This window comes from Cupriavidus cauae, from assembly GCF_008632125.1.
In the GTDB taxonomy this organism is placed as follows: domain Bacteria; phylum Pseudomonadota; class Gammaproteobacteria; order Burkholderiales; family Burkholderiaceae; genus Cupriavidus; species Cupriavidus cauae.
In genome coordinates this window covers 56,994-101,465 of the sequence record NZ_VWRN01000002.1, presented here as the reverse complement: position 1 = coordinate 101,465, position 44,472 = coordinate 56,994, and the positions used below count along the sequence as shown (strand labels likewise).

Below are 44,472 nucleotides of genomic sequence, written 5' to 3'. Positions count from 1 at the left end.
CGGCCGCTCGGTGCGCTCGCCACGATCGAAGCGCTGCGGGCCTTCGGTACGCGGGCCGCGCTCGAAGCGCTGTGGGCGCTCGGTACGTTCGCCGCGCTCGAAACGCGGCGGCCGCTCGGTGCGCTCGCCGCGCTCCCCGCGCTCGAAGCGCTGTGGGCGCTCGGTACGTTCGCCGCGTTCCCCTCGCTCGCTGCGCTCGCCCCAGCGCGCCGGCCGTTCGCGCGCTTCGTCGCCGAAACGACGCGGCCCGCGTTCCTCGGTGCCGAAACGGCGCGGTCCGCGCTCGTCGCTGCTTGGCCGACGCAGGCCGCGTCCTTCCGGCGCCGGGCGGGCGCCGCCTGGTTTGCGCGGCTTGCCAGTGACGTCGGCGCGTTGCTGCGCGGCGCGCACGCCTTCGGCCACCGTCTGGACGCGGCGCCGGTTCAGATCGGATACGCGTACCGGCCGGGTGGCGCCGCTCTTGCGCGCGGGACTGGCGGCCGCGGACTTCAGTCCCAAGGTCTTGCGCTTGGGGGAGGGTTGATCGCTCATGGTTTCAATGGTGTCGCGGCTCAGATTTCGAGCGCCGCGAGCAGGTCCTGTTCAAGCTGGATTTCGAGCCGGTTGTCGGCGGCGAGGCGGCTGCCGTCAACGAGGAACATGTCCTCGACCCGTTCGCCCAGCGTGTTGATGCGTGCGGTATGCACGGAGATATGGTGGCGGCCCAGCACGCGGGCGATCGCGTACAGCAGGCCGGTGCGGTCGTTGGCCGACAGTTCGAGCAGGAAGTACTGGCCGCGCTCGTCGGGCCGCAGATCGACGCGCGGCTTGATCGGGAAGCTGCGCGACTGGCGCGACAGCCGGCCCTGCGACGGCTCCGGCAGCGGCGCCTGCTGCGCCAGCCGCTCGCACAGCTCGTGCTCGACCAGCGCGATGATGTCGCGGTACGTCTCGCGCCCGCCGCCGACGACGCCTGGATCGAACACCTGGAAGGTATCCAGCGCGTAGCCATGCCGCGTGGTATGGATCTTCGCCTCCTGGATCGAGAAGCCCTTGCGCTCGAAATAGCCGCAGATGCGCGCGAACAGGTCGGGCTGATCCTTGGCGTAGACGGCGACCTGCAGCCCCTCGCCGGCAGGCGACACGCGCGCCTTGACCACCGGCTGCTCGCTGTCGACGCGGTGGGCGAGATGGCGGGTCAGCCAGGCGATGTCGCGCGCGTCGTGGCGCAGGAAGAAGGCCACGTCCAGCCGTTCCCACAGCGCCTCGGCGCGGGCCGGGTCGAAGGCCTGCAGCCGCAGTGCGGCGATGGTTTCCTCGCGCCGCTGCGCCCACAGCGAATGCGGATCGACGCGCGCGCCGCCGAGCACGCGCAGCGTGATGCGGTACAGGTCCTCCAGCAGCTTGCCCTTCCACGCGTTCCAGACCTTGGGACTGGTGCCGCGGATATCGGCCACCGTCAGCAGATACAGCGCGGTCAGATAGCGTTCGTTGCCGACCACGCGGGCGAAGGCATGGACCACCTCGGGGTCGGTCATGTCCTGCTTCTGCGCGACATGGCTCATGGTCAGGTGATGCTCGACCAGCCAGGCGATCAGGTTGGCGTCCTCGCGCGCGATGCCGTGCTGGCGGCAGAAGCGGCGCGCATCGGCGGTGCCGAGCTTGGAGTGGTCGCCGCCGCGGCCTTTGGCGATATCGTGGAACAGCGCCGCCAGCCATAGCACCCACGGCTTGTCGAAGTTCGCCATCAACTGGCTGCAGAACGGGAACTCGTGGGTGTGCTCGACGATGGCGAACCGCCGCATGTTGCGCACGACCATCAGGATGTGCTGGTCCACGGTATAGACGTGGAACAGGTCGTGCTGCATCTGGCCGACGATGCGCCGGAAGTTGATCAGGTAGCGGCCGAGCACGCTGGTCTGGTTCATCAGCCGCAGCGCGTGCGTGATGCCCTGGGGCTCCTGGATGATCGCCAGGAACTGCTGGCGGTTGACCGGATCGTTGCGCCAGCGCGCGTCCATCACGGTGCGCGCGTTGTACAGCCCGCGCAGCGTGCGCGGCGACAGGCCCTTGACGCCGGGCGTGCGCTCGTACAGCAGGAACGTTTCGAGGATCGCGTGCGGATTGCGTTCGTACAGGTCGTCGCTGGTGATTTCCAGCATGCCCTGGCGCTCGACGAAACGCTCGTTGAGCACGCGCGTGACCTTCGACTCGCTGGGGAACAGCATCGCCTCGATATTGAGCAGCAGCACGCTGTTGAGCTGGGTCACCGCCTTGGCGGCCCAGTAGTAGCGCCGCATCAGCTGCTCGCTGGCGCGCTTGTTGGCGTTCTGCCGATAGCCGAAGGCCTCGGCCAGCGCGGTCTGCAGGTCGAACACCAGCACGTCCTGGCGGCGTCCGGCCAGCAGGTGCAGGCGGGCGCGGATGGTCTTGAGCAGGCGCTCGTTGCGCGTCAGTTCCTGCGCCTCGCGCTCGGTCAGCAGGCCCTTGTCGCGCAGCTCCTTCCAGCTGTCGCCGTAGCCCGCCGCCTGCGTCATCCACAGGATCACCTGCAGGTCGCGCAGGCCGCCCGGGCTTTCCTTGCAGTTCGGCTCGAGCGCGTAGGGCGTGTCCTGGTACTTGGCGTGGCGCTGGCGCAGTTCGAGCAGCTTGGCCTGGAAGAAGGCGCGCGGGTCCAGCTCGGCGCGATAGCGCGCCTGCAGCTCGGCGAACAGCGTGCGGTTGCCCGTCACCAGCCGGGCCTCGAGCAGCGCGGTGCGGATGGTCACGTCGGCGCGCGCCTCGCGCAGGCAATCGTCGACCGTGCGTACCGACGACCCGATTTCCAGTCCCAGGTCCCAGCACAGGCCGATGAACTTCTCCATGCGGCCGACGGTGTCGGCGTCCGGCTCGGCCGGCAACAGCAGCAGCACGTCGACGTCCGAATGCGGAAACAGCTCGCCGCGGCCATAGCCGCCCACGGCCACCAGCGCCATCCCGGCCGGCAGCCCGAGGCCGCGCCAGCATTCGACCAGCGCCTGGTCGACCGCCTGGCGCAGCCGCGTCAGCAGCGTGCCGACCTGGCCGCCGCCGGTGAAGGCGTCGAACAGCGCCTGCTTGCCGGCCTTGAGCCGGTCGCGCACGCGCGTGGCGAGCAGCAGTTCCGGAGAGGAATCCATGGCTGGGACGGGTTGGGTCGACATGGGTGAAGGAGGGCGCAGGTGGCGGCGAGGGCGGTGGCGGCGTATGTCGGTGAACGGCGAATCGGCGCGGCCCAAACGACAGGGGCGCCTCCCGGCGCCCCCTGCAATCAGGCCGCGAGCGTGTCGGTGATGAAGGCGGGCGGCGCCTGCGTGCCGGCCGAGACGGTCAGCACCTCGTAGCCGGTGTCGGTCACCAGCACGGTGTGTTCCCATTGCGCCGACAGGCTGCGGTCGCGCGTCTTGACCGTCCACTGGTCGGGCATCGTGCGGATATCGCGCTTGCCGGCGTTGATCATCGGCTCGATCGTGAAGATCATGCCGGCCTGCAGCTCCATGCCGGTGCCCGGGCGGCCGTAGTGCAGGATCTGCGGGTCCTCGTGGAAGTTCTTGCCGATGCCGTGGCCGCAGTATTCGCGCACCACGCTGTAGCCGGCCGCCTCGGCGTGCTGCTGGATCACGTGGCCGATATCGCCGAGCCTGGCGCCCGGGCGCACCTGGGCGATGCCCTTCCACATGCATTCGAAGGTCACCTGGGTCAGGCGCTTGGCCAGGATCGAGCCCTCGCCGACGATGAACATCCGGCTGGTGTCGCCGTAATAGCCTTCCTTGGTGATCACCGTGATGTCCAGGTTCACCGCGTCGCCATTCTTCAGCACGCGATCGCCCGGGATGCCATGGCAGATCACGTCGTTGACCGAGGTGCAGATCGCGCCGGGGAAGGGCGGATAGCCCGGAGGCGCATAGTTCAGCGGCGCAGGCACCGTGCCTTGTACGTCACGCATATAGGCGTGGCACAGGCGGTCCAGTTCGCCGGTGGTGACGCCGGGCTTCACGAACGGCGTGATGTAGTCGAGGACTTCACTGGCCAGCCGGCAGGCGACGCGCATCTGGGCGATGTCTTCGGCGGTCTTCAAATGGATGCTCATGCTGCGACGCGGAAAAAGTGTCACGGGCGCCAAGTGGGGTTGGCGCCCGTTTCTGGATTGTCAAACCGGGATTATCGCACCATCGGGGGCCCGCCGCACCCCGCGGCGGCGAGAAGCCGGCGCCGCACCGTGGAGGTGCCTCCTGGATCGGCGAAGTCGGGCGGGCTTGAGCGATGGCCGGGATGTTGCTACAATCGCGGGCTCGCTTGGCTTCGCCTCGCTTCACGGAGTCCTGACGTCAGGATTTCGGAGATGCGCGACGGCGGTCCGGGCGGGTGCGGGATGGCGCAGCCTGCCACGTCCGCGAAATCGCGAGTCCGCCCATCCGGGGTGTTCCTGTTCAGGAATGTCGGGGCGGACTTCAGACCGAACCCTTTTGGAGAATTCAATGTCCGTCACCATGCGTGAAATGCTGGAAGCCGGTTGCCACTTCGGCCACCAGACCCGCTTCTGGAACCCCAAGATGGCCCCGTTCATCTTCGGCCATCGCAACAAGATCCACATCATCAACCTGGAAAAGACGCTGCCGATGTTCCAGGACGCGCTGAAGTATGTGCGTCAGCTGGCAGCGAATCGCGGCACCATCCTGTTCGTCGGCACCAAGCGCCAGTCGCGCGAGATCCTGGCCGAGGAAGCGGGCCGTGCCGGCATGCCCTACGTCGACGCCCGCTGGCTCGGCGGCATGCTGACCAACTTCAAGACGGTCAAGATCTCGATCAAGCGCCTGAAGGACATGGAAGCCGCCAAGGAAGCCGGCGCGCTGGACACCATGAGCAAGAAGGAAGCGCTGATGTTCGAGCGCGAGATGGAAAAGCTCGAGAAGTCGATCGGCGGCATCAAGGACATGGGCGGCATCCCTGACGCGATCTTCGTGGTCGACGTCGGCTACCACAAGATTGCCGTGACCGAAGCCAACAAGCTGGGCATTCCGGTGATCGGCGTGGTCGATACCAACCACTCGCCGGACGGCATCGACTATGTGATCCCGGGCAACGACGACTCGAGCAAGGCAGTCGCGCTGTACGTGCGCGGCGTCGCCGACGCGATCCTGGAAGGCCGCGCCAACGCGGTGCAGGACGTGGTCGAAGCGGTCCGCGGCAGCGACGACTTCGTCGAAGTCGAGGAAGCCTGAGGTCGGGCCCGCCTGCAGGCGGGACGGCCCGGACGGCCCTGACGGACCCGTGGCGCGCGGCGGCATCGCCGGCCGCGCGACCACCAGAAAAGGGGGCGACATGGTACGCCCCCTTTTTTGAATGCGCGCGGTTCGCGCGCGCCCGGCAACGGGCAGCAAGCAGCAAGCAGACAGGAATGATTGTCATCCGGCGTGGCTACGATCACGGCGGGTGAGTCTTTGAACACCACGCGGCCGGCCGCGGCGCGGGACTTCCAGGTCCGGCGGAACGGGGCGGGGCGTGAACCAATCAAGGAGTGACAAATGGCGGCAATTACCGCAAGCATGGTGGCTGAACTGCGCGCGAAGACCGACGCGCCGATGATGGAGTGCAAGAAGGCCCTGACCGAGGCCGACGGCGACCTGGCCAAGGCCGAGGAGCTGCTGCGCGTCAAGCTGGGCAACAAGGCCAGCAAGGCCGCTTCGCGCGTGACTGCCGAAGGCGTGGTCGCTGCCTTCATCGACGGCACCACCGGTGCGCTGGTCGAACTGAACTGCGAGACCGATTTCGTCTCGAAGAACGACGACTTCCTGGGCTTCTCGGCCAAGGTCGCCGAGCTGGTCGCCAAGCAGAACCCGGCCGACGTGGCCGCGCTGTCGGCGCTGCCGCTGGACGGCCAGACCGTCGACCAGGTCCGTGCGGCGCTGATCGGCAAGATCGGCGAGAACATGACGATCCGCCGTTTCGCCCGCTATGCCGGCGGCGGCAAGCTGGTCTCGTACCTGCACGGCACCCGTATCGGCGTGATGGTCGAGTTCGACGGCGATGAAGTCGCCGCCAAGGACGTCGCCATGCACATCGCCGCGATGAAGCCGGTGGCGCTGTCTTCGGCCGACGTGCCGGCCGATCTGATCGCCAAGGAGCGCAGCATCGCCGAGCAGAAGGCTGCCGAGTCGGGCAAGCCGGCCGATATCACCGCCAAGATGGTGGAAGGCTCGGTGCAGAAGTACCTGAAGGAAGTCTCGCTGCTGAACCAGCCGTTCGTGAAGAACGACAAGCAGACCGTCGAACAGATGCTCAAGGCCGCCAACACCACGGTCAAGGGCTTCACGCTGTACGTGGTCGGCGAGGGCATCGAGAAGCGCCAGGACGACTTCGCTGCCGAAGTGGCCGCGCAGGTCGCCGCCGCGCAGAAGGGCTGATATCCCGGGCGGGAGGCAGGCGCCGGTCTGGCGCCATGACGGCCCGCCGTATAATCCCGAGGGGCACCGCGAGGTGCCCCTCGGCACAAGAAGAGAGAACAATGGCGCGTGCCGCCCGAACGGCCGGCGCATGCGTCCAGCGCGTCGGTCTCGAAGCCGGCCGCGGAGCCCGTTTTCCCCGTCGCCCGTTTTGACTGGCATCGCCCCTTCGGGCCTGCCGACGCGCCCGGGCCACGGGGAAAGCCGGCTTGGTCCCGGCGGCATCCGCCCTCCGGGGCAAGGCCCAGATCGAAGACTCGAACCAGCCCGAGGGTGAATATGCCAGCCTACAAGCGCGTCCTTCTGAAACTGTCCGGTGAGGCCCTGATGGGCGACGATGCCTTCGGCATCAACCGGTCCACGATCGAAGGCATGGTCAATGATATTGCCGAGATCGTGAAGCTCGGCGTGCAGGTGGCAGTGGTGATCGGGGGCGGCAACATCTTCCGCGGCGTCGCCGGCGGCGCCGCCGGCATGGACCGCGCGACCGCCGACTACATGGGCATGCTGGCCACGATGATGAACGCGCTGGCGCTGCAGGACGCGATGCGGCACGCCAATATCGAGGGCCGGGTCCAATCGGCGCTGCGCATGGACCAGGTGGTGGAGCCCTATATCCGCCCCCGCGCGATCCGCCAGCTGGAAGAGGGCAAGGTGGTGATCTTCGCCGCCGGCACCGGCAACCCGTTCTTCACCACCGATACCGCGGCCGCGCTGCGCGGCTCCGAGATCGGCGCCGAGGTGGTGCTCAAGGCCACCAAGGTCGACGGCGTCTATACCGCCGATCCGAAGAAGGATCCCAGCGCCACGCGCTACACCACGATCAGCTTCGACGAGGCGATCTCCCGCAATCTGCAGGTGATGGACGCCACCGCCTTCGCGCTGTGCCGCGACCAGAAGCTGCCGATCAAGGTGTTCTCGATCGTCAAGCCGGGCGCGCTCAAGCGCGTGATCCTGGGCGAGGACGAGGGTACGCTGGTCCACGTTTGAGCCGCCGTGCGGGGCCGCCGCGAGGTGGCGCACGCAACGGCACAGAGTAGAATGATTCGTTTTCGGCCCCGCCCGCCGGGGTCATGGCAGCCAGTTTTCCGGAGGTTATGATGAGCGTCGCCGACATCAAGAAGAGCGCCGAGCAGAAGATGCAGAAGACCATCGAAGCGTTCAAGGCCGATCTGGCCAAGATCCGCACGGGTCGTGCCCACACCGGTCTGCTCGACCATGTCCAGGTCGAATACTACGGTTCGCCGGTGCCCATCAGCCAGGTCGCCAATATCGGCCTGGCCGATGCCCGCACCATCAGCGTGCAGCCGTGGGAAAAGAAGATGGTCGGCGCGATCGAGAAGGCCATCCGCGACGCCGACCTGGGCCTGAACCCCGCCACCATGGGCGAGGTCATCCGCGTGCCGATGCCGCCGCTGACCGAGGAGCGCCGCAAGGAGCTGACCAAGGTCGTCAAGGGCGAGGGCGAGAGCGCCAAGGTGGCGGTGCGCAATCTGCGCCGCGACGCGAACGAACAGTTCAAGAAGCTGGTCAAGGACAAGAGCATCTCGGAAGACGACGAGCGTCGCGGCCAGGACGAGGTGCAGAAGCTGACCGACCGCTATGTCGCCGAGATCGACAAGCTGGTCGCCGAGAAGGACAAGGAGATCATGACGGTCTGAGCCGCGGCGCCGCTCGCCAGTCCCGCCGTGGGCTGGCGCGGCGACGCCGTCGGGGACCCGTCCACCACCATGCACATCAGTTCCACACTCGCCATCCCCGAAACCGGTTACGTACCGGCCCACGTCGCCATCATCATGGATGGCAACGGGCGCTGGGCCACGCAGCGGCATCTGCCGCGGGTCGCCGGCCATAGCCGCGGCCTGGATGCGGTACGTACCGTGGTGGAGGCGTGCGCGGTGCGAGGGGTCAAGTACCTGACGCTGTTCGCCTTCAGTTCCGAAAACTGGCGGCGGCCGGCCGACGAGGTCACCTTCCTGATGCGGCTGTTCATGATGTCGCTGCGGCGCGAGGTGGTGAAGATGCACGCCAACAATATCCGCCTGAAGGTGGTTGGCGATCTGAGCCGCTTCAGCCCGCGCATCCAGCAGCTGATCGCCGACGCCGAGCGCCGCACCGCGGGCAATACCGGCCTGACGGTGACCATCGCCGCCAATTACGGCGGCCGCTGGGACTTGCTGCAGGCGGTGCGCAAGATGCTGCTGCAGCAGCCGATGCTCGACCCCTCGACGATCGAGGAATCGACGCTGGCGCCGCACCTGGCGATGGCCTACGCGCCGGAGCCGGACCTGTTCATCCGCACCGGCGGGGAACAGCGCATCAGCAATTTCCTGCTGTGGCAGCTGGCCTATTCCGAGCTCTATTTCACCGACGTGTTCTGGCCCGACTTCGACGCGGCCGAACTGGACAAGGCGTTCGCCTCGTACCGGCAGCGCGAACGGCGTTTCGGCCGCACCAGCGCGCAGGTCGTGGCGCCGTCCGGGCTGTCCGGCACCGCCTGAGCGGGCCGGCCGCTCGCCATCGAACCAACCGGGACTCGCAGCGCATGCTTCTTACCCGTGTCATCACCGCCCTGTGCCTGTTGCTGCTGATCCTGCCGATCCTGTTCCTGGCGCCGCCCGCGGCGCTGGCCGGCCTGATGGCGGTGATCGTGGCGCTGGCCGCCTGGGAATTCGGCCGCCTGCTCGGCCTGCGCGGCGCGGGTCCGTGGATCTACGCGATCGCCTGCGTGGTCGCGATGATCGCCTGGCATGACCTGCCCGCGCGCGGCGCCATGCTGTGGCTGATGCAGGCCGCGGTGGTCGCCTGGGGCGTCGCCATCGTGCTGCTGGCGCGCGGCGTGCGCAAGGCCACGCCGGCCTTCGCGATCGTTGCCGGCCTGGTCGGCCTGGTGATCCTGCCCGCCTTCGGCCATGCCGCGATGCTGCTGCGCGGCCTCGGCGTGGGCGTGCTGCTGTCGGCCGCGGCGCTGGTCTGGGCCGCCGATATCGGCGCCTATTTCGTCGGCAAGGCGATCGGCCGCCGCAAGCTGGCACCGTCGATCAGCCCCGGCAAGTCGTGGGAGGGCGCGATCGGCGGCTGGCTGTTCGCGCTCGCCGTGGCGCTGTCGCTGGCGGCCACCCACGCCTTCGCGCCGACCTGGTTCGATCGTGTGGCCGACCGCAACGGCCTGCTGGTGGTGGCGCTGCTGACCACGCTGATGGTGATCGCCAGCGTGGTGGGCGACCTGTTCGAATCGCTGCTCAAGCGGCAGGTCGGCAAGAAGGACAGCAGCCGGCTGCTGCCCGGCCACGGCGGCGTGCTCGACCGCATCGACGCGCTGCTGCCGGTGCTGCCGCTGGCCGCGCTGCTGATCCTGTATCTCTGATTTTCCCCAGGCCTCTTTCATGCGTCGCATTACCGTCCTAGGCGCCACCGGCTCGATCGGCGACAGCACGCTGGACGTGATCCGGCGCCATCCCGAGCGCTACGCCGTGCATGCGCTGACGGCGCATCGCCAGATCGACAAGCTGGCCGATCGCTGCGCCGAGTTCCGCCCGGCGCGGGCGGTGGTCGGCAGCGAGAGCGCGGCGGCCGAACTGCGCGAGCGGCTGCGCGTGGCCGGCGTGGGCACCGAGGTGCTGCACGGCGACGCGGCGCTGGCCGAGGTCGCCGCCGATGGCGAGGCCGATACCGTGATGGCCGCCATCGTCGGCGCCGCCGGGCTGCGGCCGACGCTGGCCGCGGCGCGGGCCGGCAAGCGCGTGCTGCTGGCCAACAAGGAGGCGCTGGTGATGTCCGGCGCCATCTTCATGGACGCAGTGCGCGAGCACGGCGCGACGCTGCTGCCGATCGACAGCGAGCACAACGCGATCTTCCAGTGCCTGCCGTTCGACGATCCGCGCTATCGGGCCGGCGTCGCCCGCGTGGTGCTGACCGCCTCGGGCGGGCCGTTCCGCACGCGCGATCCGGCCTCGCTGCACGACATTTCCCCCGACGAGGCCTGCGCCCATCCGAACTGGGTGATGGGGCGCAAGATCTCGGTCGATTCGGCGACGATGATGAACAAGGGCCTCGAGGTGATCGAGGCCCACTGGCTGTTCGGCGCGCCGGCCGAGCGCATCGAGGTGCTGATCCACCCGCAGAGCATCGTCCATTCGATGGTCGCGTACGCCGACGGCTCGGTGCTGGCGCAGCTGGGCAACCCCGACATGCGCACGCCGATCGCCTATGGGCTGGCCTATCCCGAGCGCATCGACGCCGGCGTCTCGCCGCTGGACCTCGTCGCGGCCGGCACGCTGGCCTTCGAGACGCCGGACCTGCAGCGCTTCCCGTGCCTGGCGCTGGCCTTCGATGCGCTGCGCGCCGGCGGCGTGGCACCGGCGGTGCTGAACGCCGCCAACGAGATCGCGGTCGACAGCTTCCTGCAGGGCGCGATCCGCTTCACCGATATCGCCGGCGTTGTCGCGCGGGTGCTCGAGCAGGGACCGCGCCATGCGGCCGATTCGCTCGACGCCGTGCTGCAGGCCGACCAGCAGGCCCGCGCGCTGGCCCGGACGCTGGTGCAGGCGGGCGGGCGGGCAAGTGCCGGCGCGAGGGCGGGTGCCAACGTCGGCACCAGCGCTGGCAACAACGCCGGCAACAACGCGGGCAACAACGCCGGCAACAACGCGGGCACCAACGCCGGCGCGGCCACGCCGAGCTGAACCGGACCGCCGCCATGCAGACCATCCTCGCCTTCATCGTTGCGCTCGGCATCCTGATCTACGTGCACGAGATGGGCCACTACCTGGCCGCGCGCGCCTGCGGCGTCAAGGTGCTGCGTTTCTCGATCGGCTTCGGCCGTCCGCTGCTGCGCTGGGTCTCGCGCCATCGCGACCGCACCGAATGGACGCTGGCGGCGATTCCACTGGGCGGCTACGTCAAGATGCTCGACGAGCGCGAACGCGATCCCGAGCGCGATCCTCCCTTCGATCCGGCCGACCTGCCGCGCGCCTTCAACCGGCAGCCGGTCGGCAAGCGCATCGCCATCGTCGCGGCCGGGCCGGTCGCCAATTTCCTGCTGGCGATCGTGCTGTATTTCACGCTGTTCGCCGGCGGCATGCAGGAGCCCGCGCCGGTGCTGGCCGCTCCGGTCGCCGGTACGGCTGCGGCGCAGGCGGGCGTGCGCGACGGCGACCGCGTGCTCGCGCTGAGCGCCAACGACGAGACCGAGACGGTGCGCTCGTGGAACGATCTGCGCATGGCCGTGATGGCGCAGGGCTTCGACGGTGCCGGCGCGGTGCTGCGCGTGCGCGGGGCCGACGGCGCCGAGCGCGACCTGACCATTGCGCGGCTGCCCAATACCGGCGGCGATCCGCAGCGCGATCCGCTGGCCACGCTGGGGCTCGCGCTCAAGGGCGGGCCGGTGACGATCAGGGAGGTGTTGCCCGATTCGGCCGCCGAACGCGCGGGCCTGCGCGCCGGCGACCGCGTGCTGGCGTGGCAGGGCGAGCCCATCCGCCAGGCCGATCAGCTGATCCGCGCGGTGCGCGCGAATCCGGGCGCGCAGGCGACGCTGTCGATCGAACGCGAAGGCCGGACGCTGCAGGTGCCGGTCAAGGTCGACGCGGTGCCGGCCGACGGCGAAGGGCCGGGCGAGGGCGGCAGCAAGGCCGCCACGGCCGGCAAGCTCGGCGCCGCGCTGGCGCAGGCGGTGCAGATGGAGACCGTGCGCGATGCCCCGCTGCAGGCGCTGGTCCGTGCCGGACAGCAGGTGTGGGACACCAGCGTGCTGTCGCTGAAGCTGCTCGGCCGCATGCTGATCGGCCAGGCTTCGCTGCAGAACCTCAGCGGTCCGCTGACCGTCGCCGACTACGCGGGCAAGGCCGCGAACCTCGGCTGGCAACCGTTCGTCGGCTTCCTGGCGCTGGTCAGCGTCAGCCTCGGCGTATTGAATTTGTTACCCATTCCGGTATTGGACGGGGGGCATTTGCTGTATTATTGCGTTGAATTTTTGACTGGCAGGCCCGTTCCAGACCACTGGCAGGCTGTGCTGCAGAAGGTCGGCATTGCCTGCATCTTGCTCCTGACTTCGCTCGCCTTGTTCAACGACGTCAGCCGCCTGTTTCTCGCGCGCAGCTAGAATCCGGTGCGCAACGACGTAGCGGCGTGCTGTGGCACCGGCCACGGCGTACCGTTGCGGACCTCGTCGCGAGGCCGCCCGGCGAAGCATCAGAGCCCAATCCTGCATGGAATCAAAGAGGGGATCAAGATTGATCAGACATAAGCGCATCTCGCTTAGCATGCTGGCGAGTGCCATCATCGCGGCCTGGGCACCGGCGGGCTGGGCCGCGGATCCGTTTGTGGTCAGGGATATTCGGGTTGAAGGTCTGCAGCGGGTAGAACCCGGCACGGTCTTCGGCTATCTGCCAGTCAAGGTAGGCGAGACCTTCACCGACGACAAGGGCGCCGACGCGATCCGCGCGCTCTACAACACCGGCTTCTTCAAGGACGTGCAGATCCGCGCCGAGGATGGCGTGCTGGTCGTCCACGTCGAGGAACGCCCGGCCATCTCGCAGCTCGAGTTCGTCGGCATCAAGGAATTCGACAAGGACACGCTGCGCCGTTCGCTGCGAGCCGTCGGCGTGGCCGAGGCGCGCTACTACGACCGCGCGCTGATCGACAAGGCCGAGCAGGAACTGAAGCGCCAGTACGTCGCGCGCGGCTACTACGCGGCCGAGGTGCAGACCACGATCACGCCGGTGGACCGCAACCGCGTCTCCGTCGTGTTCAACGTCGACGAAGGCCCGATCGCCAAGATCCGGCAGATCAATATCGTCGGCAACAAGGCCTTCAAGGAAGGCACGCTGCGCGACGAGATGCAGCTGTCCACGCCGAACTGGCTGTCCTGGTACACCAAGAACGACCTGTACTCGAAGCAGAAGCTGACGGCCGACCTGGAGGCGCTGCGCTCGTTCTACCTGAACCGCGGCTATCTCGAGTTCGCGATCGAATCGACCCAGGTGTCGATCACGCCGGACAAGAAGGACATCTACCTGACGCTGAACATCAAGGAAGGCGACCAGTACAAGGTGTCCGACATCCGCCTCGCCGGCGAGCTGCTCGGCAAGCAGGAAGAAATGGAGAAGCTGCTGACCCTGAAGAAGGGCGACATCTTCTCGTCGGAAAAGCTGACGCAGAGCACCAAGGCCATCACCGACCTGATGGGCACCTACGGCTATGCGTTCACCACCATCAATCCGCAGCCGCAGATCGACCGCGAGAAGCGCGAGGTCGCGCTGACGCTGATGGTCGACCCGGGTCGCCGCGTCTACGTGCGCCGCGTCAACGTGGTCGGCAACAGCAAGACCCGCGACGAGGTGGTGCGCCGCGAGATGCGCCAGATGGAAAGCTCGTGGTTCGACAGCGAGAAGCTGACGCAATCGCAGGCCCGCATCAACCGCACCGGCTACTTCACCGACACCAACATCACCACCGAGGACGTGCCGGGCGCGCCCGACCAGGTCGATGTGAACGTCAACGTCACCGAGAAGCCGACCGGCCAGATCAGCCTGGGCATGGGCTTCTCGTCGACCGACAAGCTCGTGCTGCAGGCCGGCCTGCGCCAGGACAACGTGTTCGGTTCGGGTACCAGCCTGGGCCTGGACGTCAACACCGCGAAGTCGTTCCGCACGATTGCCCTGACGCAGTACGACCCGTATTTCACCGTCGACGGCATCAGCCGCTCCACCGACATCTACTACCGGACCTCGCGCCCGCTGTACTACATCGGCGACCAGGACTACCGCATCGTGTCGACCGGCGGCGGCTTCAAGTTCGGCGTGCCGTTCTCGGAGAACGACACGGTGTTCTTCGGCATCGGCTACGAGCGGACCGAACTGACGGTGTCGAACAACACGCCGATCCAGTACCAGCGCTGGGTACGCGAGAACGGCGACGTCACCAACAACTTCCCGTTCACGATCGGCTGGGCACGCGATCGCCGCGACAGCGCGCTGATCCCGACCAAGGGTCCGTACACGCAGGCCAACCTCGAAGTCGGCCTGCCCGGCATCGGCGATACGCAGTACTACCGCGCCACGCTGCAGCAGCAGTACTACTATCCGCTGTCGAAGGCCTTCACGCTGGCGTTCAACGGCGAGATCGCCTACGGCCACGGCTACGCCGGCAAGGACTTCCCGGTCTTCAAGTACTTCTACGCCGGCGGTATCGGCTCGGTGCGCGGCTACCAGACCAGCACGCTGGGCCCGAAGGACCAGAACGGCAACCCGATCGGTGGTGCCTCGAAGGTGATCGGCAACGTCGAATTCATCTTCCCGCTGCCGGGCTCCGGCGTGGACCGCACGCTGCGGCTCTTTACGTTCTTTGATTTCGGTAACGTGTACCAGGAAGGCGAGGCGCCGCGCTTCAGCGATCTGCGGTATTCGACCGGCCTCGGCCTGTCGTGGCTGTCGCCGATCGGTCCGCTGAAGGTCAGCGTGGGCTTCCCGCTCAAGCGCGAAGAGGGCGACCGCACCCAGCGCTTCCAGTTCCAGATCGGTACCGCGTTCTGACAGAGGTCGATTCATGAAAAATACAACCCGCATCATCCAATCGTTTGCCGTCGCCGCCGCGGCGGCGGCCGCACTGGCGGTGGCCGCGCCCGCCGGCGCGCAGGAAACCCGCATCGCCGCCGTCAATTCCGAGCGCATCCTGCGCGATTCGCAGCCGGCCAAGCAGGCCCAGGTCAAGCTGGAGCAGGAGTTCTCCAAGCGCGACCGCGAGCTGCAGGACATGGCCCAGAAGATCAAGGGCATGGCCGACCGGCTCGACAAGGACACCGCCGTGCTGGCGGACGCCGACCGCCAGCGCCGCCAGCGCGAGCTGGCCGATCTGGACCGCGAATTCCAGCGCAAGCAGCGCGAGTTCCGCGAGGACCTGAACCAGCGCCGCAACGAGGAACTGGCGCAGGTGCTCGAGCGCGCCAACCGCGTGATCCGGCAACTGGCGGAGCAGCGCAAGTACGATCTGATCGTGCAGGAAGCCGTCTACGTCAATCCGCGCATCGACATCACCGACGATGTGATGAAGGCCCTGAACGCCGGCGGCAAGTAAGCCGTCCGCGTTCGTCGTTCCAGGAAGTACCGCGATGAAGACACCCACACTGGGTCAGCTCGCCACGGACACCGGCGCGCAAGTTGTGGGTGATCCCACGCTGGCCGTGCGCGGCCTCGCGCCGCTCGACCAGGCCGGGGAAGGGCAGCTGTCCTTCCTGTCCAATCCGCTGTATCTGCCGCAGGCGCTGACCTCGTCGGCCGCCGCGGTGATCGTCTCGCCGGCCGACCTCGAGCGCATCCGAGAGCAGGGCCACGCCGACGGCCGCAACTGGCTGGTCGCGCGCAACCCCTACGTCTGCTTCGCGCGCATCGCGCAGCAGTTCGACCGCGCCGCCAACCACGACCCGCGCACCGGCATCGATCCGCGCGCCAGCGTCGCGGACGATGCGGTGGTCCCCGCCTCCTGCTATATCGGCCCCAATGTCGTGATCGAAGCCGGCGCCCGGCTCGGCGAGCGCGTGCGCGTGCTGGCCAACACCTATATCGGCGCGGGCGCGCAGATCGGCGACGACACGCTGCTGTACGCCAACGTATCGATCTATCACCGCTGCGTGGTCGGGCAACGCTGCATCGTCCACAGCGGCGCGGTGATCGGCGCCGACGGTTTCGGATTTGCGCCGGACATTCGCCCGGACGGCGTCGAATACGTCAAGATTCCGCAGACCGGCCGCGCGGTGCTCGGCGACGATGTCGAGATCGGCGCCAACACCGCGGTCGACCGCGGCGCGATGGGCGACACCGTGATCGAGGAAGGCTGCAAGATCGACAACCAGGTCCAGATCGCGCATAACGTGCGCGTCGGGGCCCACACCGTGATCGCCGGCTGCGCGGCGGTGGCCGGCAGCACCCGGATCGGCCGCTTCTGCATGATCGGCGGCTCGGCCAATTTCGCCGGCCATCTGCAGATCGCCGATCGCACCACGGTATCAGGCGGGACCTCGATCACCAAATCGATCGCCAGGCCGGGCCAGCACTTCACCAGCGTGTTTCCCTTCCTGCCGCATGGCGACTGGGAGCGCAACGCCGCCATCGTGCGGGGGCTGTCCAAGCTGCGCGAGCGCGTGATGCAGCTGGAGAAGCGCCTGCGCGGGCAGGGCCCGGACGCCACGACAAAGAATACGGAAGAGAAATCATCATGACCGCCACCGACATCGACATCCGCCAGATCCTGAAGCTGTTGCCGCATCGCTACCCGATCCTGCTGGTGGACCGCGTGCTCGAGTTCGAGCCGCAGAAGCGCATCAAGACGCTGAAGAACGTCACCATCAACGAGCCGTACTTCCAGGGCCATTTCCCCGGCGCGCCAGTGATGCCGGGCGTGATGATCCTCGAAGCGCTGGCGCAGTCGGCCGGCCTGCTGACCTTCGGCGCCGACATGGAGCGCAAGGAAGGCTCGCTGTACTACTTCGTCGGCATCGACGGCGCCCGCTTCAAGCAGGTGGTCTATCCGGGCGACCAGCTGCATATGCATGTCTCGGTCGAACGCTATATCCGCGGCATCTGGAAATTCAAGGCCTACGCGACTGTCGAAGACAAGGTCGCCTGCGAGGCCGAACTGATGTGCACCGTCAAGCAGGCCGACGCCTGAAGACACGGCGCCAGGCGCCGTCTTGACGCGGCGTCCGCCACGGCGGACGCGCCGCCCACCCCAAGATCGATAGGACTTTCACGCATGACGCAAATCCATCCCACCGCCCTGGTCGACCCGAAGGCCGAACTGGCGGCCGACGTCAGCGTCGGACCGTTTTCCATCGTCGGTCCCCATGTGCGGATCGGCAGCGGTACCGTGATCGGTGCGCATACCACGATCGAAGGCCATACCACCGTCGGCGCGGACAACCGCATCGGGCCGTACGCCTCGGTCGGCGGCGCGCCGCAGGACATGAAGTACCGCGACGAGCCGACCCGGCTGGTGATCGGCGACCGCAACCGCATCCGCGAATTCACCACGATCCATACCGGCACGGTGCAGGACGAGGGTGTGACCAGCATCGGCAACGACAACTGGATCATGGCGTATGTGCATATCGCGCACGATTGCCGCGTCGGCAACCACACCGTGTTCTCGAGCAATGCGCAGATCGCCGGCCACGTGCAGGTCGGCGACTGGGCCATCCTCGGCGGCATGAGCGGGGTGCACCAGTTCGTGCGCATCGGCGACCATGCGATGCTGGGCGGCGCCTCGGCGCTGGTGCAGGACGTGCCGCCGTTCGTGATAGCGGCCAGCGACAAGAACGGCAACAAGGCCACGCCGCACGGCATCAACGTCGAAGGGCTGCGCCGCCGCGGTTTCGACGCCGGCCAGATCGCCGCGCTGCGCCAGGCCTACAAGCTGCTGTACAAGTCGGACCTGGGCTTCGACCAGGCCCAGGCCGAGATCGGCCAGATGCTGGCCCAGGCTGATGCGAGCACCGCCGTGCCGCTGCGCGCCTTCCTCGACTTCATCGCCGCGACCAAGCGCGGCATCGTGCGCTGAAGCCCGGCGTCGCCATGGCCGACGCGAAAATGCAGCCGATTCCGGTATTCGAATCCCAGGCCGCCGCGGCCCCGTCGGCGCTGTCCGACCTGCGTGGCGAGATTGCGATGGTGGCCGGCGAGGCCTCGGGCGACCTGCTTGCCTCGCTGCTGTTGTCGGGGCTGCGGGCCCGGCTCGGCGACGCGGTGTCCTACTCGGGCATCGGCGGCGCGCGCATGATGTCGCAGGGCTTCGTCTCCCATTGGCCGATGGAGACCCTTTCGGTCAACGGCTATGTCGAGGTGCTGGGCTCGCTGCGCGAGATTCTCGCCACGCGGCGCGCGATCCGCGACAGGCTGCTGGCCGATCCGCCGCTGTGCTTCATCGGCGTCGACGCGCCCGACTTCAATTTCGGCCTGGAGGTGCCGCTGCGCCGCGCCGGCATTCCGGTCGTGCACTTCGTCAGCCCGTCGATCTGGGCCTGGCGGGGCGGGCGCATCCGCACCATCGCGAAAGCCGTCGACCATATCCTCTGCCTGTTCCCGTTCGAGCCCGAGATCTACGCCAAGGCCGGCATCGCCGCGACCTATGTCGGCCATCCGCTGGCCGACGTGATTCCGATGGTGCCCGACGTCGACGGCGCGCGCGCCAGGCTGGGCCTGCTGCCCGGGCGCCGCGTTGTAGCGGTGCTGCCGGGAAGCCGGCAGTCCGAGGTCCGGCACCTGGGCGCGACGTTCTTCGCCGCGATGGCGCAGATGCGGCAGATGGACAACGCGCTGGCCTTCGTGGTGCCGGCGGCCAATGCGTCGCTGCGGGCCGTGATCGAATCGCACGCCAGCGAATATCCCGAACTCGATGTCACCATCGTCGACGGCCAGTCGCACCTGGCGATGGAGGCGGCCGACGTGGTGCTGCTCGCCAGCGGCACCGCGACGCTGGAGGCGGCGCTGTACAAGAAGCCGATGGTAATTTCGTACAAGGTGCCCTGGCTGACCGCGCAGATCATGAAGCGGCAGGGCTATTTGCCCTATGTCGGCCTGCCGAATATCCTGTCGGGACGCTTCGTCGTTCCGGAGCTGCTGCAGGACGACGCCACGCCCGAGGCGCTGGCGCGCGAGACGCTGCTGCAGCTGAACGACCAGGACAACACCGCCTTCCTGTACGAGCACTTTACGCAGATGCACCAGACCCTGCGCCGCAATACCGCCGATATCGCCGCCGACGTGGTGGTCGATCTGCTGCGCAGCCGGAGGGCCGGCTGATGGCGCGGCTGCCTGCGCGCAATCCCGGCAGCGGTGCCGCCGCCGGAACTGCCACTGGCGCCGCCAAGGCCGGCAAGGCCGTCGCGAAGACCAGGGCCGCCACGGCCGCGAAGGCAACGAGGCCCGGCAAGGCCGCCAAGGCCGCCGCCGCCGAAGCGCAGCTGGGCCTGTCGCTGTCGCCCGCCGCGGCGATGGCGCAGCGGCTGTGCGGCGTCGACGAGGCCGGACGCGGGCCGCTGGCCGGTCCGGTGTTTGCCGCCGCGGTGGTGCTCGATCCGGCCCGGCCGATCGAGGGCCTTGCCGACTCCAAGATCCTGACCGCGGCCCGGCGCGAGGCGCTGTTCGACGAGATCCGCTCGCGCGCGATGGCCTGGCATATCGCCTTTGCCACGGTCGAGGAGATCGACACGCTGAACATCCTGCACGCGACGATGCTGGCGATGCAGCGCGCGGTCCACGGCCTGGCCGCCTGCGGCATCTCGCCGGACCTGGTGCAGGTCGACGGCAACCGCTGCCCGCACGTGCCGTATCCGGTCGAGGCGGTCATCAAGGGCGATGCCACCGTGCAGGCGATCTCGGCGGCATCGATCCTCGCCAAGGTCGCCCGCGATCGCGAACTGGTCGCGCTGCACGCGCAATATCCCGAATACGGCTTCGACAGCCACGTCGGCTACGGCACGCCGCAGCATCTGCTGGCGCTGGCGCGCTTCGGCGCCACGCCGCATCACCGCCGCTCGTTCGCGCCCGTGCGCGAGGCCCTGCTGCGCGGGCCGTTGGGCGCCGACGCCATGCTGCCGGTCGGCGAGCTGGACGGGGCGGCCGCGGGACTGCGGCCTTCGCCGGACGAACTGGCCGAGACCATCGATGCCTTCGACGCGCTCGATGCGATGGAAGCGATCGACGACGCCATCGGCGCGGCCGTCAGCCCCGGGCCGGCGCTGTCCTGAGCCGCTGCGGCATAACTTGGCGGCATAACCCCTGCGGCATAACCCCCTGCGGCATAACGTAGAACCACGTGGATTAACGTGAAGCACGTCAGCTCGCGCGACAACGCGCTGTTCAAGCATCTGAAGGCCCTGACCGGCTCGACCCATCAGCGGCGCAAGGCCGGCCAGTCGGTACTGGACGGCGTGCATCTGGCCGACGCCTATCTGGCCGCGCTCGGCCAGCCGGTCAGCTGCGTGGTGTCCGAGCGCCATCTCGATCATCCCGAGGTCGCCGCGCTGCTGGCCCGCATCGACGAGCAGCGCGTCGTGGTGCTGGCGGACGCGCTGTTCGCGCAGATCACCGGCGTGGTCAACGGCATTGACCTGATGCTGGTGATCGATACCCCGGCGGGCCATCTGCCCGCGCGCATCGACACCGACTGCATCGTGCTGGACGGCGTGCAGGATGCCGGCAACGTCGGCTCGATCCTGCGCAGCGCCGCGGCGGCCGGCATCCAGCATGCGTTCCTCGGTACCGGCTGCGCCTTCGCGTGGTCGACGAAGACGCTGCGCGCGGCGATGGGCGCCAACTTCCACCTGAATATCGTCGAGCACTGCACGGTCGAGATGCTGGCGCCGCGGCTCGCGGTGCCGCTGCTGGCGACCTCGTCGCACGCGGATGCGGCGCTGTTCGATACGGACCTGCGCGGGCCGGTCGGCTGGGTGGTCGGCAACGAAGGGGCGGGGGTCAGCGCGCAATGGATGGCGCTGGTGCAGCGCACGGTCGGGATTCCGCAGCCCGGCGGGCTCGAATCGCTGAACGTCGCCGCGGCTACCGCGGTGTGCCTGTTCGAGGCGGTGCGGCAGCGGCGGGGCTAGGGCGCCTCGTCGGCGTCGACACTCGGCTGCTCCCCTCTACCGCAGGGGCGGGAGAGGGAGGCAACCCAATGGCCGATCAATAATTGTCCCGATCGACCTTGATCTCCTGCAGGATCGTGGTGGCGATTTCCTCGATCGACTTGTGCGTCGACGACAGCCATTTGATCCCCTCGCGGCGCATCATGATCTCGGCTTCGTTGACCTCATAGCGGCAATTTTCCAGCGAGGCGTATTTGCTGCCGGGACGGCGCTCATTGCGGATTTCCGACAGCCGCTGCGGGTCGATCGACAGGCCGAAGATTTTTGGCTTGAAATCGTACAGCGCGGACGGCAGCTTGCCGCGTTCGAAATCGTCGGGGATCAGCGGGTAATTGGCCGCCTTCAGGCCATATTGCATCGCCAGATACAGGCTGGTCGGGGTCTTGCCGCTGCGCGAGACACCCACCAGGATCACGTCGGCCTCGGCCAGATTCTTGTGCGACTGGCCGTCGTCGTGGGCCAGCGAGAAATTGATGGCCTCGATCCGGTTCTTGTACGCCTCGGTATCGGCGTTCTGGTGAAAGCGCCCGATCGCATGGGTCGATTTCAGGCCCAATTCCTTTTCGAGCGGCTCGATAAAGGTCTGGAACATGTCCAGAATCATGCCCTTGGCGCGGCGCAGCGCCTTGTTCGACTCGGCATTGACCAGCGTGGTGAAGACGATCGGCGGAACGCCTTCGGCATGGAAGGCCTCGTTGATCTTGCCGACCGCCATATGCGCCTTTTCCGGCGTATCGATAAAGGGCATTCGCACCTTGCGAAAGCGCATCTCGAACTGGGCCAGGATCGAATGACTGAAAGTTTCGGCGGTGATCCCGGTGCCGTCCGAGACGATAAATACGGTGCGGACGGCGGGCTTGTCGGCGCGCGGCGCGGCGGGGGAATCCATGTCTGAACAATTATTTGGGGCCTGCCGCACGCGAAAGTGCGGTGCGGCACGGTAGAATAGCGGCGATCTTTTCGCTAAGCAATTGCACGGCGCGCCACGCGCGGGACGATTCGAAGCGGGATTGTCGACAAAATGGCTCGACAGCATTCCGCCGATTCCATCGACCCGATCCGCCGCGAAGGGCGCGATGACCGCAATGACCGCAATGAGCGCGATGGCCGACCGGATGTCTCGATCGATATCGAAGCCACGGTCCCCCGTGCCCCGGATTGTTTAGCAAAGCGATCCGCCCGGTAGCAGAACTCCAACCACATTCCGGCGTGAGCGACAGGTTTCCTACTTTGTTTTGAGGCATTTATGACCAACCTGGCAAATGACGGCGCCTACGTGCTGCCGTTCGAGCAGTTGCGCATGGCGGATGTGGAAGTGGTGGGGGGCAAAAATTCGTCGCTCGGCGAAATGATCTCCCAGCTGGCAGGCGCCGGCGTGCGCGTGCCCGGCGGCTTCGCCACCACCGCGCTGGCCTTCCGCGACTTCCTGGCCCACAACAACCTGACCCAACGCATCTCCGATCGCCTGAAGGCGCTCGACGTCGACGACGTCAAGGCGCTGGCCGAGGCCGGTGCCGAGATCCGCAACTGGGTCGCCACCGCACCGTTCCAGCCGCGCCTGGAACAGGAAATCCGCGAGCACTACGCGCGCGTCGCGGAGCGCGAGGGCGCCGAAGCGTCGTTCGCGGTGCGCTCGTCGGCGACCGCCGAGGACCTGCCCGACGCCTCGTTCGCCGGCCAGCAGGAGTCCTACCTGAACGTCAGCGGCATCGACGACGTGCTCGACAAGATCAAGCACGTGTTCGCCTCGCTGTACAACGACCGCGCGATCTCCTACCGCGTGCACAAAGGCTTCGCCCATGACGTGGTGGCGCTGTCGGCCGGCGTGCAGCGCATGGTCCGTTCGGACCTGGCCGCGTCGGGCGTGATGTTCACCATCGACACCGAATCGGGCTTCCCCGACGTGGTTTTCATCACCTCCAGCTACGGCCTGGGCGAAACGGTGGTGCAGGGCGCGGTCAATCCGGACGAGTTCTACGTCTTCAAGCCGACGCTGCAGGCCGGCAAGTACCCGATCATCCGCCGCTCGATCGGCTCGAAGCTGATCAAGATGGAATTCACCGCGCCGGGCGAAGCCGGCCGCGTCAAGACCGTCGACGTGCCGAGCGAACTGCGCAACCGCTACTCGATCACCGACGAGGACGTCTGCGAGCTGGCGCGCTACGCGATGACCATCGAGAAGCATTACGGCCGCCCGATGGACATCGAGTGGGGCAAGGACGGCAAGGACGGCAAGATCTACATCCTGCAGGCGCGTCCCGAGACCGTGAAGAGCCAGTCGGCCGGCAAGGCCGAGCAGCGCTTCAAGCTCAAGGGCACCTCGGCGGTGCTGGCCACCGGCCGCGCCATCGGCCAGAAGATCGGCACGGGTCCGGTCCGCGTGATCAACGACCCCAGCGAGATGGAGCGCGTGCAGCCTGGCGACGTGCTGGTTGCCGACATGACCGACCCGAACTGGGAACCGGTGATGAAGCGCGCCTCGGCCATCGTGACGAACCGCGGCGGCCGCACCTGCCACGCCGCGATCATCGCGCGCGAGCTGGGTGTACCCGCCGTGGTCGGCTGCGGCGACGCCACCGATGTGCTGAAGGACGGCACGCTGGTCACCGTCTCGTGCGCCGAGGGCGACGAGGGCCGCATCTACGACGGCCTGCTCGAGACCGAGGTCACCGAGGTGCAGCGCGGCGAGATGCCGGAGCTCGACGTCAAGATCATGATGAACGTCGGCAATCCGCAGCTGGCCTTCGACTTCGCGCAGATCCCGAACAGCGGCGTGGGCCTGGCCCGCCTCGAATTCATCATCAACAACAACATCGGCGTCCACCCGAAGGCCATCCTCGACTATCCGCAGGTCGACTCCGACCTGAAGAAGGCCGTCGAGAGCGTGGCCCGCGGCCATGCCAGCCCGCGCGCCTTCTACATCGACAAGCTGGCCGAAGGCATCGCCACCATCGGCGCCGCCTTCTATCCGAAGCCGGTGATCGTGCGCCTGTCGGACTTCAAGTCCAATGAGTACAAGAAGCTGATCGGCGGCTCGCGCTACGAGCCGGACGAGGAAAACCCGATGCTGGGCTTCCGCGGCGCCTCGCGCTATATCGCCGAGGACTTCGCCGAGGCGTTCGAGATGGAATGCAAGGCCATGAAGCGCGTGCGCGACGAAATGGGCCTGACCAACGTCGAGATCATGGTGCCGTTCGTGCGCACGCTGGGCCAGGCCGAGAAGGTCGTCGACCTGCTTGCCAAGCACGGCCTGAAGCGCGGCGAGAACGGCCTGCGCGTGATCATGATGTGCGAGGTGCCGTCCAACGCGATCCTGGCCGAGGAGTTCCTGCAGTACTTCGACGGCTTCTCGATCGGCTCGAACGACCTGACGCAGCTGACGCTGGGCCTGGACCGCGATTCGGGCATGGAGCTGCTGGCCAAGGACTTCGACGAGCGCGATCCCGCGGTGCGTTTCATGCTGTCGCGCGCGATCTCGACCGCGCTTCGGCTGAACAAGTATGTCGGCATCTGCGGCCAGGGCCCGTCCGACCATCCGGACTTCGCCGCCTGGCTGGCCAAGGAAGGCATCAAGTCGATCTCGCTGAATCCTGATTCGGTGATCGACACGTGGCGGCAGCTGGCGTCGTAAATTCGATCGACAACGCCAGTCAACGGCACCGTCAGCCGCACCCTACCTCGGTCGGGTGCGGCCATGCCCCCGCAGGCGCCACGGCGCCGCGGGGGTTTTTCGCTTTGGCAGGGCGCGCCCGCGGTCGATGCACATGGGGCCGCGCCCGGCATCAGAACAAGAACAGCAACAACGATATCGAGGGGTGAATCGCCATGGCGGACTACCACATCTGGTTCGGCCTTGCGGTCCTGCTGGTCATTGCGGAACTGGCCAGCCTGACGCTGTATCTGCTGATGGTCGCGCTGGCGGCCGTTGCCGCGGGCATCGCGGCGCTGTCCGGGCTCGGCGTCGCGGCGCAGTTCGGCGTCGCGGCGGTGGTCGCGCTGATCGGCTTCGCGGCGCTGCGGCGCTCGCGCTTTGGCCGCGCGCGGCGCGGGGCGGCCGCCACCGATCCGAACGTCAATCTCGATATCGGCCAGGAGCTCGATGTACCGGCCTGGGATGCCGATCGGCGTGCCCGGGTGCCGTATCGCGGCGCGCAGTGGCAGGTCGAACTGGGCGCGCCCGGCGAGGCCCTGCCAGGCCGCTATCGCATCGTCGAGGTCCGCGGTAATACGCTGGTCGTGGTGCCGCGCTAGGCTGCCGCGGGGCAGCACCGCCTTCGTTTTCCCTTCAAGCAACCGATGGAGTCCCCATGCTAGACGTCGCCGGCAGCGTGCTGCCTCTCCTGGTCCTGATTGCCGTGATCGTGCTGCTCGCGCAGAGCTTCAAGATCGTGCCACAGCAGCACGCCTGGGTGCTCGAGCGCCTGGGCAAATATCGCGCGACGCTGACGCCCGGGCTCAACGTGGTGCTGCCGTTCATCGATCGCGTCGCCTACAAGCACATCCTGAAGGAAATCCCGCTCGACGTGCCCAGCCAGGTCTGCATCACCAAGGACAACACGCAGCTGCAGGTCGACGGCGTGCTGTACTTCCAGGTCACCGACCCGATGAAGGCGTCCTACGGCTCGAGCAACTTCGTCGTCGCGATCACGCAGCTGGCGCAGACCACGCTGCGCTCGGTGATCGGCAAGATGGAACTCGACAAGACCTTCGAGGAGCGCGAGTTCATCAACCACAGCATCGTCAATGTGCTGGACGAGGCGGCCTCGAACTGGGGCGTCAAGGTGCTGCGCTACGAGATCAAGGACCTGACGCCGCCGAAGGAGATCCTGCATGCGATGCAGGCGCAGATCACGGCGGAGCGTGAGAAGCGGGCGCTGATCGCGGCCTCGGAGGGGCGCCGGCAGGAGCAGATCAACCTGGCTTCGGGCGCGCGCGAGGCGGCGATCCAGCAGTCGGAGGGCGAACGCCAGGCGGCGATCAACCAGGCGCAGGGCGAGGCCGCGGCGATCCTGGCGGTGGCCGAGGCCAATGCGCAGGCGATCGAGAAGATCGGCCGCGCGATTCGCGCGGAGGGCGGCGTCGAGGCGGTGAACCTGAAGGTCGCCGAGGAATATGTGAGCGCCTTCGCCAATCTGGCCAAGACCGGCAATACGCTGATCGTGCCGGGCAACCTGGGCGAAATGAGTTCGATGGTGGCGTCGGCGCTGCAGATCGTCAAAAGCCAGAAGAACGCGGGCTAGCCGATTCAGCGACAAGCCAGGCTAGCCCGGCAGGGCGGAGGAGAGGAGCCGCGGCGGGACTTATTCCTTGCCGCCGCTCTTGATGATCCGCGCCTTCTCGCGCTGCCAGTCGCGGTCCTTCTCGGTCTCGCGCTTGTCGAACAGCTTCTTGCCCTTGGCCAGGCCGATCTCGCATTTGACGCGGCCGCGCGTGTAATGCAGGTTCAGCGGCACAAGCGTATAGCCGCGCTGCTCGACCTTGCCGATCAGCTTGCGGATCTCGTCGGCCTTGAGCAGCAGCTTGCGGGTGCGCACCGGATCGGGCTTGACGTGCGTGGAGGCGCTCTGCAGCGGGCTGATATGCGCGCCGATCAGGAACAGCTCGGCGTCGCGCACCACCACATAGCCTTCCTTGATCTGCACGCGCCCGGCGCGGATCGCCTTGACCTCCCAGCCTTCGAGCACGATGCCGGCTTCGTATCGCTCCTCGATGAAATAGTCGAAGAAGGCCTTCTTGTTGTCTGCGATGGTCATGCGTGGTGGTGGATGGTAGGGTGCGGCGGCGCCGTGCTGCGGGGCCCCGCCGGTTTGGCGGACGCCGGTGGCGGCCGCTGGTACGATGATTGGCGCCGCGGCCGATGGCGGCGTCCCGGCCGGAGTGTGCGCCAGGGCAGGCGCGCGTCGGCTAAAATCCGGATTCTAGCAAACAGACCGGCCCCGGTTGTCGCCCGTGGACAGCCATCGGCCCAGAACCGTCAACTCATGGCAGACGTCCATAAAACCGTGCTGCTCGGTTATTCGGCCGAGCGAATGTACGACCTGGTCACGCGCGTCGAGGACTATCCCAAGTTCCTGCCCTGGTGCGGCGGCGTGGAAGTGTTCGAGCAGACCGAGACGTTGCTCGACGCCAAGCTGCATATCCATTTCAACGGCATCAAGCAGTATTTCCATACCCGCAATACGCAGCATCGGCCGACCCGCATCGACATGAATTTCGCCGATGGTCCGTTCAAGACCTTCAACGGCTACTGGAATTTCATTCCGCTGCGCGAGGACGCCTGCAAGATCGAATTCCATCTGCATTACGAGTTCTCCAGCATCATCCTCGAGAAGATCATCGGGCCGGTGTTCAGCATGATTGCGAATACCTTCGTCGACGCCTTCGTCAAGCGCGCGGAGGTGGTCTATGGCAATAGCTGAGCCGGGCGGGGCGACCGTCCGCGTGGCGGTCTGCCATGCGAAGCCGGACGCAGTGTTCATGAAGGAGATCGAACTGCCCGCCGGCAGCACGATCGCTGCTGCGATCGAGGCCAGCGGCGTGCTGGCGGCCCATCCGGACCTCGATCCGGCGACACTGCGCGTCGGCATCTTCGGCAAGCTCAAGACGCTGGAAACGGCGGTGCGCGAGGGCGATCGCATCGAGCTCTACCGGCCGCTGGTGGCCGATCCCAAGACGGCGCGACGGCGCCGCGTGCAGAAGGCGCGCGAGGCCGGCACGCGGGAAGGGCAGAAGTGGATGCGCGGCGGCGGCGACAGCGAGGCGGTGGGGCGCTGAGCCGTCGGCACGCGAGGGCGAAAAGCCGCCCCAAGCCAGCCCAATCCGGTCGGTCCCAATCCGGTCGGTCCTGACCCGGCCCTAAGCGATCCGTTTGCCGGCCTGGCCCGATTCGGCGGTTTCGCCGGCTTCGGCGCTTGCCGGCTCACCGGCACCCGGTGCCGGCCCCGCAGCCTTGTCCCCCGCATGCAGCCGCACCGACCACGCCACGCCGATCATCAGCAGCACGATCGCCGCCAGCTCCAGCGGCCGCGGCCAGCGCTGCTCGTACAGGAAGCCGTAGGCCAGCGCGAACAGCGTCTCGAACACGATCATCTGGCCCGACAGCGTCAGCGGCAGCCGCCGGCTGGCGATATTCCACAGGTTGTTGCCGATCAGCGAGGCGCCCAGCGCCACCGCCGCATTGACCCACCAGAACCATTGCCAGTCGCGCCCGCTGCCCGGGGCGGTCAGCACGTCGCGGAACAGCAGCCAGCCGACCAGCGCCAGCAGCGCCGACACGATGCCAGTCGACAGCCCGTACAGCGCCGACCATTCGTTGCCGCTGTATTGCGGATTGCGCTGCAGGTAGCGGGCATTGTCGACGGCGTAGAGCGTCCAGCAGACCAGCGCGCCGGCGGCGCAGACCACGCCGGCCAGCTTCTGCCACACCGGTCGCGCCGCCTCGGCGGCCGCCGCGGCGTGGGCGCCGTGTCCGCCGCCGCCGAACAGGTCCAGGTTGATGCAGGCAATGCCGACCGCGACCACCAGCAGCGGCAGCAGCAGCCGCGACAGCGGCACCGCGCCGTGGTCGCGCCGGCCCATCACGGTGACGGAGATCGGCAGGATGCCGATGATCAGCGAGGTCGGACCGACCCCGGCCAGCTGCACGCCGAAAGCCAGCAGCACGTAGTAGAGCAGGTTGCCGGTGAAGGCCTGGCGCAGCAGGGCGATGCAGTCGGCGCGGGTCAGCTTGCGGGCGATGCGGCGCATCAGCGGCGCCGCCGCCACCGCGGCCACCAGCCCGTAGGCCAGGTAGCGGCCGATCGCCAGTTCCCACGGCGAAAACACCGGCAGCAGTTTCGGCGCGATGAACACCATGCCCCAGAACGCGCCGGCCAGCAGGCCGCACAGTACGCCGATTCCCATCCGTTTTGCCGCGCTGGACGCGCCTCCGCTCAGAAAAGCCTCAAAGCATAGCATTGGCCCGGCAGTTTCCGCGCACGCGGACGTCATGCAAAGGGCGGTTCCTGTATAATTCGATTTTGCGCCTAGAGGAATCGCTATGCGTCTTGTCCAGAAAGCACTCACGTTCGATGATGTGCTGCTCGTGCCGGCCTATTCGGCCGTCCTCCCCCGGGATGTCTCCCTCCGCACCCGCCTGACCCGCTCGATCGAATTGAACATTCCGCTGGTTTCCGCCGCCATGGATACCGTGACGGAAGCGCGCCTTGCGATCGCCATGGCGCAGGCGGGCGGCATCGGCATCGTTCACAAGAACCTGAAGCCGGCCGACCAGGCCCGGGAAGTCGCGCGGGTCAAGCGCTTCGAATCGGGCGTGCTGCGTGATCCGATCACCATTTCGCCGGACATGAAGATCCGCGACGTGATCGCGCTGTCGCAGCAGCACGGCATTTCGGGCTTCCCGGTGCTGGAAGGCAAGACCGTGGTCGGCATCATCACCAACCGCGACCTGCGCTTCGAGGAAGAACTCGACGCCCCGGTGCGCGCCAAGATGACCCCCCGCGAGAAGCTGGTCACGGTGGCCGAGGGTGCCAGCCTGGACGAGGCCAAGCGCCTGATGAACCGGCACCGCCTGGAGCGCGTGCTGGTCGTCGACGACGCCTTCCAGCTGCGCGGCCTGATCACCGTCAAGGACATCCAGAAGGCGGTCGAGCACCCGCTGGCGAGCAAGGACGACCATGGCCAGCTGCGCGTCGGCGCGGCGGTCGGCGTCGGCCCGGACAACGACGAGCGTGTCGAACTGCTGGTCAAGGCCGGCGTCGACGTGATCGTGGTCGACACCGCCCACGGCCATAGCCAAGGCGTGCTGAACCGGGTTCGCTGGGTCAAGGACAACTTCCCCCACGTGCAGGTGATCGGCGGCAATATTGCCACCGGCGAGGCCGCCCGCGCGCTGGTCGAGCATGGCGCCGACGGCGTCAAGGTCGGCATCGGCCCGGGCTCGATCTGCACCACGCGTATCGTCGCCGGCGTCGGCGTGCCGCAGATCACCGCGGTGTCGAACGTGGCCGAGGCGCTGGCCGGTACCGGCGTGCCGCTGGTGGCCGATGGCGGCGTCCGCTACTCGGGCGATATCGCCAAGGCGCTGGCAGCAGGTGCGCATACCGTGATGATGGGCGGCATGTTCTCGGGCACCGAGGAAGCGCCGGGCGAAGTGTTCCTGTACCAGGGCCGCTCGTTCAAGAGCTACCGCGGCATGGGGTCGGTCGGCGCGATGAAGGACGGCGCGGCCGATCGCTACTTCCAGGAAGACAACACCGCCAACGTCGACAAGCTGGTCCCCGAAGGGATCGAAGGCCGCGTGCCCTACAAGGGCTCGGTGATGGCCATCATCCACCAGCTGACCGGCGGCGTGCGCGCCTCGATGGGTTATTGCGGCAGCAGCTCGATCGCCGAATGGCACGAGAATGCGCAGTTCGTGCAGATCACCGCGGCCGGCATGCGCGAGTCGCATGTCCACGACGTGCAGATCACCAAGGAAGCACCGAACTACCATATCGACTGACGTCAGCGACTGACCGGCGAACGCCGCGCCATTCGCGATGCCAGTGATGCGCGGCTGCACGGCCTGAAGGCGGTGCAGCCGCGCGTCATATCCGGGCCGCGCATTGCACGCGTAACACGCGGGCCGGCCGGCGATGCTGACCGGCCCGCTGGTTTTCGCGGTTTCAGTTGTCGGTCCGCCAAATTGTTGGTCCGCTCGTCAGTCGGGAATCAGTCGGAATCAATCGACGTCAGTCCGCCAAGGAGAATCGATGAAGGTCCTGCTCCGCGCCGTGTTGTTCTTCGATGCCCTGTTCGACCTCGCGCTCGGCGCCGTGCTGCTGCTCGCGCCGTTCGCCACCTTCTATGCCGCGTTGCAACTGCCGCAGCCGCAGCCGGCGCTGTACGGCCAGCTGCTCGGCATGGCGCTGCTCGGCTTCGCCTGGCTGCTGGCCCAGGCGGCGTTCCGCGGCCAGCTGACGGTTCCGGTCGCACGCATGGCCGGGCCGGTCAATCTGGCCAGCGCGGTGCTGATCGCGGCCTGGCTGCTCTTCTTCGATCTGCCGGTGCAGGGCGCCGGCCGGATCTGGCTCGGACTGCTGGCCGCGATGCTGGCCTTCTTCGCGCTGGTGCAGATTCCGCTGGCCAAGCGCATCCGCAATCGCGAGCGCGAGGAACTGCTGCGCCGCGAGGCCGAACTGGCGGCGGCCAACCGTCCCGCGGCCGCCGCCCCGACCATTCATCCAACCCCATCCCCCGAAGTCCGGCGCGAGCCGGTCATCACGCCGCCGCCCGGCTACGGTCCCGGCACCGAAGTGGTGACCGATGTCGAACCGGTCGACACGTCAATCGCTCCCCATCATGCACGACAAAATCCTCATCCTTGATTTCGGCTCGCAAGTTACGCAGCTGATTGCGCGGCGCGTCCGCGAGGCGCACGTCTATTGCGAGATCCATCCGAACGACGTGTCGGACGAATTCGTGCGTGAGTTCGCGCCGAAGGGCATCATCCTGTCGGGCAGCCACGCCAGCACCTATGAGGACCATCAGCTGCGCGCGCCGCAGGCGGTGTGGGACCTGGGCGTGCCGGTGCTGGGCATCTGCTATGGCATGCAGACCATGGCCGTGCAGCTGGGCGGCAAGGTCGAGTGGAGCGATACCCGCGAATTCGGCTACGCCGAGGTCCGCGCGCACGGCCATACCGAGCTGCTGAAGGACGTGCAGGACTTCGTCACGCCGGAAGGCCACGGCATGCTGAAGGTCTGGATGAGCCACGGCGACAAGGTCACCGAACTGCCGCCGGGCTTCAAGCTGATGGCCTCGACGCCGAGCTGCCCGATCGCCGGCATGGCCGACGAAGCGCGCGGCTACTACGCCGTGCAGTTCCACCCCGAGGTCACGCACACGGTCAAGGGCCGCGAAATGCTGGAGCGTTTCGTGCTGAAGATCGCCGGTGCCAGCCCCGACTGGGTCATGCGCGACCATATCGCCGAGGCGGTGGCCAGGATCCGCGAGCAGGTCGGCGACGAGGAGGTGATCCTCGGCCTGTCCGGCGGCGTCGATTCGTCGGTGGCCGCGGCGCTGATCCATCGCGCGATCGGCGACCAATTGACCTGCGTGTTCGTCGACCACGGCCTGCTGCGCCAGGACGAGGGCAAGCTGGTGATGGAGATGTTCGCCGGCCGCCTGCACGCCAAGGTCGTGCACATCGACGCCTCGGAACAGTTCCTCGGCCATCTGGCCGGCGTCACCGATCCCGAGCAGAAGCGCAAGATCATCGGCCGCGAATTCGTCGAGGTGTTCCAGGCCGAGGCGAAGAAGCTGACCCGCGCCAAGTGGCTGGCCCAGGGCACCATCTACCCGGACGTGGTCGAGTCCGGCGGCACCAAGACCAAGAAGCAGACCACCATCAAGAGCCACCACAACGTCGGCGGCCTGCCCGAAACGCTGGGCCTGAAGCTGCTCGAGCCGCTGCGCGACCTGTTCAAAGACGAAGTGCGCGAACTCGGCGTCGAACTTGGCCTGCCGCCGGAAATGGTCTACCGCCATCCGTTCCCGGGCCCGGGCCTGGGCGTGCGGATTCTCGGCGAGGTCAAGCGCGAATATGCCGACCTGCTGCGCCGCGCCGACGCGATCTTCATCGAAGAGCTGCGCGGCACCATCGCCACGGCGCAGGACGCCGCCGCGGGCCTGTGCACCGAAGACCAGGTTGGCAAGAGCTGGTACGACTTGACCAGCCAGGCCTTCGCCGTGTTCCTGCCGGTCAAGTCGGTCGGCGTGATGGGCGACGGCCGCACCTACGACTACGTCGTCGCGCTGCGCGCGGTGCAGACCACCGACTTCATGACCGCGCACTGGGCGCATCTGCCGTATGCGCTGCTGGGCCGCTGCTCCAACCGGATCATCAATGAAGTGCGGGGTTTGAACCGGGTCGTCTATGACGTTTCGGGGAAGCCGCCGGCGACGATCGAGTGGGAGTGACCCAGCGTTCAGAGCTGGTCTGCACCACGCACCGCCAAGACACACCGAAGCCCGCGTAACCGCGGGCTTTTTTCATTCTCAGCCCGACACTGTCCAGCAAGCTCAACCCTTCTCGTGGTCGTTGCCACCGTGCGCGGCGATGAACATGGCGACAGCCGACCGGCAATAGGATTCGATTTCGTTGTCGTCCTGTGCTCTCGCCTCATCGAAGCGTGCAATAAGCAGGAGATCGGATCCCTTGAAAAGCGCGGCAAACAAGCGGGCGGACCGAAGAGGATCGGGCACGTTCAGAACCGCCTTCGCGTGCAACCGACGCAACAGGGCCTCGATTTGGGCGATGACATGGGCGGGGCCGGCTTGGTAATGGCGCTTGCTTAACGACTTTTGATTCGTCTTGTCGGCCATGATCATGGCTTCGACACTGCGCACGTCCGGGCTCAGCAGCGTGCGGAGCAGGGATGATCCCACCGCCATCAGCTGATCTTCGGCCGACCCGTCGACGCCTTCAAGAAGGGCCTGTGGTGCGAACTGATGGCAGCGGGCCGCGATGGCCGCGCTGAACAGCGCCTCCTTGTTCTCGAAGTGCCGATAGATGCTTAGCTTGGATATCTTCGCGCGCTGGGCGACCTTGTCCATCGTCGTCGCCTGAAAACCCAATTCCACAAAGAGTTCGCACGCGGCGTCGACGATCGTTTGGCCAAGCGCCTCGTTGGCGGGCCGGCCGCGCCGGCCCTGGTTGTTTTCAGTCACGACAATTCCAGTACTTGACAGTATTCAAATTCGTGCATTACGATACCATTAAGTATCGTAAATGGTCAAGCACGGAGCCCATCACCATGAATGACGTCATCATCATCGGCGGCAGCTTTGCCGGCCTCGCCGCCGCCCTGCAGCTCGGCCGTGCCCGCCGCAAGGTCACCGTTCTCGATACCGGCCTGCCGCGCAATCGCTTCGCCGACCACTCGCATGGCCTGCTTGGCCACGATCACAAGCCACCGCTCGACATCCTGGCCGAGGCGCGGCAGCAGCTGATGCGTTATCCCACGATCAGGCTGGTCAGTGCCCGGGCCGAGAGCGTCTCCGGCGCCATCGACGATTTCTCGGTCCTCACTGGCGATGGCGAAAGCCTTGCGGCGCGCCGCCTGATCCTGAGCTATGGCGTCGCGGACCAGATGCCTGATGTTGCGGGCTTTGCCGAAAGCTGGGGCACGTCCATCGTGCCTTGCCCCTATTGCGACGGCTTTGAAGTCGCCGGCCGGCATTGGGGCCTCGTCTGGTCCGGCCCGCCGTCGCACAACCATGTCAGGCTGTACCAGGACTGGACCGACACGTTGACGGTCTTCGCCAATGGTCACGACCTTTCACCCGATATCCGGGCCGATCTGGCGCACCGCAATATACCTGTCGTCGATGGCCGGATCACCGAAATTGACCATGACGAGAGCCATAACACCACCGTCAAACTCGATGCCGGTGCCCATGTCGCGGTCGACATCCTGTTCGCGCATCCGCGCAACAAGCCGTCCGCAAGCCTGCATGAATCGCTGGGCCTTGCCACGGTCGATACGCCCCTGGGCACCGCCCTCAAAGTCGACGAGCGCCGCGAAACAAGCATGCCCGGCGTCTACGCCGCGGGCGACCTCGCCAACCCCCTGATGCACTCGGTCACCACGGCATCATGGCAGGGCGCGATGGCCGGTATCTTCGCCCAGCAATCGATGGTGACTTGAGAGCACAGATTGGAGGACGAGCATGGCCATCGAACCGGACAGCGCGGGTGTGCGCTTCCCTCCGCCTATCGTGTATCTGGGAGCGCTGCTGTTGGGGCTGGCGGCGGAGCGGTTCGTTGCCCCGCGCTCTTTCGGCATCGACTGGCGGTTGCTGGTCGCGACGGGCGCGCTGCTGTTCGTTGCCGGCGCGGCGATGATGCTTGCGGCGGCGGGGCTGTTCCGGCGGCTGGGCACCAACGTTCCGCCGTCGCAGCCAACGACCCTCATCGCAACGACCGGTCCTTATCGGTGGACCCGCAATCCCATGTATCTCGGCATGGCGCTTGTCTATGCCGGCCTTGCGATCGGCTTCGACGGGCCGATCGCCATCGCCTTGCTCCCGTTGGTGCTGATCGCGATCCAGACGCAGGTGATCGCCCGCGAAGAGCGCTATCTCGAAGCGAAGTTCGGCGACGACTACCGCCGCTACAAAGCCGAGGTTCGCCGCTGGCTCTGACTATTCCGCCACTGCCGCCTGCGGGGCCTCGGGATAGTGCTCAAAGCGACGCAGGAGAGATGCTTGTTTCTCGGAATGTCCGCTCTGGCACGGGCTGGCGGCGCGCGTAGACATAGAGAAGCCGCGCTGTTCCATGGCTACGCTTCTGTTGTGGGCGCCACGTCGGTAGTGGCGGACGGCCAGAACGCCGGGACCAGCCGATAAGCCTCTCCGTCGCTGACCAATCGGGCGACGCTGGGGAACTCAAGGTGACAGCCGGCCACCAACGGCCCTTTGGCTGCTGCCTCCGCGAAGATCCGTTTGCGCGTGGCCGCGGCTGCGCGGCGGTCCACGTCATGGATCACGCCGGCATCCGGACAGGCTGGCTGGATCGCGGGCAGGTGCAGGGTGTCGGCCCAGATCAGCAGTTCCTGGCCCTCGGACGACACCTTGAAACCGCTGTGCCCCGGCGTGTGGCCTGGAAGCGGAAAGACGGTGATTCCCGGCGCGACCTCGCCTTGGCTGAAAAAGTCGAGGCAGGCGCGATACGGTTCTAACGAAGCCCGGACCAGCCCGAAATAGGGCTTCAGGCTGTCGGGGGCATTCGCTTGTCCTTCCGGCTCGAACCAGAACGCATACTCGTCCCGGTGCACCGCGAGCCTGGCATTGGGAAAGCGAGCGCGACCAGCGTCATCCACCAGTCCTAAGCAGTGGTCCGGGTGCAGATGCGTGATCAGCACCAGCTCGATGTCTTCGAGCGCAACGCCGGCCATGGCGAGCGAATCCGGTAGCCAACCAAGCGTCGGGCCGGCGATATTCCCCATTCCGGCATCGATCAGAATCGGCCCGTGATCCTGGCCGCGAATGAGGAACATCGTGTGCGTGAACACGGGCTTGTCAGGCCGGTTCGCTGCCCTTTGCAGCGCGACGCCTTTCTCCGGCGTCACAGAGTGGATGATGTCGTAATCGACCGGGTTGTAGCCGTCGCTCAAGCTGGTGAGCGTCTTCCGGCCCAGCGTCCAGTTCAGATAGGCACCCCGTGTCGGGGCGGCGCTTGATTCAGCGGCCATGGTTTTCCTCCGTACGCTCCGTGTTGAGGACAGCGCTGGCGAAGCTTTGAAAGCGGGTGGTCGTGATGATCCGCGCCTCGCGCGGCTGCATCATGCGGATGCGCCCAGCGTTCACATCGTCAGTCATCCGCACGATCGCGTCGGCCATGGTGGTCGAGAAGCCGGAAGACAGAAGCCGAGCGAGTGCGTCCTCTGGCGAAATCTGACGGTATACAGAGTCGGGCTTGCCGGCGATCTCGCCGGCAAGCCGCGCCGCCTCCGTGAGGGACAGAGGTTCCGGCCCCTCCAGCTCGCGAGCGGAGAAGCCGCGAAAATCGGCCGTGATCAGTGCGTCGGCGGCAACCGCGCCGATGTCGGCAGTCGCAATCATCGGCAAAGCGAGGTCGCCTCTTAGCTGACCGGAGGCCGAGCCGGACGCGGCGATTTCGTGGATGAGGGCGGTCGCGTTCTCCATGAACCAACCCGGCCGCAAGGCCAGGGTGTTCAGAGTGCCGATGCTCTCAAGCCGATTCTCAAGAATGGCTAGCCCTTCGAGGGGCACTCCGACTTTGTCGTAGTTCGCGCCCCATCCGCTCAAGGCCACGACGTGCGACGTGCGCGCCTTCACCAGGGCGGAGGCGATAGCCTCGATAACCTCGCGCTGGTAGGCGGAGAAATCGTCGCTCTCCGGGATCACGCCCGGTTGAAGCATTGCATAGACAGCCTTCGCGCCTGCGAACGCCTTTTCCAGAGCGATGCGGTCGAAAGGCTCGGCCACGATGGCCTCGGCTCCGCGATCGGCGAACGGCCGAAGGCGCTCCGTGCTGCGGCCGATCACCCGGACGGGCGCGCCGCGCTCAAGGAGCGACATCGCGACTGCCCGGCCAGTATTGCTGTTGGCTCCTGTGACAACGAACATTGGCACTTCCTCCGATAGAATTCGTGGATAAATTTCTATCATGGAAACGATGGACTGGATGTTGGTGGTTTTTCAACCTACTGTTCGCTCGGAGGAAACGAAAATTGCAGAACCTGGAGGATTTGGCCGCCTATGGCATGGTGGTGAAGCATCGTGGCTTCACAGCCGCCGCACGGGTTATGCACACGAGCAAATCGGCCCTGAGCAAGCGGGTCGCGCGACTGGAAGAGCGCCTTGGGGTCCGCCTGATCGAGCGCTCGTCGCGAGGCTTCCGCGTGACGGCCATAGGCGCTGAGGTTGCGACACATGCGGAGACGGTCATCGCCTCGGTCGAGGAGGCGGAAAGAGCGGCCCAGCTGCTGACATCCGCGCCGCGCGGCGCGATCCGAATCGCCTGTCCGCCGGGGCTGCTTCATACCGCTCTCGCGGACGCGCTTTCCCAATTCGCCCTTAGGTATCCGGACATCCGCGTGGCGGTCACGGTATCCAACCGGAGAGTGGATCTCGTTGAGGAGCCGTTTGACCTGGCAATCCGGGCACGAGAACGGTTGGATTCGGAATCCGGCTTGGTCGTCCGGAAGCTCGGCGTGAGCCGCCGCATCCTTGTGGCGGCTCCCGACTACCTGAAGGGGCGGCCGGCGATTAGCGTTCCGGCCGACCTTCAGAACGAACAACTGCTGACGCTCGCAGAAGACGGAGCCGAAAGCGAATGGATGCTAATGCGCGAGAACGGCGAACGGCACGTCGTCGAGTTCATGCCGCGTTTCGCCGCGACGGATTTTGGTCTGCTCAATCGAGCCGCGCTCGCCGGCGTGGGCATCGCATTGGTGACAGAGGCGATAGCCGGACCCTTCATTACGTCGGGCAGGGTTATGCACGTTCTGCCCGACTGGCACGCATCAGAAAGCGTGGTGCACATCGCATTTACAACACGACGGGGCATGCTCCCCGCGACGCGGGCTCTAATCGAATTTCTTGCGGCTGAAGCCCCTGCGCGCTTCTGAGCGGCCACTGCCGCCCAAAGGCGCCGGCCCACTTGGGGACGCAAAGTCTTGCACGATGCAAGACTGCGGGAGGCGGGGGTAACGGCGTTCATGGAGGCTTGCCTCAACAGGATGATGGAGGAAGATTTTCCGTGCGGCCAGCTGGTGCTGTGCGTTGCGCGAGGGAAGGAAGTGCCGGGGGCGCCATAGGCGCTTGAGAACGGCCGTCACTCCGGCTCAATCCCGGCCCCCTTGACGACACGGCCCCATTTCTGGATTTCGGCATTCTGGAACGCCCGCAGCTCGGCGGCCGTCGTGGTCCAGGGCTGTGTCGCGGAATTGCGGAAGAAGGCGCGCGCTCCCGCGCTGCCGACCGCCGTAATCAGTAGCTGTCGCAGCTTCGCGGCAACGGGGGCGGGCGTTCCTGCCGGCACGTAGGCGGCGAACCAGTACCCCATGTCGTAGCCCTTGATGCCGGCCTCATCCAGGGTCGGTATGTCCGGAAGCTCAGGCAGCCTCTCCCGGGTGGACGCGCCCAGTGCGCGGAGCTTGCCCGATCTGATCTGCGACAGACCGGTGACCGTGTCGATCACCATCATGTCGATATGACCGCCGAGCAGATCGTTCAGGGCGTTTGGATTGCTGTTGTATCCGACCCAGACGATGTCCGTACCGGTCAGCTGCTTGAGCATTTCGCCCGCCATTCGGCTGGAGGAATTGCCGCTGCCGAAGCTCAGTTTTCCTCTCGCCTTCCGGGCTGCCTGCAGCAGATCGTCGACGGTGCGGAAAGGCGCGTCGGCGCGCACGACGAGCACCTGACCGCCACGCCCCAATCCCGTCAAGGGCAGGAAATCCGCGATCGGGTCGTAGGGCAGTTTCTTGAAAAGGTGGGGATTGGCGGCTTGCGTCGTGTTCGTCGTAATGAGCACGGTGTAGCCGTCCGCGGCGGCGCGGGCAACATGCTGTGCGGCAATCATGCCGCTGGCGCCGGGCCGGTTTTCGACGACGACGGCCTTCCCGGTCTGCTGTGCCGTCGACGCCGACAGGGCGCGCGCGAGCAGGTCTGTCGCGCTGCCGGCGCCGAACGGCACGACAAAGGTGATCGGCTTTTCCGGAAAGTCGGCCGCCCGTGCCGATATGGCGCAGGCCAGGCCAATGGCCGCCGATGCCATCGCCGCTACCAGACGGGAGATGCGTGTTGTGGTCCGGATCATGGTGTTTGTCTCCTGTTATATGGGACGCGGCGTGAGAGCGGCTTCAGCGTTCCATGCACCTGTCCCGAGCGAGCGCCGTAGCTGCGCCTTCAGCGGGATTGCGGGTAGAGGTGGCGTCGTGCGCGGCGCCCCAGGAAATCCCGCACAGCAGCCTTGTGCTCGTCACCGCAAAGCAGGATCGCCTGCATCGCGGCCGCAGTCTCCAGCGCCACGGGCAACGTCGTCTCGGCCGCATCCAATACCAGGCGCTTGGCCATGCGTAGGGCCTGGGGCGGGCTGGATGCGATCCGACGCGCCATGGTGGTACTGACTTCGTCCAGCGCCTCGGGCGAAACGACACGGGACACCATGCCAAGCTGCAAGGCCGTAGGCGCATCGACAAATTCGCTGGTCAGCGTCAGCTCCAGCGCCTTTGCCGTTCCGACCAGCCGGGTCAGGAACCACGCGCCGCCGATCCCGGACACGAGGCCCAGCCGCAGAAAGCTCTCGGCGAAGGTGGCCCGCTCGCTCGCGACGCGCAGATCGCACATCAGCGCCAGGTCGCAACCCGCCCCGATCGCTGCCCCGTTGACCGCGGCGATCGACGGCACCTGCAGTGCCTGCAGGGCATGGGTGATTCGGTGCAACGTGGCTTTCAGCCGCGCCCGGACCTGCGTCGCGGAACCCTGCATCAGATCCGATCCGCTCTCCATGTCCTTGACGTTGCCGCCGGTGCAGAAATGCTCGCCGGTGGAGCGCAGCAGTACGCAATGGACGTCTGGCAGGCGATTGGCGGCCTCAAGGGCTTCGGCAAGCGCCTCGGCCATGGCCACCGACATGGCGTTGCCCGTGTCCGGGTCATTGAGGCTCAATGTGAGGACGCCTTCGCCGATGTCTTGCCGAACCAGCGTGTCGGGCAGGGCGTTGGAGGGGCGCATTGCGCGGGCTTCTTCCGATTTCATCGACGTATCCTGGGTCATGTGGATGTGGTGTGGTGAACGACGAGGACGCCGCGCTCGCGCATGGCGTCGATTTCAGGCCGCGTATAACCGCATTCCTCGAGGACATCGGGACCATGCTGGCCCAGGGTAGGCGCGGGCATATCGCGATCCTCTGCACTGGCCGCGTGGGCAGGCCCCGGCGCGAAGCCGGGCATGCGCACCTTCCCGGCGAGCGGGTGGTCAACCCAGCTGTCGAGGCCGCTGGCTGCGTACTGAGGGGATCGCAGCACCTCCTGGTAGCTGGCAACGGGCGCACACAAGATGTCGTGCACGGCCAATTCCTGCATCCAGGCTTCGGTGGTGCGCTGCTGGAACAACGGCGTCAGTGCCTGGCGCAGGGCGTCGCGGTGTGCGACGCGGTCAGCATTGCCGGCGAAGCGCGGGTCGTTTTCGAGGTCAGCCGCTCCGAGGACCGCGCACAGTGCTTGCCAACGCTTCGGGTGGTAGGCAGCGACCATGATCCAGCCATCACGCGTCTGGTACGCTTCATTGGGCGCCGCGTACGGGGCTGCGCTGCCCGTCCTGGCAGGCAGCGCGTTCGTGGCGAAGTACGATGCGTAGCCGATCTGCTGCAGCATCAGCGTCGCGTTGTACAGGCTGATGTCGAGGTACTCGCCTTGGCCGCCTTGCCGGGCAGCGTTGACCGCGGCAAGGACGGCGATCGTCGCCAGATAGCCAGCCACCATATCCGCGACCGGGATCGCGACCTTCATGGGCTCGCTGTGCGCGGTGCCAAGCGTGCTCATCAGCCCGCTGGCGGCCTGGATGATTCCGTCCACACCGGCGCGATCGCGCATCGGCCCGGTTTGGCCATAGGCGGAGATCGAGCAGTACACCAGTTTGCGGTTGCTGCGAGCGAGCGTGTCATAGTCCAGGCCCAATGCCTGCATGACGCCCGGCCTGAAGTTCTCGACCACCACGTCCGCGCCCTGGATCAGGCGACGGGCAACTTCGCGGCCATCCGCGCATTTCAGGTCCAATGCGATGCCGCGCTTGTTGCGGTTGACGCTCAGGTACACCGCGCTTTCACCCGCTATCCAGGGTGGGCCGATCTGCCGCCCCAATTCGCCACCGGGCGGTTCGACCTTGATGACATCGGCGCCCATGTCGGCAAGCATCATGGTGCAAACGGGTCCCGCGAGTACATGCGAAAAATCGACGACCCGCAGTCCTCGCAAGCTGCGCTTCAACATATCCTGGCTCCCGGATGACACGGCCTCGCTGGTGGCCGCGATCAGTTGTCATGCGGGCAGAATAGGCAGGGGGACCCGGGCCGGCAATCGACTTTATGGGCCGTACGCTTTGACTTTCTGTAAAGGGGATCGCCCGGGCGGATCAGGTTGCTACGAGAGTGGCCAGCCAATCGCGAAATGCGCGCAATGCGCTTGACTGCGGTTTGCCCGTCGGCCACGCGAAGTAGTATGTGTAGTCGCCGCGATCGAGCGTCTGACCGAGTGGCGCCACCAGCGTCTGGTCCGCCAGCTCTTTCTCGATCAATGCCTTCTGCGCGATGGCCACGCCATGCCCTTCGATTGCCGCCTGATAGGCAAGCAACGATGTCTCGTATTTCATGCCATGGGTAGGACTGACGTTGCGCAAGCCTGCCGCGCGCAGCCATAGCATCCAGTCGTCGGGGCGCGCCATCGAATGGAGCAAGGTCTGCGTGGCCAGCTGCTTCTTGTGCGTCAGGCGCACGGCAGGCGAGGCGACGGGAACAAGCTCGTTGCGAACCAGCTGCAGCGTTCGCATTCCCGGCCAACGCCCGTCGCCCAGTTGTATGCCTGCGTCGATGTCCTCGCGCTCGAAGTCCAACGGCGCGAACGAGGTCATGAGCTGAACGTCGATGTCCTTGTGCAGCTGGTGAAAGCTCGCCAACCGGGGGATCAGCCAGCGCACCGCGAACGTGGCGGGCGATCTGATCCGCAAGGTGTTCCGGCCAGGGCTGCTGTTGGTCACCGCCAGGGTGGCTTCCCGCAATGTCTCGAACAGCGGTATCAGGTCGGAAAGGTAACGCGCGCCGGCCGGCGTCAATTCCAGCCCGCCGTGGACGCGGACGAACAGAGGCGTTCCGAGGTAGCTCTCCAGCGCGCGTACCTGCCTGCTGACCGCGGCGGGCGTGACACACAACTCATCGGCGGCCTTGGAAATGCTGAGCAGCCGCCCGGTGGCTTCGAATGCTCGGGCCGGATTCAGTGGGGGAAGCAGGGCGCGACGGACCATGGCAGTAACAGGAGGCGTACGCTGAGTGGTCGTCACTATAACGCCCTGTCCCCCGTGGAGTCAGGACGCCAGTCCGGCCATCAGCACGTATTTGACCTCGACATACTCCTCGATCCCGTAGTAGCTGCCTTCGCGCCCGTAGCCCGAATGCTTGACCCCGCCGAATGGCACCGAGGCGGTGCCCACCGAACCGGAATTCAGGATCACCATGCCGGCTTCGATGTCGCGGGACAAGCGAAAGGCTCGGCCGAGATCGCGCGTGCAGGCATAGGTCACGAGTCCGTATTCGGTGTCGTTGGCTCTGCTCACGACTTCGGCTTCATCACGGAAGCGATAGAAGGGGAAGACCGGTCCGAAGATCTCGGTATGGGCGATCGGCATATCGTCATCGAGATCGGTGAGGACGGTGGGTTCATGGAACAGTCCGCCTTTCTCGTGCGGTTTGCCGCCGAGCAGAACTTTGCCACCGCGCCGCTTCGTGTCTTCGACGAGCTGAACGACCTTGTCGAAGCCCGCTTGATTGATCAGTGGCCCGACGACGAATTCCGGCTGCAATCCCTGGTCCACGCGGAATTGGGAGACTTTTTCCACCACGGCGGCGACGACGCGATCGTAGACGCCATCCTGCACGTAGATGCGGTTTGGCGAAATGCAGACCTGGCCGGAATTTCGGAGCTTGGCGGCGATCAGGCCGCTTACGGCGTCGTCCAAATTGGCGTCATCGAAGACGATGAAAGGCGCATTGCCGCCCAATTCCAGTGTCATCTTTTTCAACGCCTGCCCGCTGGCCTCGGCCAGCAGTTTGCCGACGGCGGTGGAGCCGGTGAACGAGATCTTGCGGATCCGGTCGTCGCTGGTAAAGAGCGCACCGATCTCTTGCGGGTTGCCGGTGACCATTTCGAATACGCCCTCCGGAATGCCCGCCTTGCGCGCGTACTCGAGCAGCTTGTACGCGGTCAGCGGCGTTTCTTCGGAGGGCTTGATGATCATGGTGCAGCCCGCCGCCAGTGCCGTCGCGACTTTGCGCGTGATCATCATGAAGGGAAAATTCCACGGCGTGATGGCCGCAGTCGGTCCAACGGGCTCTTTGATGACCATCACGGCGGCATCATTCGCGTGGGACGGGATGGTGTCGCCATAGACCCGCTTGGCTTCCTCGGCATACCACTCGATAAAGCCGAGCCCGTAGTCGATTTCGCCCAGTGCTTCGGCAAGGCACTTGCCGTTTTCCCTGACCATCAATTCGGCAAAGACCTGCTTGTCGTCCCTGACGAGTTCGAACCAGCGGCGAAGCAGCTCGCTGCGTTCCCTGGCGAGTTTGCGCGACCATGCCGGAAATGCGCCGCAGGTCCTGTCTATTGCTGCCTTTACCGCCGCGCCGTTCATGTGGGGCGCGGCCCCGACGCGCGATCCGTCTGCAGGGTTGAGTACGTCGATCATGAGAGTTCCACCGCTCCAGTTGATAGCAATGCGCGCCGCATCACCACGACGCGGCCTGGCGCTGCGGATTGAATAATGGAATCAAGCTGCGCATGACTCCATGGCAACGGGTCTCTGATGTTTGCCTGATCCTATGAGCGGCAAGAATTCCGGCAAAGGTGCTGGTAAGCTACGCCGCAATGCAGACAAGGGGATTCAGGCGATGGCTCGATCTGGCGATAAAGGGGCGCCAAGCCAGGCGATGTTGGTACAGCGGATGGTGTCCATGCTGGCAGCGCTCGCGCCGCGGGAGGGATACAACCTGTCGGCATTGCCCGATGTCCGATTCCTGCGTTCCAACCGCCCATTGAAGGCGGTGCCGGTGCTCTACGATCCCGGAATCGTGATCGTTTGCCAGGGCAGGAAACGCGGGTATTTCGGCGA

The 44,472-nt window shown here is 66.5% G+C and carries 39 protein-coding genes and 3 pseudogenes (1 of these 42 cut by a window edge); 28 read left to right on the top strand and 14 right to left on the bottom strand.

The annotated features are described in order from the left end of the window. The 3 genes and pseudogenes from F1599_RS00480 to map all read right to left on the bottom strand — a co-directional run. A pseudogene (locus F1599_RS00480) lies at positions 1-531 on the bottom strand (pseudouridine synthase); the annotation flags it as partial. A 20-nt stretch (positions 532-551) separates the two neighbouring features. Continuing rightward, complete coding sequence (locus F1599_RS00475; RefSeq protein ID WP_150081604.1) at positions 552-3,137, bottom strand: [protein-PII] uridylyltransferase; 2,586 nt, start codon at positions 3,135-3,137, stop codon at positions 552-554. Positions 3,138-3,268: 131 nt separating this feature from the next. After that, positions 3,269-4,087 carry a type I methionyl aminopeptidase gene (map, locus tag F1599_RS00470; RefSeq protein WP_150081601.1) on the bottom strand — a complete coding sequence of 273 codons (819 nt, stop codon included), beginning with the start codon at positions 4,085-4,087 and terminating at the stop codon, positions 3,269-3,271. 388 nt (positions 4,088-4,475) lie between these two features. On the opposite strand from map, the gene rpsB reads away from it, so the two are divergent. The 16 genes and pseudogenes from rpsB to F1599_RS00390 all read left to right on the top strand — a co-directional run bounded on the left by rpsB (position 4,476) and on the right by F1599_RS00390 (position 21,039). Then, on the top strand, positions 4,476-5,219 hold the full coding sequence (rpsB, locus tag F1599_RS00465) for a 30S ribosomal protein S2 (RefSeq protein ID WP_006578103.1): 744 nt from the start codon (positions 4,476-4,478) through the stop codon (positions 5,217-5,219). Positions 5,220-5,522: 303 nt separating this feature from the next. After that, positions 5,523-6,401, top strand: coding sequence for a translation elongation factor Ts (gene tsf, locus F1599_RS00460; protein ID WP_150081598.1), 879 nt, complete (start codon positions 5,523-5,525; stop codon positions 6,399-6,401). A gap of 318 nt (positions 6,402-6,719) precedes the next feature. Then, a complete protein-coding gene (gene pyrH, locus F1599_RS00455) occupies positions 6,720-7,430 on the top strand; it encodes a UMP kinase (protein WP_006578101.1) in 711 nt (236 codons plus the stop codon). A gap of 110 nt (positions 7,431-7,540) precedes the next feature. Beyond that, on the top strand, positions 7,541-8,101 hold the full coding sequence (frr, locus tag F1599_RS00450; protein ID WP_150081595.1) for a ribosome recycling factor: 561 nt from the start codon (positions 7,541-7,543) through the stop codon (positions 8,099-8,101). 69 nt (positions 8,102-8,170) lie between these two features. Next, positions 8,171-8,941 carry an isoprenyl transferase gene (locus tag F1599_RS00445; RefSeq protein ID WP_149319030.1) on the top strand — a complete coding sequence of 257 codons (771 nt, stop codon included), beginning with the start codon at positions 8,171-8,173 and terminating at the stop codon, positions 8,939-8,941. A 44-nt stretch (positions 8,942-8,985) separates the two neighbouring features. After that, on the top strand, positions 8,986-9,807 hold the full coding sequence (locus F1599_RS00440) for a phosphatidate cytidylyltransferase (RefSeq protein ID WP_149319029.1): 822 nt from the start codon (positions 8,986-8,988) through the stop codon (positions 9,805-9,807). Positions 9,808-9,826: 19 nt separating this feature from the next. Further along, positions 9,827-11,023 (top strand): annotated as a pseudogene (gene ispC / locus F1599_RS00435) (1-deoxy-D-xylulose-5-phosphate reductoisomerase); the annotation flags it as partial. A 116-nt stretch (positions 11,024-11,139) separates the two neighbouring features. Beyond that, positions 11,140-12,543, top strand: coding sequence for an RIP metalloprotease RseP (gene rseP / locus F1599_RS00430; RefSeq protein ID WP_150081589.1), 1,404 nt, complete (start codon positions 11,140-11,142; stop codon positions 12,541-12,543). Positions 12,544-12,673: 130 nt separating this feature from the next. Beyond that, positions 12,674-14,974, top strand: a complete 2,301-nt coding sequence (bamA, locus tag F1599_RS00425; protein WP_043438778.1) for an outer membrane protein assembly factor BamA — start codon at positions 12,674-12,676, stop codon at positions 14,972-14,974. Between the two features lie 13 nt (positions 14,975-14,987). After that, positions 14,988-15,515, top strand: a complete 528-nt coding sequence (locus tag F1599_RS00420; protein WP_149319026.1) for an OmpH family outer membrane protein — start codon at positions 14,988-14,990, stop codon at positions 15,513-15,515. Between the two features lie 34 nt (positions 15,516-15,549). Continuing rightward, on the top strand, positions 15,550-16,656 hold the full coding sequence (lpxD, locus tag F1599_RS00415) for a UDP-3-O-(3-hydroxymyristoyl)glucosamine N-acyltransferase (RefSeq protein ID WP_149319025.1): 1,107 nt from the start codon (positions 15,550-15,552) through the stop codon (positions 16,654-16,656). After that, the gene (fabZ, locus tag F1599_RS00410) at positions 16,653-17,105 is read left to right on the top strand and encodes a 3-hydroxyacyl-ACP dehydratase FabZ (protein WP_149319024.1); all 453 of its coding nucleotides are present in this window, start codon (positions 16,653-16,655) and stop codon (positions 17,103-17,105) included. The genes lpxD and fabZ overlap by 4 nt, the downstream gene beginning before the upstream one ends. 84 nt (positions 17,106-17,189) lie before the next feature. Then, positions 17,190-17,993, top strand: a complete 804-nt coding sequence (lpxA, locus tag F1599_RS00405) for an acyl-ACP--UDP-N-acetylglucosamine O-acyltransferase (protein ID WP_149319023.1) — start codon at positions 17,190-17,192, stop codon at positions 17,991-17,993. 107 nt (positions 17,994-18,100) lie between these two features. Then, positions 18,101-19,234, top strand: a complete 1,134-nt coding sequence (gene lpxB, locus F1599_RS00400) for a lipid-A-disaccharide synthase (protein WP_223819404.1) — start codon at positions 18,101-18,103, stop codon at positions 19,232-19,234. Positions 19,235-19,425: 191 nt separating this feature from the next. After that, positions 19,426-20,181, top strand: a complete 756-nt coding sequence (gene rnhB / locus F1599_RS00395) for a ribonuclease HII (protein ID WP_150081628.1) — start codon at positions 19,426-19,428, stop codon at positions 20,179-20,181. A gap of 78 nt (positions 20,182-20,259) precedes the next feature. After that, positions 20,260-21,039, top strand: a complete 780-nt coding sequence (locus F1599_RS00390; protein WP_149319021.1) for a TrmH family RNA methyltransferase — start codon at positions 20,260-20,262, stop codon at positions 21,037-21,039. 76 nt (positions 21,040-21,115) lie between these two features. On the opposite strand, the gene ppsR is transcribed toward F1599_RS00390, so the two are convergent. Continuing rightward, positions 21,116-21,967: a posphoenolpyruvate synthetase regulatory kinase/phosphorylase PpsR gene (ppsR, locus tag F1599_RS00385; protein ID WP_149319020.1), complete on the bottom strand. Its 852-nt coding sequence runs from the start codon at positions 21,965-21,967 to the stop codon at positions 21,116-21,118. Between the two features lie 357 nt (positions 21,968-22,324). Between ppsR and ppsA the strand changes: the two genes are divergently transcribed. The 3 genes from ppsA (at position 22,325) to F1599_RS00370 (ending at position 26,318) form a co-directional block, all read left to right on the top strand. Next, on the top strand, positions 22,325-24,709 hold the full coding sequence (gene ppsA / locus F1599_RS00380) for a phosphoenolpyruvate synthase (RefSeq protein WP_149319019.1): 2,385 nt from the start codon (positions 22,325-22,327) through the stop codon (positions 24,707-24,709). 194 nt (positions 24,710-24,903) lie between these two features. Then, on the top strand, positions 24,904-25,329 hold the full coding sequence (locus F1599_RS00375) for an NfeD family protein (RefSeq protein WP_150081586.1): 426 nt from the start codon (positions 24,904-24,906) through the stop codon (positions 25,327-25,329). Between the two features lie 56 nt (positions 25,330-25,385). After that, on the top strand, positions 25,386-26,318 hold the full coding sequence (locus F1599_RS00370) for an SPFH domain-containing protein (protein WP_150081583.1): 933 nt from the start codon (positions 25,386-25,388) through the stop codon (positions 26,316-26,318). Between the two features lie 60 nt (positions 26,319-26,378). Here the strand turns inward: F1599_RS00370 and smpB are convergent, their stop codons facing one another. Further along, positions 26,379-26,831 (bottom strand): SsrA-binding protein SmpB, encoded by a 453-nt coding sequence (gene smpB / locus F1599_RS00365; RefSeq protein ID WP_006579356.1) that lies wholly within the window; start codon positions 26,829-26,831, stop codon positions 26,379-26,381. 228 nt (positions 26,832-27,059) lie between these two features. On the opposite strand from smpB, the gene F1599_RS00360 reads away from it, so the two are divergent. Beyond that, on the top strand, positions 27,060-27,497 hold the full coding sequence (locus F1599_RS00360) for a type II toxin-antitoxin system RatA family toxin (RefSeq protein WP_006579355.1): 438 nt from the start codon (positions 27,060-27,062) through the stop codon (positions 27,495-27,497). Continuing rightward, positions 27,484-27,852 (top strand): RnfH family protein, encoded by a 369-nt coding sequence (locus F1599_RS00355; protein ID WP_149319016.1) that lies wholly within the window; start codon positions 27,484-27,486, stop codon positions 27,850-27,852. The genes F1599_RS00360 and F1599_RS00355 overlap by 14 nt, the downstream gene beginning before the upstream one ends. A 168-nt stretch (positions 27,853-28,020) precedes the next feature. On the opposite strand, the pseudogene F1599_RS00350 reads toward F1599_RS00355, so the two are convergent. Next, a pseudogene (locus F1599_RS00350) lies at positions 28,021-28,980 on the bottom strand (DMT family transporter); the annotation flags it as partial. A gap of 136 nt (positions 28,981-29,116) precedes the next feature. Between F1599_RS00350 and guaB the strand changes: the two are divergent. From guaB to guaA, 3 genes are all read left to right on the top strand, one after another. Continuing rightward, positions 29,117-30,580: an IMP dehydrogenase gene (gene guaB / locus F1599_RS00345; protein WP_149319014.1), complete on the top strand. Its 1,464-nt coding sequence runs from the start codon at positions 29,117-29,119 to the stop codon at positions 30,578-30,580. Between the two features lie 250 nt (positions 30,581-30,830). After that, complete coding sequence (locus tag F1599_RS00340) at positions 30,831-31,445, top strand: hypothetical protein (RefSeq protein ID WP_150081580.1); 615 nt, start codon at positions 30,831-30,833, stop codon at positions 31,443-31,445. Next, positions 31,420-33,039 carry a glutamine-hydrolyzing GMP synthase gene (gene guaA, locus F1599_RS00335; protein ID WP_149319012.1) on the top strand — a complete coding sequence of 540 codons (1,620 nt, stop codon included), beginning with the start codon at positions 31,420-31,422 and terminating at the stop codon, positions 33,037-33,039. The genes F1599_RS00340 and guaA overlap by 26 nt, the downstream gene beginning before the upstream one ends. Positions 33,040-33,141: 102 nt before the next feature. Here guaA and F1599_RS00330 read toward each other — a convergent pair whose 3' ends face one another. Beyond that, a complete protein-coding gene (locus F1599_RS00330; RefSeq protein ID WP_150081577.1) occupies positions 33,142-33,789 on the bottom strand; it encodes a TetR/AcrR family transcriptional regulator in 648 nt (215 codons plus the stop codon). 86 nt (positions 33,790-33,875) lie between these two features. Between F1599_RS00330 and F1599_RS00325 the strand changes: the two genes are divergently transcribed. Both F1599_RS00325 and F1599_RS00320 read left to right on the top strand, forming a co-directional pair. Then, entirely contained in the window at positions 33,876-34,769 is an 894-nt protein-coding gene (locus tag F1599_RS00325; RefSeq protein WP_150081574.1) for an NAD(P)/FAD-dependent oxidoreductase, read from the top strand. 22 nt (positions 34,770-34,791) lie between these two features. Beyond that, the gene (locus F1599_RS00320) at positions 34,792-35,265 is read left to right on the top strand and encodes a methyltransferase family protein (RefSeq protein WP_149319009.1); all 474 of its coding nucleotides are present in this window, start codon (positions 34,792-34,794) and stop codon (positions 35,263-35,265) included. 137 nt (positions 35,266-35,402) lie between these two features. On the opposite strand, the gene F1599_RS00315 is transcribed toward F1599_RS00320, so the two are convergent. Together F1599_RS00315 and F1599_RS00310 are read right to left on the bottom strand one after the other, a co-directional pair. Continuing rightward, positions 35,403-36,314, bottom strand: a complete 912-nt coding sequence (locus F1599_RS00315; protein ID WP_150081571.1) for an MBL fold metallo-hydrolase — start codon at positions 36,312-36,314, stop codon at positions 35,403-35,405. Then, positions 36,304-37,212, bottom strand: coding sequence for an NAD(P)H-binding protein (locus F1599_RS00310; RefSeq protein ID WP_190286269.1), 909 nt, complete (start codon positions 37,210-37,212; stop codon positions 36,304-36,306). Before F1599_RS00310 ends, F1599_RS00315 begins: the two co-directional genes overlap by 11 nt. A 104-nt stretch (positions 37,213-37,316) precedes the next feature. Between F1599_RS00310 and F1599_RS00305 the strand changes: the two genes are divergently transcribed. Next, the gene (locus tag F1599_RS00305; RefSeq protein ID WP_150081566.1) at positions 37,317-38,216 is read left to right on the top strand and encodes a LysR family transcriptional regulator; all 900 of its coding nucleotides are present in this window, start codon (positions 37,317-37,319) and stop codon (positions 38,214-38,216) included. Positions 38,217-38,422: 206 nt separating this feature from the next. Here F1599_RS00305 and F1599_RS00300 read toward each other — a convergent pair whose 3' ends face one another. The 5 genes from F1599_RS00300 to F1599_RS00280 all read right to left on the bottom strand — a co-directional run bounded on the left by F1599_RS00300 (position 38,423) and on the right by F1599_RS00280 (position 44,049). Beyond that, on the bottom strand, positions 38,423-39,409 hold the full coding sequence (locus F1599_RS00300) for a Bug family tripartite tricarboxylate transporter substrate binding protein (protein WP_150081563.1): 987 nt from the start codon (positions 39,407-39,409) through the stop codon (positions 38,423-38,425). A gap of 89 nt (positions 39,410-39,498) precedes the next feature. After that, positions 39,499-40,326, bottom strand: coding sequence for an enoyl-CoA hydratase-related protein (locus tag F1599_RS00295; RefSeq protein WP_150081625.1), 828 nt, complete (start codon positions 40,324-40,326; stop codon positions 39,499-39,501). A 38-nt stretch (positions 40,327-40,364) separates the two neighbouring features. Then, complete coding sequence (locus F1599_RS00290; RefSeq protein ID WP_150081560.1) at positions 40,365-41,582, bottom strand: CaiB/BaiF CoA transferase family protein; 1,218 nt, start codon at positions 41,580-41,582, stop codon at positions 40,365-40,367. Positions 41,583-41,724: 142 nt separating this feature from the next. Further along, positions 41,725-42,609: a LysR substrate-binding domain-containing protein gene (locus F1599_RS00285; RefSeq protein ID WP_150081557.1), complete on the bottom strand. Its 885-nt coding sequence runs from the start codon at positions 42,607-42,609 to the stop codon at positions 41,725-41,727. Between the two features lie 60 nt (positions 42,610-42,669). Then, positions 42,670-44,049: an NAD-dependent succinate-semialdehyde dehydrogenase gene (locus F1599_RS00280; protein WP_150081554.1), complete on the bottom strand. Its 1,380-nt coding sequence runs from the start codon at positions 44,047-44,049 to the stop codon at positions 42,670-42,672. A gap of 241 nt (positions 44,050-44,290) precedes the next feature. Here F1599_RS00280 and F1599_RS00275 point away from each other — a divergent pair, with 241 nt between their 5' ends. Next, positions 44,291-44,472: the 5' portion of an AraC family transcriptional regulator gene (locus F1599_RS00275; RefSeq protein ID WP_150081622.1), read on the top strand. It continues 742 nt past the right edge of the window; only the first 182 of its 924 coding nucleotides appear in the window; its start codon is at positions 44,291-44,293; its stop codon lies off the right edge, out of view.

Bases quoted from the DNA above. Each gene is read 5' to 3' on its own strand.
- F1599_RS00440 (WP_149319029.1), top strand. From the start codon at position 8,986: ATGCTTCTTACCCGTGTCATCACCGCCCTGTGCCTGTTGCTGCTGATC.
- guaA (WP_149319012.1), top strand. From the start codon at position 31,420: ATGCACGACAAAATCCTCATCCTTGATTTCGGCTCGCAAGTTACGCAG.
- frr (WP_150081595.1), top strand. From the start codon at position 7,541: ATGAGCGTCGCCGACATCAAGAAGAGCGCCGAGCAGAAGATGCAGAAG.
- F1599_RS00355 (WP_149319016.1), top strand. From the start codon at position 27,484: ATGGCAATAGCTGAGCCGGGCGGGGCGACCGTCCGCGTGGCGGTCTGC.
- F1599_RS00325 (WP_150081574.1), top strand. From the start codon at position 33,876: ATGAATGACGTCATCATCATCGGCGGCAGCTTTGCCGGCCTCGCCGCC.
- pyrH (WP_006578101.1), top strand. From the start codon at position 6,720: ATGCCAGCCTACAAGCGCGTCCTTCTGAAACTGTCCGGTGAGGCCCTG.
- lpxB (WP_223819404.1), top strand. From the start codon at position 18,101: ATGGTGGCCGGCGAGGCCTCGGGCGACCTGCTTGCCTCGCTGCTGTTG.
- F1599_RS00310 (WP_190286269.1), bottom strand. From the start codon at position 37,212: ATGTTCGTTGTCACAGGAGCCAACAGCAATACTGGCCGGGCAGTCGCG.
- guaB (WP_149319014.1), top strand. From the start codon at position 29,117: ATGCGTCTTGTCCAGAAAGCACTCACGTTCGATGATGTGCTGCTCGTG.
- F1599_RS00285 (WP_150081557.1), bottom strand. From the start codon at position 42,609: ATGGTCCGTCGCGCCCTGCTTCCCCCACTGAATCCGGCCCGAGCATTC.
- lpxA (WP_149319023.1), top strand. From the start codon at position 17,190: ATGACGCAAATCCATCCCACCGCCCTGGTCGACCCGAAGGCCGAACTG.
- F1599_RS00300 (WP_150081563.1), bottom strand. From the start codon at position 39,409: ATGATCCGGACCACAACACGCATCTCCCGTCTGGTAGCGGCGATGGCA.
- smpB (WP_006579356.1), bottom strand. From the start codon at position 26,831: ATGACCATCGCAGACAACAAGAAGGCCTTCTTCGACTATTTCATCGAG.
- ppsA (WP_149319019.1), top strand. From the start codon at position 22,325: ATGACCAACCTGGCAAATGACGGCGCCTACGTGCTGCCGTTCGAGCAG.
- F1599_RS00295 (WP_150081625.1), bottom strand. From the start codon at position 40,326: ATGCGCCCCTCCAACGCCCTGCCCGACACGCTGGTTCGGCAAGACATC.
- map (WP_150081601.1), bottom strand. From the start codon at position 4,087: ATGAGCATCCATTTGAAGACCGCCGAAGACATCGCCCAGATGCGCGTC.
- F1599_RS00475 (WP_150081604.1), bottom strand. From the start codon at position 3,137: ATGGATTCCTCTCCGGAACTGCTGCTCGCCACGCGCGTGCGCGACCGG.
- F1599_RS00290 (WP_150081560.1), bottom strand. From the start codon at position 41,582: ATGTTGAAGCGCAGCTTGCGAGGACTGCGGGTCGTCGATTTTTCGCAT.
- F1599_RS00360 (WP_006579355.1), top strand. From the start codon at position 27,060: ATGGCAGACGTCCATAAAACCGTGCTGCTCGGTTATTCGGCCGAGCGA.
- F1599_RS00445 (WP_149319030.1), top strand. From the start codon at position 8,171: ATGCACATCAGTTCCACACTCGCCATCCCCGAAACCGGTTACGTACCG.
- F1599_RS00375 (WP_150081586.1), top strand. From the start codon at position 24,904: ATGGCGGACTACCACATCTGGTTCGGCCTTGCGGTCCTGCTGGTCATT.
- F1599_RS00340 (WP_150081580.1), top strand. From the start codon at position 30,831: ATGAAGGTCCTGCTCCGCGCCGTGTTGTTCTTCGATGCCCTGTTCGAC.
- ppsR (WP_149319020.1), bottom strand. From the start codon at position 21,967: ATGGATTCCCCCGCCGCGCCGCGCGCCGACAAGCCCGCCGTCCGCACC.
- F1599_RS00315 (WP_150081571.1), bottom strand. From the start codon at position 36,314: ATGGCCGCTGAATCAAGCGCCGCCCCGACACGGGGTGCCTATCTGAAC.
- F1599_RS00280 (WP_150081554.1), bottom strand. From the start codon at position 44,049: ATGATCGACGTACTCAACCCTGCAGACGGATCGCGCGTCGGGGCCGCG.
- lpxD (WP_149319025.1), top strand. From the start codon at position 15,550: ATGAAGACACCCACACTGGGTCAGCTCGCCACGGACACCGGCGCGCAA.
- tsf (WP_150081598.1), top strand. From the start codon at position 5,523: ATGGCGGCAATTACCGCAAGCATGGTGGCTGAACTGCGCGCGAAGACC.
- F1599_RS00420 (WP_149319026.1), top strand. From the start codon at position 14,988: ATGAAAAATACAACCCGCATCATCCAATCGTTTGCCGTCGCCGCCGCG.
- F1599_RS00370 (WP_150081583.1), top strand. From the start codon at position 25,386: ATGCTAGACGTCGCCGGCAGCGTGCTGCCTCTCCTGGTCCTGATTGCC.
- F1599_RS00320 (WP_149319009.1), top strand. From the start codon at position 34,792: ATGGCCATCGAACCGGACAGCGCGGGTGTGCGCTTCCCTCCGCCTATC.
- fabZ (WP_149319024.1), top strand. From the start codon at position 16,653: ATGACCGCCACCGACATCGACATCCGCCAGATCCTGAAGCTGTTGCCG.
- rnhB (WP_150081628.1), top strand. From the start codon at position 19,426: ATGGCGCAGCGGCTGTGCGGCGTCGACGAGGCCGGACGCGGGCCGCTG.
- rseP (WP_150081589.1), top strand. From the start codon at position 11,140: ATGCAGACCATCCTCGCCTTCATCGTTGCGCTCGGCATCCTGATCTAC.
- rpsB (WP_006578103.1), top strand. From the start codon at position 4,476: ATGTCCGTCACCATGCGTGAAATGCTGGAAGCCGGTTGCCACTTCGGC.